General features: G+C 32.3%; 33 protein-coding genes and 1 other RNA gene. 17 read left to right on the top strand and 17 right to left on the bottom strand.

Annotated elements, in window-relative coordinates; translation table 11 throughout:
* Positions 1-373: 373 nt before the first annotated feature.
* The 6 genes from RINTHH_RS06580 (at position 374) to RINTHH_RS06555 (ending at position 8,681) form a co-directional block, all read left to right on the top strand.
* On the top strand, positions 374-1,123 hold the full coding sequence (locus RINTHH_RS06580) for an ATP-binding cassette domain-containing protein (protein WP_008234472.1): 750 nt from the start codon (positions 374-376) through the stop codon (positions 1,121-1,123).
* On the top strand, positions 1,120-1,770 hold the full coding sequence (locus RINTHH_RS06575) for an ABC transporter permease (protein ID WP_008234469.1): 651 nt from the start codon (positions 1,120-1,122) through the stop codon (positions 1,768-1,770). Before RINTHH_RS06580 ends, RINTHH_RS06575 begins: the two co-directional genes overlap by 4 nt.
* Before the next feature lie 83 nt (positions 1,771-1,853).
* Entirely contained in the window at positions 1,854-2,762 is a 909-nt protein-coding gene (locus RINTHH_RS06570) for a glycine betaine ABC transporter substrate-binding protein (protein ID WP_008234468.1), read from the top strand.
* 501 nt (positions 2,763-3,263) lie between these two features.
* Entirely contained in the window at positions 3,264-3,737 is a 474-nt protein-coding gene (locus RINTHH_RS06565) for a DUF2656 family protein (RefSeq protein ID WP_008234467.1), read from the top strand.
* A 2,803-nt stretch (positions 3,738-6,540) separates the two neighbouring features.
* Entirely contained in the window at positions 6,541-7,254 is a 714-nt protein-coding gene (locus RINTHH_RS06560; RefSeq protein ID WP_044304806.1) for a biliverdin-producing heme oxygenase, read from the top strand.
* 257 nt (positions 7,255-7,511) lie between these two features.
* Entirely contained in the window at positions 7,512-8,681 is a 1,170-nt protein-coding gene (locus tag RINTHH_RS06555; protein ID WP_044304800.1) for a homocysteine biosynthesis protein, read from the top strand.
* Between the two features lie 194 nt (positions 8,682-8,875).
* Here RINTHH_RS06555 and RINTHH_RS06550 read toward each other — a convergent pair whose 3' ends face one another.
* Positions 8,876-9,847, bottom strand: a complete 972-nt coding sequence (locus RINTHH_RS06550) for a hypothetical protein (RefSeq protein WP_008234464.1) — start codon at positions 9,845-9,847, stop codon at positions 8,876-8,878.
* Positions 9,848-10,233: 386 nt separating this feature from the next.
* Between RINTHH_RS06550 and RINTHH_RS06545 the strand changes: the two genes are divergently transcribed.
* On the top strand, positions 10,234-11,097 hold the full coding sequence (locus RINTHH_RS06545) for a tetratricopeptide repeat protein (RefSeq protein WP_008234463.1): 864 nt from the start codon (positions 10,234-10,236) through the stop codon (positions 11,095-11,097).
* Positions 11,098-12,298: 1,201 nt separating this feature from the next.
* Here the strand turns inward: RINTHH_RS06545 and RINTHH_RS06540 are convergent.
* The gene (locus tag RINTHH_RS06540) at positions 12,299-12,706 is read right to left on the bottom strand and encodes an AbrB family transcriptional regulator (protein ID WP_008227506.1); all 408 of its coding nucleotides are present in this window, start codon (positions 12,704-12,706) and stop codon (positions 12,299-12,301) included.
* Positions 12,707-16,099: 3,393 nt separating this feature from the next.
* Between RINTHH_RS06540 and RINTHH_RS06535 the strand changes: the two genes are divergently transcribed.
* A complete protein-coding gene (locus tag RINTHH_RS06535) occupies positions 16,100-17,104 on the top strand; it encodes a succinate dehydrogenase/fumarate reductase iron-sulfur subunit (RefSeq protein ID WP_008234462.1) in 1,005 nt (334 codons plus the stop codon).
* A gap of 1,025 nt (positions 17,105-18,129) precedes the next feature.
* Here RINTHH_RS06535 and RINTHH_RS10160 read toward each other — a convergent pair.
* The 3 genes from RINTHH_RS10160 to RINTHH_RS06525 all read right to left on the bottom strand — a co-directional run bounded on the left by RINTHH_RS10160 (position 18,130) and on the right by RINTHH_RS06525 (position 19,669).
* Positions 18,130-18,423, bottom strand: a complete 294-nt coding sequence (locus RINTHH_RS10160) for a hypothetical protein (protein ID WP_155943932.1) — start codon at positions 18,421-18,423, stop codon at positions 18,130-18,132.
* A gap of 119 nt (positions 18,424-18,542) precedes the next feature.
* Positions 18,543-18,821, bottom strand: a complete 279-nt coding sequence (locus tag RINTHH_RS10155; RefSeq protein WP_155943931.1) for a hypothetical protein — start codon at positions 18,819-18,821, stop codon at positions 18,543-18,545.
* Between the two features lie 212 nt (positions 18,822-19,033).
* A complete protein-coding gene (locus RINTHH_RS06525; protein WP_008234458.1) occupies positions 19,034-19,669 on the bottom strand; it encodes a DUF938 domain-containing protein in 636 nt (211 codons plus the stop codon).
* A 1,743-nt stretch (positions 19,670-21,412) separates the two neighbouring features.
* On the opposite strand from RINTHH_RS06525, the gene RINTHH_RS06520 reads away from it, so the two are divergent.
* Complete coding sequence (locus RINTHH_RS06520; protein WP_008234456.1) at positions 21,413-22,180, top strand: hypothetical protein; 768 nt, start codon at positions 21,413-21,415, stop codon at positions 22,178-22,180.
* A gap of 110 nt (positions 22,181-22,290) precedes the next feature.
* On the top strand, positions 22,291-22,641 hold the full coding sequence (locus tag RINTHH_RS06515) for a hypothetical protein (protein WP_008234454.1): 351 nt from the start codon (positions 22,291-22,293) through the stop codon (positions 22,639-22,641).
* Between the two features lie 265 nt (positions 22,642-22,906).
* Here RINTHH_RS06515 and ssrS read toward each other — a convergent pair.
* Positions 22,907-23,096, bottom strand: a non-coding RNA gene (ssrS, locus tag RINTHH_RS10460) — 6S RNA.
* Positions 23,097-23,149: 53 nt separating this feature from the next.
* Entirely contained in the window at positions 23,150-24,301 is a 1,152-nt protein-coding gene (locus tag RINTHH_RS06510) for a 5-(carboxyamino)imidazole ribonucleotide synthase (protein ID WP_008234452.1), read from the bottom strand.
* A 1,744-nt stretch (positions 24,302-26,045) separates the two neighbouring features.
* On the opposite strand from RINTHH_RS06510, the gene RINTHH_RS06500 reads away from it, so the two are divergent.
* Entirely contained in the window at positions 26,046-27,320 is a 1,275-nt protein-coding gene (locus RINTHH_RS06500) for a valine--pyruvate transaminase (RefSeq protein WP_044304798.1), read from the top strand.
* Between the two features lie 2,609 nt (positions 27,321-29,929).
* On the opposite strand, the gene RINTHH_RS06495 is transcribed toward RINTHH_RS06500, so the two are convergent.
* A complete protein-coding gene (locus RINTHH_RS06495) occupies positions 29,930-30,304 on the bottom strand; it encodes a c-type cytochrome (protein WP_008234446.1) in 375 nt (124 codons plus the stop codon).
* Between the two features lie 1,348 nt (positions 30,305-31,652).
* Between RINTHH_RS06495 and petG the strand changes: the two genes are divergently transcribed.
* Positions 31,653-31,766 carry a cytochrome b6-f complex subunit V gene (petG, locus tag RINTHH_RS06490; RefSeq protein ID WP_008227483.1) on the top strand — a complete coding sequence of 38 codons (114 nt, stop codon included), beginning with the start codon at positions 31,653-31,655 and terminating at the stop codon, positions 31,764-31,766.
* Between the two features lie 2,135 nt (positions 31,767-33,901).
* Here petG and rsmD read toward each other — a convergent pair.
* From rsmD to RINTHH_RS06475, 3 genes are all read right to left on the bottom strand, one after another.
* The gene (rsmD, locus tag RINTHH_RS06485) at positions 33,902-34,447 is read right to left on the bottom strand and encodes a 16S rRNA (guanine(966)-N(2))-methyltransferase RsmD (RefSeq protein ID WP_081606240.1); all 546 of its coding nucleotides are present in this window, start codon (positions 34,445-34,447) and stop codon (positions 33,902-33,904) included.
* 102 nt (positions 34,448-34,549) lie between these two features.
* The gene (hisH, locus tag RINTHH_RS06480; protein ID WP_008227478.1) at positions 34,550-35,185 is read right to left on the bottom strand and encodes an imidazole glycerol phosphate synthase subunit HisH; all 636 of its coding nucleotides are present in this window, start codon (positions 35,183-35,185) and stop codon (positions 34,550-34,552) included.
* A gap of 2,571 nt (positions 35,186-37,756) precedes the next feature.
* Entirely contained in the window at positions 37,757-38,248 is a 492-nt protein-coding gene (locus RINTHH_RS06475) for a pentapeptide repeat-containing protein (RefSeq protein ID WP_008234435.1), read from the bottom strand.
* A 1,744-nt stretch (positions 38,249-39,992) separates the two neighbouring features.
* Here RINTHH_RS06475 and psbV point away from each other — a divergent pair.
* Both psbV and petE read left to right on the top strand, forming a co-directional pair.
* Positions 39,993-40,484, top strand: coding sequence for a photosystem II cytochrome c-550 (gene psbV, locus RINTHH_RS06470; RefSeq protein WP_044304797.1), 492 nt, complete (start codon positions 39,993-39,995; stop codon positions 40,482-40,484).
* A gap of 426 nt (positions 40,485-40,910) precedes the next feature.
* The gene (gene petE, locus RINTHH_RS06465) at positions 40,911-41,321 is read left to right on the top strand and encodes a plastocyanin (RefSeq protein ID WP_008234430.1); all 411 of its coding nucleotides are present in this window, start codon (positions 40,911-40,913) and stop codon (positions 41,319-41,321) included.
* Positions 41,322-41,707: 386 nt separating this feature from the next.
* Here the strand turns inward: petE and acnB are convergent, their stop codons facing one another.
* Positions 41,708-44,266: a bifunctional aconitate hydratase 2/2-methylisocitrate dehydratase gene (acnB, locus tag RINTHH_RS06460; protein WP_044304796.1), complete on the bottom strand. Its 2,559-nt coding sequence runs from the start codon at positions 44,264-44,266 to the stop codon at positions 41,708-41,710.
* A 311-nt stretch (positions 44,267-44,577) separates the two neighbouring features.
* On the opposite strand from acnB, the gene RINTHH_RS06455 reads away from it, so the two are divergent.
* From RINTHH_RS06455 to RINTHH_RS06450, 3 genes are all read left to right on the top strand, one after another.
* Positions 44,578-44,898, top strand: a complete 321-nt coding sequence (locus tag RINTHH_RS06455; protein WP_008234426.1) for a 2Fe-2S iron-sulfur cluster-binding protein — start codon at positions 44,578-44,580, stop codon at positions 44,896-44,898.
* 342 nt (positions 44,899-45,240) lie between these two features.
* Positions 45,241-45,417 carry a hypothetical protein gene (locus tag RINTHH_RS11035; RefSeq protein WP_008234424.1) on the top strand — a complete coding sequence of 59 codons (177 nt, stop codon included), beginning with the start codon at positions 45,241-45,243 and terminating at the stop codon, positions 45,415-45,417.
* Between the two features lie 2,503 nt (positions 45,418-47,920).
* The gene (locus RINTHH_RS06450) at positions 47,921-48,130 is read left to right on the top strand and encodes a hypothetical protein (RefSeq protein ID WP_008234419.1); all 210 of its coding nucleotides are present in this window, start codon (positions 47,921-47,923) and stop codon (positions 48,128-48,130) included.
* Between the two features lie 799 nt (positions 48,131-48,929).
* Here RINTHH_RS06450 and RINTHH_RS06445 read toward each other — a convergent pair.
* From RINTHH_RS06445 to RINTHH_RS06425, 5 genes are all read right to left on the bottom strand, one after another.
* The gene (locus RINTHH_RS06445; protein WP_008234417.1) at positions 48,930-49,562 is read right to left on the bottom strand and encodes a DUF4340 domain-containing protein; all 633 of its coding nucleotides are present in this window, start codon (positions 49,560-49,562) and stop codon (positions 48,930-48,932) included.
* Between the two features lie 858 nt (positions 49,563-50,420).
* Entirely contained in the window at positions 50,421-52,043 is a 1,623-nt protein-coding gene (locus RINTHH_RS06440) for a GldG family protein (protein WP_044304794.1), read from the bottom strand.
* Between the two features lie 58 nt (positions 52,044-52,101).
* Positions 52,102-52,914, bottom strand: coding sequence for an ABC transporter permease (locus tag RINTHH_RS06435; RefSeq protein WP_008234414.1), 813 nt, complete (start codon positions 52,912-52,914; stop codon positions 52,102-52,104).
* Positions 52,915-53,928 (bottom strand): ABC transporter ATP-binding protein, encoded by a 1,014-nt coding sequence (locus tag RINTHH_RS06430; protein WP_008234412.1) that lies wholly within the window; start codon positions 53,926-53,928, stop codon positions 52,915-52,917. It abuts the gene before it with no gap.
* A gap of 1,246 nt (positions 53,929-55,174) precedes the next feature.
* The gene (locus RINTHH_RS06425; protein ID WP_008234410.1) at positions 55,175-57,217 is read right to left on the bottom strand and encodes a PAS domain-containing hybrid sensor histidine kinase/response regulator; all 2,043 of its coding nucleotides are present in this window, start codon (positions 57,215-57,217) and stop codon (positions 55,175-55,177) included.
* Positions 57,218-57,671: the final 454 nt, after the last annotated feature.

The following is a 57,671-nucleotide window of genomic DNA, read 5'->3' as shown; positions in this document are numbered from 1 at the left end:
GTTTTTGTGAGGCTTGTGATACATTTGTAATGTTTCTTAATGTATTACTAGTAATTACTTAATTATCATCTGAATTTAAATAGTGTCCATACTTTTTGTGGTTTAAACAGAAATTCTGTTAACTCAGAGCGGGCCTAAATTTTGAAGGCTTTTAAATATTTTGGTTTATTACATACATATAACTATGAAGCAGGTATGCTTTTAAACATAAATCTCTAAATAATTAAAGAACATAAATCTCTAAATAATAAAGGTTGTCTTCATAAATAGCTTCTTAGGTTGTACCATTATTAATTATGAGGACATTAAAATACTTACTATCCTCATATATTCTAATTTTGAAGTTCGTTTCAGTGCTTGCTAAGAAATAAAAATGCTGGATAATAATCCTATAGCAATAGAGTTCCGAGATGTTACCCTAAGTAAAAACAACCGCTCCTTAGTATCGAATTTGAACTTTTCTATTTATACAGGAGAAGCGCTAATTTTACTGGGCCGTAGTGGTAGTGGTAAAACTACTACCATGAAATTAATTAATAATTTATTTACCCCTACAGAAGGAAAGGTTTTATTTGATGGGAAATCCACTCAGCAATGGGATGATATCAAACTGAGGCGAAAAATTGGTTATGTAATCCAAGAGACTGGATTGTTTCCCCATTTTACAGTGGAAAAAAATGTAGGATTGGTTCCCTCCCTGGAAGGTTGGAAGCCGAAACAAATAAAAACAAGGGTTTGCGAATTATTAAATCTTGTTGGCCTTCCAGCAGAAGAATTTGCAGGACGACACCCCCATGAATTATCTGGGGGACAAAGACAGAGAGTAGGAGTGGCTAGAGCATTAGCTGCTGATCCACCAGTTTTATTAATGGATGAACCCTTCGGTGCTCTAGATCCTATTACCCGTCTAGAACTACAAAAGGAATTTAAGCACTTACAACAAGATTTGGGGAAAACAGTCGTTTTTGTAACTCATGATATACAAGAAGCCTTTATTTTAGCTTCACGTATTGGATTAATGTATAAGGGAGAAATGGTATTCTTGGGTGCTCCTGATGAATTTCTTCAATCTTCCCACCCAGAAGCTCAAGCATTTATGGAGTGTGTTAAAGCAGTAGCATGAACGGATTTTTTCTTATTAAATACGGACCAGAAATATTGGAAAGGACTAGAGAACATATATTTTTAGTTATGATTTCCATTGTAATTGCTATTCTGGTTGGTCTTCCCTTGGGAATTATAATCACCCGTTATCCAAATCTGCGTAAGCCTGTTTTGGGCTTTGCTAATATCATGCAGACAATACCTAGTTTAGCTATGTTTGGCCTGTTAATACCCATTCCGATCATTGGTGGAATTGGTGCAGTTCCTGCGATAGTAGCTTTAACTTTGTACTCGTTATTGCCTATTATTCGGAATACATATACGGGGATTATTGGTGTCAGTCCCTCTATTCGTGAAGCAGGTATAGGTATGGGAATGACTGATACAGAGCTTTTATTTCAGGTGGAGATTCCCTTAGCGATGGGAGTAATTCTTGCTGGAGTGAGAGTTGCTGCAGTTATCTCTATTGGTATTGCTACAATCGCAGCAGCAATTGGAGCCGGTGGTTTGGGAATTTTTATTTTTAGAGGAATTTCTGTAGTAAATGACCAATTAATTTTAGCAGGAGCATTACCCGCAGCTGCAATGGCCTTACTGGTTGATCTTGCTATTGGCAGTTTAGAAAATCATCTAACTAAGGGTAGAACAACAAAAGCTAAACATTGATTTAGTCAAAGCCATCAAGTCAATATTTTAGGCTTATTCTACTTATCAAATAAACCAATATGACAATTAATAGCTAATAGCAAATGAAACAAAAAGTCATATCTTTTATATTATTTCTAACTGTAATTATTGCTCTAGTTGGATGCAATAGTAATTTTTCTAACGATTCTTCGAATGGCAATAGTAACATTACTATTGCATCGAAAAATTTTACTGAGCAAGATATTTTAGGGGAATTGTTAGCACAAAGAATAGAAGCAGAAACCGGATTAACAGTAGATCGAAGGCCTCAATTAGGTGGCTCTTTTGTTTGCCACCAAGCCCTGTTGGCTGGGAAAATAGATTCCTACATCGAATACACTGGCACGGCTTATAATGCCATCCTTCAGAAGGAAGTAATCTCTGATGCCCGGGAGGTTTACCAAAGTCTGAAAAAAGTCTATAGCGAAGACTTTCAATTGGAAGTAATGGAACCTTTAGGATTTGAAAATACCTTTGCCGTAATTATCCGCAAGGAAGATGCTGAAAATTATAAAATTAGTACCATATCTGACCTGGCAAGTTATACATCTAAATGGCGCAGCGGTTTTGGATATGAATTCATGGAAAGGCAAGATGGTTTTTCTGGCTTATCTAAGACTTATGGTTTGGATTTTCAAGAAGCACCACAAATTATGGATTTAGGACTACTATACAGGGCATTAGTCCAAAAGCAAGTAGATGTGATTGTTACTAATTCAACTGATGGGCAAATTGCTCGATTGGATTTAGTTGTTCTCCAAGATGATAAAAACTATTTTCCACCTTATGAAGCGGCTCCTATTTTCCGAAAAGAAACTCTAAATAAATACCCCCAATTGCAAGAAGTTGTATCCCAGATGGCAGGTAAGATTTCTGCAGACGAAATACGACAGCTAAATTATTTAGTAGAGGGAGAATTTAGAAAGGTAAGGGATGTGGTTAGTGAATTTAGGCAAACAAAAGGTTTATAAGGAGAAAGTTATATTGATGATTACTGGTATCTCAAAGAATATGTCTTAGCTTGTAGTGACTACAAATATATTAACCTCAATTTTCTGTAATCATTTCATGTACAACTTGATCAGCATATTTACTTCTCATTCTCAGTTTACATTATTTCCTCTTCAAAAGTAGGAGCTTATGCAAGGGACCTTAACCAAGGTAGAACATCCCAAAACCTTGTATAATTTCTATTATAAGAAGGTGGTAGTGTTTTGATTGAAAATGCAAATTCTCATATTCTGTAGGTCATAAGTTAGATCATCATAATAAATGAGATAAATCTTTTAAGCTATTCCCATACCTGCTTCCAACTCGAGTTAAATTTAACCATCGAAATTTGGTATATTTTACTCAACAGTTGTGCAAAGCAATAATAAGATAGGCTTGAAGACTTTCATGAATTTAAGGTAACCCAAGCCTTAAATGGTATCTGGTAATTTAAGTAATTTGCAAGGATAATAAACAAAGTAATGGATAAATACCAAAAAGAGCGTATGTTGTTGTCCCACAACTTTGATGTTCAGGATAACTTAGTTCCTAAGCTTAGTCGGGAAGATTTTGCACTTTATTTAATAGATGAACTTAGTACTTATACTGATATAAACTGTAGTAAGGTCAACAATCATCACTGGATTCTTGAAATCTTATTTGATAAACATCAGCGGTCACCAATCTCATTGGGTATTCTTTGTCTTCAAGCTTTAGCTGCTAGGCGTAAAGTTCAAAAGGTTAATCATTCTAACCGGCTTGATATATTAGCATTGGGGGGAATCAAAACTACACCTGTGATTAGTATTTCTTCAACTTCACTAAAACTTGGAGAATGGGGAGTAGATATTGTAGAGACAAATTCAGCCGAAAAATTTCTTAAAAGTATTGATTGGGAAGTAAACAGCACTTCTAAACCTCCCGATAGCATTTTCTCACTTGAGCTGCAAGTATAGCCTTACAAATATTCATTTAATGTTTATTTGACAATATTTGGGAGCATTTAGGAGATACTCTCAATGCCAAACAACACATTTGTGAAATTATCTGAATAAAATTGTTCTTACATTAATTTATAAAATTCTTTAATATAAAATACTAATATTCAATTTCATTCGAGTCAATATACAATGTAGAAAACTTCTAGATTTTACAAATTGTACCTACCACGACTTTATTTATGACCTATTAATTATGAAAATTTGTATTTAAGTAAGTTGGAAATATGACGCTAATTGATTATATGAAGATCTTCCTAGAGTAGGATAATTGATGAATAATAAAATTCTCATGTAATATAGATTTCTAGTGGAAAATAGGAATTAGAAGGTTCACTGGAAATAATACCGAGAACTAGACAAATATTACACTAAAACCGCCAGTTTATAAATAATAAGCTTATTGAATAAAGAAGATTTTAGTGATCCATTCAGAATCTTTATTAATATTGCTTGATAAATAATAATTAGGTTTTTTATTTAACTATGAATTCTTTTTAAACAAGTATGTAAACATTAATGATGTAACACAAAAACAAAATTATATAGAACCTAAAAATTTGATACATTAGGCTCTCCATTTGATTTATTATACTCTCAATTAGATTGCCAAATACATACACTGAAAATAACTTTATAATAGACTTTGCGTTAAAAAAAAGTACAGAAAATAAGCTAAATATCACATCAGAATTCATTAAGCATGATAATGAAACGAAAATGGTCATAGTTAGTATTTTTGCATATACTTTTGATTATTTTAATGCCTAGAAAAATTCAATTATTACCTTCCTACTAAAAAGCTAAGAGAATCTCCAATTTGAAATCTAAATTCGGTAGTTTTATTCGTAAATAAGAAATATAATTTATTGTATATCTTCATATCATGTAAGTATATTATACCTCAATTATATGAATATTATTCTAGTAATAGAAAAGCTAGCTTTAAGCAGAATTATTATTTCTAGCTTTAAATATTCAAGTATCTATAAATTATTGAAATTTATAAGGCTGCAGTTAAATAAGTTTATGAAAATGTGCAAAAAAAAAGCACAGAATAATTAGAAAAGTTCTCTATACAACCAAATATTTAGTATGGCTAGTAACAATTATCTTAAGCAAAACTAGTTTTCGAAATTATATTTTTAGGATGATATGGTAAAAGTAATTTACTTAATATTTACCTCTTACTTATAAGAGAGTATTATATTTACTATGTTAAAATTAATTATGATATTACTTACTTATTAAAATTTGTATAAATATATTATTTTACTTAAGTTGAGGAGTTTTAAATTATTCTCTTAATAAGAGTAATTTTACGATATGATAGGTAAATAATAATGAGCTTCACAAGAAATAGTCCTACCTGAGTAAAGATATTTAATTAAATAGTATTTGGTAGTCTGAGCTAAAGAAAATAGTCGCATTTGCAAATTTGACTAAATATCATAAATATAAAAGAAAATAGTTAAATTATAATGAGAAATTATCCATAAGTTGTAATTTCAGACTATGAGATACAAAAATAAATATTGCAGCAATAAAAACAGAAAAATCTGACTTATATAAGCTAAGATAGACAAGTCAGATTTATATATAAAAAACAATTATACCTCACTTAAAAAGTTTAGTATACCCAGAGATAAAAAACCTTTTTAAAAATTGATTACCTACTTAATATTAGCTTAAATAAATCCTGAACTATTGGAATAATTATTGATTAATTTTTCTTAAAGTATATAATAGAGATTAATAGTATTCAATAGCAAGTAAACTATATTTGCATGGAATAACAGCCTTGATTTTACACAAAGTTTTTATAATCCTATCATATTCTAATGCTACGAATAGAAATCTGATTAACTTATGAAATAAGGGATGGTCTATATAAAAGATAAAAGTGTCTCTGGTTAGAGAGTTCCACGAGTTAACTATGGTTAATTCGGCAAATTTTATGGTTTATCTTCATGGATGCTAGGATAACTTGCAAGTACAGCTGCATATTATGACTATTATCTTTGATTATTTGACCTTTCCGTTCAACTAGCAATGAGCTGTAAAGCTTATGTAACTAATGTACATTTTCAGTGAGTTCATGCAACACGAAGTCAAAGAATTCCAGATAGCGATTATATATCTAGCAATACTCTCACTAAGTTCGCAGGCAGCAAAGAGTTAAAATTCAACTGCTAAAAGCAATTTATAGTAAAGGCTGTCTGTCTTTATGCTGTTAAATTTAGAAATATAAATTTTAGCAAATATTGAGTAATTCTAAATTTCCTAGAGGCTGTAGTCTAGTGTGGATGTGCCAGTATTAAAACAAGTATGCAATGTAATAAAAATCACTAATTCCTTTCTACTATCAACGGATTCATATATTCCAGACTGAGTCTTGAGTCAATACTATCAATCAAAACCCCTAACCATTGTGTAAAAGTATCATTAGAAAAAAGAATAAGAGAAAGGTAGTGAAGTTAAATATATTCAAATAAAAGCTGCTAATTTTCTTATTACCTAATTTCTCTAGATTAGTCACTAGCATGTAGATATTAATAAACATGAATTACTACATAGTTATTCAATAATAAACAGTTAGATTAATTATTAGGGTGTAAATCGACATTATTCAGGGGAAATAGTTGTTTCATTGTCGTGTCGGCTTTCTTGTCGTAGGGAATTTCAATACTCTGATATTCGATTGGTAAAAGCTCAGAGTTGCTGGCTGCAAAATAGAATTGAGAATATTAAGGAACAAAACATGATTGTTAACCTTGCCGAGAAACTTTATAATGGTACAAAGAAATCCCATACAGCAGCTGAAAATGTGGGATTTATGAAATGTTTTGTCAAAGGAGTTGTAGATAAGGAGTGCTTTGCAAAGTTTTTAAGCAATTTTTATTTCATCTATACTGCTTTGGAAATAGGTATAGAGAGTCACAAACATCATCCTGCTATTAGGGGTGTTTACTTCCCTGAATTGAATCGCCAAGATGCTTTAGTAAAAGATATGGAGTTTTATTATGGTGAACAATGGCAAGAGCAAATCAAACCATCTCCAGTTACCCAAACTTATCTTCAGCGTTTACAAAAACTAGTCAATTGCTCACCAGAATTATTAATTGGCCATACTTACACACGTTATATGGGAGATCTTTCTGGAGGGCAAATGCTACAAGCAATTGCACAATCAGGCCTAAAATTACAAGGATTCCAAGGTACATCCTTTTATAACTTTGAGCAAATTCCTGACAAGAAAGCCTTTAAAGGTAAATATCGTAAAGCTTTGAATTCCATCCCTATAGATAATGTAACTGCCGAAAAAATTGTTGATGAAGCTAATTATGCATTTAAACTGAATATGCAAATAGCACAAGAACTAGAAGATATGCTAATTAGAGCTATTGGTCAATTAACATTTAATAATTTGACTAGCTCCTATACTCATGGTTCTACAGAAGTTACTACATCCTAAAATCATTTCGTAGTTGCATAATATTTCTGATGCTTAATTTAAAAAATAATTGCAAATATAATTGAATTGTAGGATTTTGGTTCATTTTACGAAAAGTCTTACTTCTAATAGACTTTTTGGTCTGGCATGGAATCTACCAAATAATCACTTTGTATTTTGATGTAAATACGAAGTGATTTTTTATTTTTTGGGATTTAACTCACCCCTATTTTTCCATTTATAGACTAAAATCATGATTATGATCGCAGTAAATAATGATGCGAACAATTGCAGAAATTAATGACAAAATTAATCACAATAATGCCGTAGTAATGACTGCGGAAGAAGTGAAGGCAAAAGTTGCAGATGTTGGGATTACAAAAGTTACAAAAGAGGTAGATGTAATTACTACAGGAACTTTTGAGCCCATGGAATCAAGCGGAGCGGTGATTAACTTGGGGCACACTGACCCCCCTATAAAAATCCGCCGTTGTTGGTTAGATGGGGTACCTGCATATTCAGGTTTTGGAGCAGTTGATTTGTACTTGGGAGCTAGTTGTGCAGCAGAAGTCACGGATGGGGAAGAAATGAAAGAAAGAGGAGGTGGTCATGTTATAGAGGATTTAATTGCAGGTAAATCGGTTCGTGTTCATGCCCAAGGTCAAGTTACCGATTGCTATCCGAGGGCTAACTTTGAAACTACTATTACCCGAGACACAATTAATCAATTTTATTTATTCAATCCGAGGAATATATATCAAAATTTTATTGTAGGTGTAAATGGTGGTGATCAACCATTATTTACATATTTAGGTCCTTTACAGCCACGGTTAGGTAATGCAGTCTACTCAAACTCAGGAGCCATATCCCCCTTGCTAAACGATCCAGATTTACAAATTGTAGGTATTGGGACACGGATTTTTTTAGGTGGGGGTATTGGTTATATAGCTTGGGAAGGGACTCAGCATTTTCCCCTGCAGAAGCGTTTACCTAATCACACACCTATTGGACCTGCAGCAACATTAGCTTTAATTGGTAATGGTAAGCAAATGAATAAGCGTTGGGTGAGGGGTTGTTATTTCAAAAATTATGGTCCTTCTCTAATGCTAGGTGTAGGTGTACCTTTACCTGTATTAAATGAGGAAGTGGTTGTAAGGTGTGCTGTTCAGGATAAAGATTTAGTTGCACCAGTTGTGGATTTGTCTATTCCCCGACGGGTACGTCCCACTTTTGGCTTAGTTAGTTATACCCAACTAAAGTCGGGAAAAATTGTGATAGATGGAAAAATAGTGCGTGTGGCTCCCCTTGCTAGTATTTATCTTTCAAGACAAGTTGCCCAAGAGTTAAAGCAATGGATTGATGCTGGTAAGTTTACTTTAACAACAGCAGTTGCATCCATTACTAAAGAAGGTTCTTTTTTACCACAAGACAGTTGGACAAAGTTTTAGGGAGAAATGATAATAATTCTTAAATGGTTGCTAGGTGTACAGCTGGGCAAAGTGCTACTAGGGAAAAAGAAATTAATGAATGGTTTTTGTAATAACCTCACAGCAGAGGTATAACGTTTACAAATCCATAACTCTTTCTATCCCTTACTTGCATTCTGCAAGAAGTCACTTTGCGCCTACACCCCCCTACTACGCTATTGCGGGTTTTGTTTGGATCGTTTTACTGGTTTGGGAAGAGAAGATTTTGTGAGGGTTTTAGAGGTCTCCGAAACATCACCAGACTTTTTAAAGGGACGCTGATGAACCCCACTAGAATATTTTCTAAAGGGTTTCTTTCCACTCTTGAATCGCTGTTTGAATGGTGGTCGTTTTGTCTTTGGCAAATCAGTGATCACTTCAGCATTTTCTAATACCAATGCATCTCCCTCTCTTTGTAATTGCAAGTCCCAAAACTTTTCTGTAGCTTTGATATCTAATGTACCCTTGACTTTAAGCTTAAAGTATTTAGGCTTATCTGTAGATTTTCGAGGTGATTGTCTAATTTTCACTACTAAACTTTGAGACTGATCTGACTGATAAACTATTTCACCCCTAACAGAAAAACCACCATCTGTAAATTCTGATGAAGGAGTAAATTCAGTTGGGATTTCCGATAAGTTTCCAGATGTCAACTTACTTGATTGATTTTCTATGTCAGCAGATTGTTTAGCTAACTTTTCTGGTTCCCAAACTCCTACAATTTGCAAATGAAGTTGATCATTTTTTTGGCGAGTCCGAGGATAAACAACCCATAAGTGCTCTTTTTCTAAGTCTAGGTGATTTTTTACTAGACTCATAATTCTTCCTAGTAGAACAGAATCCAAAATTACACCATCGGAAGTTAGGAGTGAACCTTGAGTGAATTGCTCACTGCTTGTGATATAGCGACCCCTTACTAAGCCAATTGCTCGGTATTGCATGAGCTCACTAGGTGGTGGAATTGGTTGCTGTCGATTTGCTAAGTGTTGGTCTTTAGTAAAGTCATGAGAGTCAACTGAGGAATTGTCCTGTGTAGAAATTTCCTCGACTTGAGAATTTTTATTCTCAGAGACTAATTGATTTGTCGTCATCTCTTGAGATGTATTTGAATTCGAGGAATCATGTGAAGGTGTCAGGTCGGAATTCATAAAAACTCCTTGCGGCGGAGACGTATCCCTATAATTGGATTGTGCTGACGATAGCTGGAAAAATTTTAGGATGACAAATATTAAATTAACTTTTCTTACAATTTGTCATATGCCAGCTACCTATATGGTGATGAATACCTGAAATATGTGGACAACAAATTACGTAACCTAATGTCCCTATCCCAGTTTAGAGAAAATAGCATAGCTAAAATTTTAGATGGTTCCTCCTCAAACTAATTTAGTTGTTTTACATATTTTGACTGCCCTTTTTATAAAGTTCACTTAGTATTAACAGTATTCCGTAAAGTTTTTCAACTTTTTTATCCATACCAATTGCCATAAACCATGATAACTATATAAGTTCTATAAATTCTAAGGAAGTTTCCGTGACTGAAGCGCGTAATCGCTGGATAGTTAAGATTATTTTATTTATAGCAATTTTTGCTTTTATTGGGGTTTCTATTTTACCCATAATCGAAACCATAATTAATGAGAAAAATCTCCCTGTTATTTCTGCCACAGAACAGAGAAAATCTTCTGTATCAGAGGAGAGATCCAAGTTAACTAAGGATATAAAAGGTTTGCAGTTGGTTTTGCAAAGAGAACCTAATAACCAATCCACTTTGCGTAGTTTATTAGAAAGGCAATTAAGACTATTACAACTGGGTGATGAGAATTTACAAGGTATTATAGAAACCTTAGATAAATTGACTCAACTAAATCCAGAGGAGATAAAATATGCGGTTTTGCTAGCTCAAGCTAAGCAACAAGCTAATGACAAAGAAGGTGCTGTCCAAACTTATCGTTCTATCTTAGAGATTAAGCCAGCTAATCTTGAAGCTTTACAAGGAATGGTAATGCTTTTATTGGACCAAAAAAAGCCAGAAGCAGCTATTAGCTTACTTAAAGAAACCCTTGCTAAAGAAACCCAAGCCAATAAAATAGAGCCTAGAAATACAGATTTAATTGCGATACAGTTACTTCTGGGTAATGTTTATGCTCTGCAAGAATTATATAGTCAAGCAATTACTATCTACGATATGGCCATTGAATATGACAAACAAGATTTCCGTCCTATTCTAGCAAAAGCAATGCTTTTAAAAGTTCAGGGTATGGCTGATGAGGCAAATTATTTGTTTAAGAATGCTGCCAAGCTAGCACCTCCTAAATATAAAGATGAAATTAAGAAGCAGGTTTTAGGTGAAAAGAGTCAAGGTATAAAAAAATCAGAGGGAAATATCGGCAAATAATAAAGTTTGAAACTAGGTAGCAATTATTTGGTGTATGGAATTACTAAGGTCTAAAATCTGAGAGTTACACTCATAAAACTTAACTATATCAATAATATTAGGAAAACCCATTATTAACTACATCAGGATTTTCTTGATGATTCCCATTATCTATTTAGAATATTTACATTGTAGAAAATTAATACCATAGTTTATTCATTGGGATATATCTATAGTGGTAGTATTCTATACTTGACTATTATATAATATATTTAACAACCAATCTGCAGTTACTTAGTCTGTACTTATACAATTATCATGAATTAATTTGGCTAACACCAATATCATAACGGTATCACCTTAAGTCCAATACCTGTCAGTTTTCTACTGAAAATATCTTACTAATTGAGTTAGTCAACAATACGAAAATATTAATAGTTCCACACCTCGTACCAATAAGTTTACGATCAAATAATTTCAGACTATTGACTGTAGTGACTGGTATCCATATAGATATTTTTTAGGATATATTCTGAATACAACATCAATACAACTACATAATTATGCAAATCCACTCTAATGCGACTTCATTAAAAATCTATAGATATGTATTAACCTCCATAGACTTCTCTCGCTCTATTTCACAGTAGCTATTCAGTATATTCTACTGATTTACTATACTTGCTTTTATCCCATATTATGATTAATATTGACCTTAAATTTGGCATAGTTTTTTATAACCATGCTTACCTCCACAAATAATCCTAATTTACTGGAGTGGATTATTTATAATTCATTGGCCCATATTATCTATAACATGACTTAGTAATTTGAGTATGAACCTCGACTAGGTATTTTTTGATAAAACCGTAAAGGCTATGATAAAATCACTTGTTATCATAGCCTTTATGAAAAATAACTATTGCCTTGCACTTTTCTGTTTTTCATTCTATTTTCATCTAAGATTTTAAGATGTTCTTATTAAGATAAGATTCTCAATATATACCGATGTTTCATAACCCTTGTATAGTCACTTCAATCAATCTTAATGAATAGGTTATAACTTCTATTCTAATTTGTAGTATTTATCTTAATAGATAGATAGATTATTGCATTTTCAATTGTCAGATTGTCCTATGTATATTGATTTAATCCATATTTTACCTTCGAGGAAAAAGCTCTTAGGCTTTTTCCTCAGGATCATAATTGCAAAAGACAAAAATTATTCGTCTCTGTCTGAATCCCTATCAGATTCTGTGTCTTTTGACTCTAGTTGTATTAGATGAATATGCTTATATCCCAGTTTGATTTCAAATTCATCCCCAGGTTTTAATCCCATAGAATGGGTATAAGTTGCTCCTATGACAATCTGACCATTTTGGTGAACACTTACTCTATATGTTGGTTCGCGCCCCCTACCATCTTTTGGTGTTTCTGGACTTAGAGGGACGCCTCTTGCAGACAATAAAGCATCATAAAAATCTGTTAAATTTACACGAACTTGGTTATTTTTAGTAACCGTAAAATAGCCACACTGCTTTGCCCTTTCTCGACGTGGCAAGCTAGAAAGTTCTTTAACTCTAGCAAGCAGTGCTTTTCCTGTTAATGGTGAGGTTGCAGTTTCAGTCATTACGCTCCCAATATCCTTACTTTTTCCATATGAAACTGATGTCTAAACATCATACTTATCGGTTTTCTGACATCAAAAATATCCCTAAAAGACCATAGAGTGAGTGGTCTATTTATTCATTGATTCTTTCGGGATTAACTGTTATTAGTCATTCATGACTAAGTCTATTCATGGTGTCACAGCCTACTAATTTCGGTCAATTGATTGCACTTATAACCCTTATTTCCCAAGGTAAATAAAATATTTTTCTTGTTTGGTGTGGCTGTGACTACATTAGGTTAAGTTAACTTTGCCAATTAAACCAACTCTGCCGCCAAATATTAGTAGCAAAGTTAATCAGGGAATTACAGACAGTTTTACTTTATATTACTTATCCTACTAGCTTTAATGATAATAGGCTCTTACCTTTTTATCTTCTCACATAGTAGATAGCATATTATTTACCCTCAGTTCGTGTAGGGACATAATATTTTATTCTGCCAGCAAATACAAGAATTTTCTAGATTGAGCATTGCCAAGAAACAAAAAGTATTATTTTGCCCTGATGACAACAAACTAGACTAGTTTTATAGCCAGGTAATTTCATATTAAATACCAGCATGAACTAATAATAGCAAAATAGTTGTTTAATATTGAATTAGAATGATACTTAACTTATTATCTTCAAGTTATGAGTTAATATCATATGCTATGGGTAATGATATTTTTGCATGTGTTTTATTGGCGTAATGGTAGATCAATAAAGTGATTTTTTATAAAAAATCATAAAAATGTAAGCTATTATTTTTATAATTGCCTTTAGAATTGAGAGTTGTGATATTATCTGAGTCTAATGTTAATCAACTTATTTAGCAAATCTATATAAATGGAAATGTACATTTTATTGTCGGCAGGACCATTTTTCTAGTAATATGCACTTTAGATCCAATTGTGTAGTGACTCTTAGTGTGGAATTAAATTATACAACTTAAATTTAGTAGACCGAATCATTTTTGGAGAATCAATATCCTGAAGTTAAGAATATAAATAGCATTTTGCAGTTATGCTAAAGATTATGATTAGCAGGAAATATAGTTATTCTTTAATTAGAAACCAGTTGTAGGGTAGATTCTTTCCTTATTTTTACTAGGTTGCTTATCCTTGGGATTTTAGACTAAGAAAGTACAAAATACCACAATAGTAAGTAGGAAGAGCTCAATATCTTTTAGGATAAAAGTAGAATAAACAAAGGTTTTAAAATAATTTTGATTGTGATTTTTAGTTCCTGCTCAAGAATATGGTAGTTAATTATATGTTAATCATTAAGTTTGGATTTTTAGCTAGGGAATTTCCATCATAGTTATGGAAATATTATAGATGTATAAAATACTGCCAGGAATATACTTATATAGCATACAAATCCTTCGTAATTTAAGTTTGTAATGTTCTTTACCAAGCAAGTTATTACACTCTCGCAACATAATTGTGATAATTTTAATGGCTAAATAATTAATTGTATGAAATCACTTTATCCATACAAATTGTTATTGGATCAGAAGTTTTGCTATCCTTATATTATGAGCAGACTTTAAATATTGAAATAATAATACTGATATGAAAATTTGCGAATACTTATACAGGTAGGAAATGTACCACCAGTATATTTTTAGCCCCTTATTTTTAGGGGTCCCACTTTTATCATTCCTGAAATTATGCTTCATCCAAATTAGATTTACTCAGAAATAAATATTTATTGCCATGAATTTATAGTTTACTTACGCATAATTTATTGTCAGTATTATGTCCCGAAAGAATGTAGTAAACTTATAATTATATCAATACTATTTACTCCCCATTTTAGTTGAAAATCAAGAACATGTATCACTCTTGATCCTATATCAAATAGCTTTTATCCTAGGTGAAAGAAAAATTTCTCGAGCAGTTATCCCATATTTTTCAGATAGGTTCTCTTTGATTAGTCTTTATATCTATATATCAAATATTTTTAGATTATGACATTAAAGTAGGATTAGTAGACTTACAAGGAACTATGACTAGTTTTTCTGAAAATTTACCCTGGACATAATTAATCGTTGATTTCCTCTCTAAGAGTTAGGTATATTTTGCCCTAATCAATGAAATGTATATTCTTATTAACGAGTAATCCTAATTATAGGATATTTTGACCATATTTTGATGATAAGAACTGTGGGTATGGCATGATGATAAAAACTTCGTAGTTGCTGGCTTTTCGTACAAAGATAATACTATCCATTAGTTCGAGTATGTTATCTCCTGTTCAAATTAGATGCTTTAGTTTCACCTAACTGATGAGATATCCCATTTGTCTATACCACTCCCATGAATGTATTTGATCTTTGGTTATATATCTTTAATATTCACTTTTTAGAATATTTGTTTTTAACATAGTTATTTGCTTATGTAAAATACATAAATTTTTGCTCAAGAATGACAACATGATGTTTACTTATTGTTGAGTATTAAAGTTTAGTATAATAAGTGGGAAATAGCCTGACTCAGTTTAATACTTGTATTATATAGTGATTAATTATTTTTCACATACATAATGTATGCGATTTCCTCAATAGTTACTTTTATTTACTGAATATAAACATAATAGAGTAATAAAGATGTAGGATAATTAAGATAAGAGAGAAAGTTAGTTACCTAGAGAAGTAAGTTAAACATGTAATAATCACCGACCTTAAGGATAATTAATATTGTGAATAGACTAATTAATATTAATTTAAAATCCCTGGAAGCTATAATAGAGATTTATCATAAACAAGATGATAAATCTCTATTATAGCTTCCAGGGATCACATAGCATTTAACTTAGTATGAATTTCGTTCTAATTAGATTATACTCATATACATTGAGCTAAATAAATATATTATATGTGAATTTAAAATATTATTTGTTTGGGGCTGTAGCATTAATATAAAGCAAGTCAAACAATCATATAATAATGTATTGAGGATTATTATGAGTTTGAAAAAACTATAACTTAGATACTAAGTACTTTATTCAGAAATCTTAGTATCTAGAATACTAAAATTTGAATTTTTCCTTTAGAAAATGAACAAATGCTTGTAAGTATTTGTTAGGAGGTGAAGGAAAAGAAGTATGTTAACCTATGAAAATAGGAATAATTTCAGATAGGTATAGTTGGTTAGGACAATTTCAATAGAAATAGGTTAATATGGTAACACAAGTGCACTTTGTAGTGACTTTGATTAACTTTGAAAGTTAAGATTGCCATCATGAATTACTGCTATGCAGTTTTAATTTGATAGCACCACAAGGTAGACTTAAAGGAGCAAGTGGGGTTGGAGAAATTTAACTAAAACCCCGAATAACTTTTCAGAAACCCTAAGATTTCGGCTACTAGAATGCAGATTATTTTCAAGGTTCTTCGGCAGCAACAAAACTCGGCACCAAATTCGAAGGAGTATCTACTAGATACACAACCGAGTAGCACTATCCTGGATTGTCTAAATCACATTAAATGGAATATAGATGGGACCTTAGCATTTCGTAAAAACTGCCGTAATACTATTTGTGGTAGTTGTGCAATGAAAATTAATGGGCGCTCAACCTTAGCATGTAAAGAGAATGTTGGTAGTGAACTTGCCAAACTAGGCCATAACTTTAGCACAAAAAATGTAGAGGATAAAATCCCTGAGATAACTATAGCCCCGTTGGGAAACTTGCCTGTGATCAAGGATTTAGTAGTAGATATGAGAAGTTTCTGGGACAATCTAGAGAAAATAGTCCCTTATGTAAATACTACTAGTGAGAATTTACCCGACCGCGAATTTTTACAGACACCACAAGAAAGATCAAAGTTAGACCAGGTGTCTAATTGTATTATGTGTGGTGCTTGCTATTCAGAATGCAATGCTGTAGAAGTAAATCCGGATTTTGCTGGTCCCCATGCTTTAGCAAAGGGTTACCGTAACTTCGCTGACCCCCGTGACGACGAGCATCAAAAGCGTTTAGAGGAATACAATACCGGTACTAAAGGAATTTGGGGTTGTACACGTTGTCATTATTGCAATTCTATTTGCCCCATGGGAGTTGCTCCTATGGATCAAATTACAAAAATCAAGCGGGAGATTCTTGCAGCAAAAACCAAAAACGAGAGTCGTCCTATTCGTCACCGTAGAGTATTGACAGAGCTAGTTAAGACAGGGGGATGGATTGATGAACGACAATTTGGTTTGCAGCTTACAAGCAATTATTTTCGGGATATCCGGGGTTTGCTAAGTATAGCTCCCCTAGGACTAAGAATGATTGCTAAAGGGAAATTTCCATTTTCTTTTGAACCATCTGAGGGTGTTGAACAGGTGCGTGCATTGATGAATGCAGCGCAAGAGCAAAAAGACCAAGACTAATCTTAGTCCTGGCTAGATCACTCTCAATAAAAGAAAGGTCCAGAAGTAAAGAACAAAAATGTGTTGTGGTGGTGCATTATTGTGTGAAAGTTTCATTGAAAACTAGAACTCATGGATAATTAGTATTTTCTGCTGCATTATTTCACCTTATGATTTTTGCTCCTAGGGTTAATTTTTAAACCAAGACTTTTCAAAAAAGTTTTTTGGTTGTACGTTCACCTCGTAGCAATGAACTAAGACGATTTTCTAAGAGATAATTATCCCTTAGAATTCTTTTCTTATAAAATCTATTATTCAGGCATAGTTACAATATATTAAGCAGTTCAGTATAAGAATTTCCACTCATACATTTTTCAGTATATTCGAACTATTTTATGGTTTAGTATACAAGCAGTTAAAAATGTATGAGTGGAAATCGTTGGGATTCTATCAAACCAAATATTTATAACTTTTAACTCTCTATTATCATTATGATGATACAATCATCTCTTCCAATGCTATTTTCAACTTGGCTGTTATATCACTTACTGCTTCTTTAGTAGCCCAGTGATGATTACCCCCAGAGTTGTGCTGATAATTTAACCAGAATTTGTTAACAGAAATTAGTTTGCCTATATATAATTACCTGGGAGTTTCGCTAACCCAAAGGTGGGCAACACAGAGCTTTTATCCGTGCAATTATATCAAATATGATCAAACTGATATCCGCAAATCTTTTAATAGAGGGTTTTTGTTGAATAGAATTAGAATTCACTGCTACCAAGCTCTCTACTAAGCGCATATGCCATATTCTAATTGCATACTCATGGGCAATCCAATCAGCAATTATCTTGGTTTAGTGGTGATTGAATTACAGTAGTATCTTAGCAATAAATATGACTCCATCCAACCTTTTCTATACAAAGACAGCGATCAATAATATTTTCTTGGGGTTGGGTGTTGAAATATTGTTCACACACCTTTAAGACTTCATTAAGCAAGTATTACAAACGATATACTAATACTTCTGCCCTATTCTCTCCTGGTTACGCATCAGGAAAATGGCAATTGTAGTGGTTATGGTACAAACCTTCCATGTGGGAAATTAAATATTTACCCAACCTCGGTAAACGTTGGTAAAAAATATTGTTGTGCTTCTCACTAGGATATTTGCCAATTTTCTGTATTGGCAAACCATAATCTACTTCCATTTGACTTAATAACAAGTCTAGTTTTAAACATGGAGGAGTTGCATAGTGATACTGAATTTCTACAGGAATTATCAGGACTTCCTCACTACAGTTATGCTTTTGTAAATTCTCCAAATACCATACACTCAATTGAGCAGTAACTGGTTCTAAAAGACTAACGACTCGCGAATAGCTTTGCGGTATAGCCTACCTCTATGAATTGGAATACTCCCTAACCATGAGAAAAGCCAACCTAACCATTTACCAGCCTAGATGGTCATACCCTGATCGTAAATAAAATGTGTATAGAATAGATATTTTAAGAAAATACCAAGTTTATGGTCAGCTTTCGGTAAACTGCGAGTAAACAGATACAGAATACTTAAGGGATCGTCTACCTCTGAATAGCGAAAGGCAAATATAAGGCGAATTTTTCCTTGCGGAAATTGCTCGTAAAGTGTTACCAATATTTTTTTATTAGTTACTTCAACTTTTGCTATTCTTGTAGGTAACCAAGTTCTCAAGCAGATGCGGAGCACAATCGGCAATACCAAAATAGCTAATCTTTAGTGCAAAGGTTAGATATTTTGGGGTATGAATGATAATTGCGTCTGTGCACGGTACTCTGGGGGAGTAACTATGCCGCGATTACGAAAGTAGAACTATTTTTAGATTTTAGATTATTATTCCTATAAAAATAATTTTTCAACGTGGGTATTACCCGCCTTATATTTGCAAAGAAGGTATAAGAAATTTGAGTTCACTGGTGTTGAAAGACTAAAGACAAATTATTTGCTGGCATATTATAAATACCGAGCAAGTTGAAGTTTTCCTTACTTGCCACAGCAATTACATCTTCTAAATTACGTACTCCCCACTCAGGATTTTGAGCACGCAATGATATGTCAAAAGCCTCATTACTTGATGTTGTGTGTTTTTGTCCTTGTTTGTAAGGTCCGTACAAATAAAGAATACCGCCAGTAGGAAGAATAAGATTAGCACCTCCTATAAGTCCCAAACAAGCAATCCATGGAGCAATATGTATCATATTAATATTAACGATCGCATTAATTGGAGGAACTAGTTTGAGAAATCTATCTGATTTTACTGCCCACTCCGTGGAACTAACATCAATATCTAAGGGGAAATAAAGATTGTCTGTGGGAGAATTTTTAATCCAGGCCACCACACTTTCCCGTGAACTTACATCTGGTTCTGATGTTTGCCAAATCCTAGGTCTCAAACGTGGAGCAAAGAAAACGGCATGCTCTCCTGTACCGCTAGATATTTCTAGAATAGTACCCTGGGATGGGAGAACTTGTTCCAATATTTCCAGGATGGGTTCACGATTACGTTGGACAGCAGGAGCATATTTACGATTATCTGGTAGTCTCATAGGGTAAATGGGAAAGCAGTAGAAAGTCTTAAGGGTAAGGAAATGAGGAATAGTGATAGTACTTTTTTAGTCCCCAATAATTTAAAGTATAAAATCCAAAATGGGGGTTTAGATAACACTAGTACTTTCTTTCTTAAGATTACATCTGTAAAAATTTAGATTTTCTAGATAATAGAGCAACTAATAAGCAAGTTAATATAATTACCACAATAAACATATAAATTTCAGATATGTAAGCATATATATATTAAAAATTATCAAAAATACTATTAGGAAATACAACTAAAAAGGTAGAAATAGACATCAATAGGAATAAACACAAAAGAAGGAACCAATAAAAACAGAAAAGAGTAAGATGAATAAGAAATATATGAAAACCAAAAATTAGGGTTACTTGAATTAATCCACTTGTATATCAAGAAAGAAAAACTTGGTTGAGTTTTTTATAATCCAATAAAAATATAATACTAAATTAGTATAAACTACAATATGATAAGTATCGCAGCTATTAAAAATAGCTACTATTTTATGAAAACTTTTCTCATAAAATAGTAGCATTTTTAATATTATAGCTAGCCAATAGTTAAAGTCATAAAACTATTGGCTAGCTATAAGTAAAGAAATACGTAGACAGCAGCCACCTAATGATATTAGTTATCTCAAATAATTGATCAAACTGAACCAAGCTGATATAAGTGAAAATCACATACTTTGGTTAGTATCAGGGATAAAATAATGATTGTGTATCTTTGTTAACAGAGATTTAGCTTTATCTGATGAGTCTAAAAACTGCCTTCATGGCAAGTTCAAATCCAGAAAAATCAATCTATAAGTATATTATTTCCAGCAACATTAGTAATTATAATAGTTATTAACTTAAAGCTTAACGGAAATTAAATTTGTTTGTATATTACTACTTCAAATATATATTGATACTTCAATAAATGGGTTAAAATACCCAACCAAAACAATCAAAATATTGAGATACAAGTTATCAGATTATTAGAAGATTTATAAGTTTTAAATATCTATTACAATATTTTCATACTGTTGATTAGTATTGTAGATAGGCATAAGAATTTGGACTATAAGTCAAATTGTATATCTTTTCCTTATGGTAGTGAAGCTAGAGTAAATTAGGTTAAATCGTTCTTGCCTTAATAGAATAATTTCAGAAATAGTTATATTTCCAATACCATCCAAACACAATTTGATAATAACTGAACTGGAAGGAATACTAGACCTGGAATTCACGTAAATACAAGCCAGTTGTAATTCTCGTTAAATGAATTTGTTTTAAGATATTGCCAAGTTTTAAAATATTGCCACTTTACTGAAGAAAGATTGTATAAATTTTTTGAGGTTATTAATCAAACTAGTTCATGATCACCCTCTCATTGTAGTAACATTCACAGGTGAAAGGCAAAAAGAGAGATTAGCAATCGCCAGTTTTAGACTTCAATAACCCACTAACAGAATCAAACTTGCTAGAACTTCTTGAATTTTAGACTTGGTCCTTATATGTAAATAACACCAGAAATTTAGGATCATAATCACACAATCAGTATGAAAGAATCACATAAAAACCCAGGATACAAATTACATATTCCCATTGCAGTCATTTGTCTAGCTTCAAGGGAAAAGGGAAAATTGATTCATAGTAGTTAAAGTCTTTTGATTATATCTGAAAAAATATTTCCTGAGTAGAGCAATTAGTATCCCTGAATTAATGAGCAGAAAAAAATGCCAATGCCGTTGAAAACTTTATTTTGCAATACCTTATTAGGTTGTCTTAGTTTAATATCACCAGCAATTGCCCATGAACATCCATATTCACTGGGTCAAGAGCTCCCAGAAATTCCATATGAACTACCTACTCCTACGAAAATAGAGTATTCACCCAAAATTCCCCTAAGATCTCCAAAAAAACTATTAAAAACAACAAAAGTAGAGGATACACCGAAATTTCCTGTAAATCCACAAGAAATTAAAGTTACTAAAGCTGAATTTGGTGTATTTCGTCAGGATAAATATGGCAAAATCAAATTTATTCCCACAAAGAAAGTACCCCTACAAGAAGGACTAGTCTACGGATGGCAATTACAAATCAAAAACTATGAAGGTTCCTTGGTATGGAAAGAGATATTTAAGTTACCACGATTGCCATTAACTTGGGTAAACCAAAATGGGTATAATTTTTCCTTATCGCATGATGGTACTGCTGCAATCACAGAGAAGATAGCTGAAGTCAAAAAAGGTGTGGTTAATAACTCTTGGACTGTTACTCTCGGAGATCCGCCAGGTAAGCATTTGATTGAAGTGTATATTGCCAGTCACCACGTCGCTTCTTTTGAGTTTGAGGTTGTTAAGCCCAATCGCAAGATAAATACCAGGGGAAGAAATAAGGTGATAAAACATTTTTTTAAAAATAAACAAACATCTGCAGTTGATAAACAAACATCTGCGGTGATTTGCAATAAATTACCATATTCAATTAATTGTCCACAATAAGAAACCAAATTAGATTGTAGATTTTAGATTGGTTACTAGGTAATAAACGTAGTTAATTGCTTAGTAATCAGTCTACTTCATTCTTTCCTTATCAGCTATTCTCTAGTTTTATGAATTACGAAACAGCCCGCAAATTTCTTATTGCTCAAACGAAACCCACAGAAAAAAATCCTGATGGCTTATTAATGTATATGCAGAGGGGTAAACCCCCGATTCCAGGTCAAATTACATCTATTTTATTGGCTTTAAAATCCGTATATGGAGAATTGCAAGATGCTCCTACCCTTGATAAAGAATTAGTTTGTGCCCTATACACTTTAAGTATTAAAACACAACAGTTATTTACAGCCGGTCAAAAAGCAGGTGTAGAATGGCCTCCATTATTTAAGGAGGATCTATTAAGGATAATGATCGCAGTAGAAAATATTTTCTTTGGCAAGCGCCAGACCTCACAATCCTAGAACCATGGGTTGGATTATTTTGTGTCAGAATATCAACACTTGTTGTAAATCCAACCTAATTTTAAAAATAAATGTGATAGATAGTTTTTCTAAATTAAAAATGTAATTTACTGTGATTTTAATGTGTCACTGAATCTTTGAAGTTCAATCCAGGTCATGAACTATTTGAGGCCATAATAAACTTTGGCAGCATTAAATATGGCAGTTATTTTCTCATTTCTATTGATCCTTATTTGCGAATTAGGGATCCCTATAATTAATTGTCAAGTTTACCACAACGCCGTTTTACCTAAGTTTCTGACCTGGTTAAACCAGGTGGGCACCAATTATTTTCGTTTGAAGTTTCCGGGTACAATGCCACGGTCTACTGCCACGAAATATTACTGTATGGTTCCCTTATTCTTAAAGACATAGATCAAAAAACTTGATGGCAGTCACCAACGTCACAGTATAACCCCCTTATTATAACTCTTAAAAATGATCTTGTGTACATCAATATTAAATGGATTTAGGATATATACCAAATTTCTTCTATTTGATTGGCGATTGCCATTGCCTTGCTACGATCAGTTCTACTTAATAAAGTTGTTGCATGAGCCATTTTTCTGCCTGGGTAAAATTGATTTTTTCCATACCAATGAAGATGAGTTTGAGTAAGTTGTTCGATTTGTCGAAGTTTCTCAAGATATCGATTTTGGGATTGCTCATAACCTAGAAGATTAACCATAACAGCACATGAGCAAATTAATTTGGTGCTACCCAAAGGTAAACCACAAATGGCTCTTAAATGTTGTTCAAACTGGGAAGTTTTACAAGCATCCAAGGAAAAATGTCCGGAATTATGAGTACGGGGAGCTATTTCATTAATCAGAATTTTATTACTTTGGGTAAGAAATAATTCAATTGCTAAAATACCAACATATCCTAAACTTTTTAATAGTTTAATGGCGATTTGATTAATTTCTTTTAATACCGATTCATCTATTTCTGCTGGCGTTAATACCTGCCGGCAAACCTGTTGTTTCTGTTGAGTTTCTACTACTGGATAAGTAACAATATCACCATTAACAGCACGAGCTGCTATAATTGCCAATTCCTTGGTGAAATAGACAAATTCTTCTACTAAAAACTCATTGGGTTGAAACTGGAGAGAGGCTAGCTTCAACTTAAATTCTTCAATACTATTAATAATAAAAGTCCCTTGTCCATCATATCCGTGACGACGGGCCTTAATTACTAATGGAAAACCAAACTTCTCTTCAATATATTTAATTTGTGAGGAATTGATTTCTGCGTCTAGGGGAAAGAACTGAGGAGTAGGTAAACTTTGTGATTGAAAATAAGAAAGTTGATGATACTTATCTAATAGGCGTTTCAGTATGATGAGGTTGGGATGAAAACAAACCCCTTGTTGTTCCAGCAGAAATAATTGTTCCAAGTCAACAAACTCATTTTCAAAAGTAATAATATCACATTCTTTTGCTAATCTTTTTGTAGCATTTATATCATCAATAGTGGCAAAGATAGTACTACTAGCAGTTTTTACAGCAGGGTCAGCAGGATTAGGTGTCTGTACTATTAAATCTACACCCAACTTCTTTGCAGCTTTACCCATCATCCAAGCCAGTTGTCCACCACCGATTACACCAACTCGTTTCATTGATACCCCAAGTGATTTTAGATTTTAAGTTTTCTAGTTTTCAGTTTTATATTTTGCCTATATGGGAAAAATTCTGGATAGAGGTTTTCTATGTTAAATTCAACTTCAGTTTTGATTAACGAGGGCTGGTGTCTTAACCATTTACCTCTGATTTTAGTCAGTGAGGTTAACCAACATAATGTATAATACTTGTATTTATATACACATGCCCTAGATATATACATAGTATATCCTTGAGGATAACCTGTATTAGATTTCTAATTGGGATTAATTCCTTTTATATCAGTCTAATTTTTGCGCTTTCAATATGTCTTAGCTTTACTTTTTAGGAAAATAATAAATTGGGGGCTTATGGTCTTCTCCATAGGTTAGTGTTTGTTATATTTACATCAAAAAAGGCCACAATAGGTTTATCCTTGCCATTAACCAAAATATTCGCTTCGAAAGTAAAAACCCATGGTGGAGGGTGTGGTTTATAATAATTTAATTGGGAAGTGTTAAGGTTAGGAATAAATGGGTGCTAATACTCATGGTAAACCATAAGCACCTAAATTTAGGGGAACACAAAGTTAGACTAAAAACAAGTCACTTATAGAATTTAACTTTATCCTTGAGCTATATCCGAAGATATATAATACTGCCAAGAAAAACTCAATCTAACCATTTTCTCAAAATAGTTATTTTTTCATGGGGCCAGTAATTTCAGGCACTTAATTGTCCAATGAAAAGCACACACTGTAATTTCCATATCCCGTTATAGCAATGTCACTAGTGACATAGGTATGTTGTTTACTGCAGAAACCTTAAATGCGATCATATCTTTGATAGTATTCGAATTGCACTGGATTTTCTAATTGCTGCATTAATTTCCATATAATTTATGATTTGTATTAGTTTTCTCGTAAATCTCCTTTCTCCATAAAACTTAACTATTTGACGCCCGAATTATCATATAATGTTGCAAACAAAGTATTTTTATAGCTTTTTCATCATTCACGTAGACTATAACAATTTTTTAAAGGTATTTTCAGATTCCTATCTCATCGATTTTAGAATTTGTGTTGAGAAAACTCATGTTATATCAGTTGTATGATTAATGGTTATTATAACAGCAAAACAAAAAGTACCCCTGTAATCTTGATTTCTATCTGTATTACTTATAAAAAAGAGAATACTCTTATGATAATTAAGGGAAATTATAGAGATCTTAAAACTCAACTGAAAACTGATTTTGAATATGCTAACATAGCAGCTACTAAGAAGATAACCCCTTAACCCATAGGGTTTAAATTGGATAGGGGCTATAGTTTGTCAATAGTTAAATGGCTTTAATTCATGCAACCAGTTGATTTTTCCTATAATAAAAACCTACCTCCTCATTTTCAGTGATGTGAACTATCATGAATAATAATTAGTGTGTATTGTGGATACATAGGTCTATATAGACTTCATTTCATTTTTAAGTAAACTCATGTATATGTAAAGGATTTTTTAATAATTAAGTATGATTGCATTCATAAATTCTTTTACTAACAATCATAAAAGAAAATTGTTTGTAAGTAAACATGCAGAAAATATTACGGTTTTATGGTCAAAGTGAATTAATTTTCACATGCCCATGTAGTAATGGAAAACAATAAGCACATCTTTTTCGATTACTACATCTATTCCTCATTCATAATTCCCTGACCCGCGCTACAATAGTTACTCAAATGCTCGATGTGGTAGTTTTGTTTACTAGCTTATGAATCCTGCTCTTTCTCAAATTGGCAAGCAAATGTCAAACCTAACAGGTGTTAGGGCAATTATGAAAGATATTGTTGAAACCCTGCAAGCTGGAGCAGGTAAGCAATTTATCAACTTGAGTGCTGGCAATCCTCTGATTTTGCCAGAAGTAGAGCAATTATGGCGAGACTGTACAACAGAACTTTTAGCTAGTTCAGAGTATGGAGAAGTAGTTTGCCGCTATGGTTCTAGCCAAGGTTATGCTTATTTGATAGAGACTATCGCCAGTGATTTTAATCGTCGTTATGGGTTGGATTTAAATAATAACAATATTCTTATTACTCCTGGTAGTCAAAGTCTTTATTTCTGTGCTGCAAATGCATTTGGTGGACTCACAACAAATGGGGGAATAAAGCAGATTGTCCTACCCCTTAGCCCTGACTATACAGGTTATGGTGGTATATGCTTGTTCCAAGATGCCTTGGTTGCTTATAAACCTACCCTAGATGTAGAAGAGGAAGCCCACACATTTAAATACCGCCCTGATTTCAGTCAATTGTCGATTACAGAAAGAACAGGTTGTATAATTTTTTCCCGTCCATCTAATCCTACCGGTAATATACTGACGGACAATGAAGTTGGTAAAATTACGGCCTTAGCCTCTCCCTATAATATTCCAGTTTTAATTGACTCTGCCTATGCTCCTCCATTCCCTGCATTGAATTATACTGATATGAAACCTGTCTTTGGAGATAATGTTATTCATTGTATGAGTTTATCCAAAGTGGGATTACCAGGAGAAAGAATTGGAATCGCTATTGGCAGTAGTAGACTTATTCAAGTGCTTGAATCTTTCCAAACAAATTTGTGTATTCATTCATCTCGATACGGGCAGGCTATAGCAGCTAATGCAATTAGTTCTGGTGCATTGGCTAATATTAGTGAACAATTTATCCGTCCTTTTTATCAGAAAAAATTTACAATGTTAGAGGATTCCTTGAATTCGGCTATGCCTAAGAATTTACCTTGGTTCCTTCATCGTGGTGAAGGTGCTATTTTTGCTTGGCTTTGGTTCAAGGATTTACCAATTACGGACTACCAACTTTACCAACAACTCAAAAAAGTGGGTCTAATTGTTGTTCCTGGCAGTACTTTTTTCCCTGGTCTCCGGGAAGAATGGCAACATAAACAGCAATGTTTGCGTATTAGTCTTACAGGTAGCAATGAGGAAATTGCTAAAGGTATGAAATTATTGGCAGCAGTTGTTCAAACAGTTTATCAACTCAGTTCATAATTAGGTCATTAATTAGCAGGTATTTAATATTTCTGAGACCATCAACAATTAAATCTCGGGCATCTGACCTAAACTTTACTAATATAATAAAACCCATGGTACATGAACCAAGCTTATCTTAGTTCTTTATGAAGACCCCTTCCCTAGTATTCTCTCTATTAGAATAAATTTGCAGGATATCATGCATTTTTGTATGCTTTCTCTCAGCAAGTTTTTTTTATTATCCCCCAAGAAAGTATGGGGATAAAAACTTTGGAAATATTTACAAAGTAATTATATGGTTTAATCTAAAACAATATTTATTGGAAGTAACAACTTGTATGGAGACTATATCTAAATTAAGTTAGAAATTAAACTAATAACATAGCATAATTTATAATTAATTTGATTATAAGTGCTCGTTATTTTGATTTATACAAAATGCTATTATGCTTCTTATGAATAGGATTCAGGTCGTTTCAGAAGTTGTAACATCATTGATCAAAACTAGTCAAGATAGTTTTGATCTTATTCATACATATTAAGGTGATGTTTTTATTCTCAAAGTTGTTTCTGCATAAATCTACGTCATCGTTTTAGTTCTTGTAAATTTTAAGTGCCTTTAAGGCAAACCACCATCTCTAAAACTGTACTCTAAAATATTAGAAATAGTTGGTAATAGGTAGATAGATATTGATAATAATTGAATATTCAAAAATCATACAGCATCCCATAGGAAAATTAATAGAACTTTAAAAATACATATATAAACTAAATGGAAGTAGGAGTTTGTGTAATAAAAAGGTTTCAAAATTGCTACCGACAGGTACACTGCATTAAAAGTGTGGTAATGGTTATTCAATATGTGAGTTTTGTTGAAGTGGTGAGAAAAACATTAAGGGAGTTTGATGTTAAAGAACGGATAATAGCTTATATACTCTGTAATCAGCGCTAGAAGTTTTATTCATACTGGGTTAAATTGAATGTAATTCTGGAAGTTAAAAACGTCTCAAAGGAGTTAGAAAGTCTCATCAACAAACTTGCTTGACAGGCATCTCGATATGTGAAATGACATGGATAGAAAAACTTTCATAAAATAGGTGATCAGTTCTTATTCTTATAGTTAGTCGTATTATCCAGGTAGTTTTTATATCCCAATAAACAAGAAACTTTGAATTTCTAAAAATCTTAGGTGGTAAATTATATTCTCGTTTGGTTATTATCTTGGCTCTACAAACAATCTTTGCCAAGAAATTATTACTACCCAATAATAAATAATTAATACCCGGTATTACAATTTACTTTCCCAGAAGTGTGAATACATATAATTACTATATGAGTATATTCCTAGAAACCGCTGTTACCAAAATTAATTAAGATATATGCGTTAGTAATTAATACTACATCAGTTATAGTGTTACTCAAAAATTGGTACCCCAAATCATTCTATCTGGGTGGAACTGGTGTTACTGTGACAGTTATGGTTAACAGAAAATTGGTTTCAATATTTCTCAAGTAGTGTAGATGGTAAGACAAAATACAATTGTGAGGGTATAGCCAAATGTAAATTTGCATGTACAATTGATGTGAATATCATGTACTAGGCCCTGGAGTGCTGCAATAAATTGTGGTGTGTAAAGTACAATGATTAGTAAGTATTACTAGTGCTGTTTAGTACATTACCATCCTTCCATTTCAATTGGTAATAGGGTAGGTATAGAAAGAAAACTTCTGCACTTGCTATTGCTCGGGTGTGAATAGATATAGGAGAAAATATTCAGATGATATATATATGTAAGGTCAAAATTAATATTGATGATTTAACTGTCTGTCTATATCAGGCTCATTAGGCAGACAAATGATGCTTTTGATTTTGATGCATAAAGGTAAATAAATTCTTGACACAGCAAAGTTTTGGGCTACCAATCACATTGCAAGTATTGAAGTTATAATCCTCTGTAGAGTATATATGGCAAGATATTTAGCTGATTTTCTAAGATTGTCGTTAAGAGTTATGTGCAACTTTACACCTATGCTACTGCTTTTCATAGTTTTTGTTGATTATGAATGTTAAATAAATACTTTGACATTATTATATACTCTTAGTTCAGATGGCCTGAATATAACAATTATCATAGTTTATAAAGATTTTGACCTGGATTTTAGACTAATTTAATAGTACTAGAAAATTACTAGGAGGTAATAATTGTTATATTAACTCAATCATTGATAATCATTTCTATATTAAGTTTAAAATTTCTATAAGATAGCTGTTTTAAGCTATTAATATTAGGTAATTATACAAATACAAAATTTTTGCAATATTTTGATTTAGTAGCAAGTTACTCAAGCCCAAAACACAAAAAACGAAATATCCCTTAAATTCACCGAGTAATCTAAAAAATTTTTATGTTTTGGTTTTGAGTCATAATTATTTATGAGCCAATTCATTGAAATTGACTTTCGCTAAAATTAATCGCTTACCCTCTAGATGAATACAGGAGCACTAGCATTTTAGTCAAATACCTTTTAATATAAAAGACTCATGGGAACAAATAAAAATTCAAACTAGTGCTCCACAATTTTTTTAGGGCTAGCATTTATGTTACTAAGAATAGAAGAATTCCAATCTAAAGTTTTTCTAAATAACTCAGAATATCTGCCATTTCCTGAGTGTTAGGTTTGAACTTAGGCATCGGTGGAGTTTCCCCACTAATAACTTGATGAATCAAGCCATAGTTAGATTTGTGCTTAGAAACTCCTTGCAAACTTGGCCCCACCAAACCATCTGCCTGCCACCCATGACACCCAGCACAGTTAATTTGAAAAATTGCGCTTCCTTGTTCTGGATTTCCTTTTAAGGTAAGAACCTCTTTCATATAAGGCTGTGAGTGTTCCACTATGCGAATAGTCAAAACACCTACAAGGATAGCCAACAGAATTGTCACAACAATTAAAGCGATCCGTTGAGTTAAAATTTCGGGTTTGGTGAGTTGGTTATTCAAAAGTTTCACTTATTTGAAATTGAGCGGCATAATTTTTTTATTTCATACACATAGCTTAAAATTTCTTGATTATGTCTGCAAGCATAAATTAAATATTTATCCTGACATATGAAAATATTAAGACCATTTTGTAAGTAAGTATTCCCCATCATCCGTAATTATACTCATTTACTACTGAAATAATATATTTATTCTTCATATATAAAAAAACTTCCAGAATTTATTGGGTGAGAGTCTGAGAAAATATAATAGGAGGAAAGTAGTCACTAACAAAAAACAGATACTGCCACAATTACAGCAGACAGATCCCCTTCCAAAAATATTTAAAGGAACATTAACATCCAACTATGAATCTATTAATACTAGTAATAACAATATATTTAATGATTAATATCGATATATAAGGAAGTTTATTTTTCTAGCTAATCCAGTTAATAAAACAAGGAAAATACAAAGCAATTTATAATATTTACTAACTATTATTAGAACATACATGAAATTACCATAGGTTTTATCCGTAGGGTATTGGATGAAATTACAGGAAAATGACATTATCTCAACTGAAAATGATATTAACACTGATAAACAATCATATTATTTAATTAAAATTACCAATAAACTTGTATTTGAAAATCATATTTTTTATATTTAGTTTAATATGGAGTACTCATTTACCTTAATTATATTGGGAAATATCAGTTCATTTAGGTAGCAAAAATTTCGGAGTTACAAATAATTTATCAGATCCTGCTATTAATTTGTTTAATAATTATCCTAATTTGATGCTATAAGAAAAAAATATTCATGGTACTTAATTATTTTAAAAGATCCATATTAGTATCATCTATTTGCTATTAGATAGAATGGAATACTTTTGTCACCAGTGAAGATATTAACAATTACAATAAATAATATCAACTTCTTAAATAAAATGACTTGAGATTAGCATTTTAATGCTAGTCTGATTCGAAATTCTAACTAAGTAGACTGTAATATTATATTTCATATTGCCATATAATAGAAAATCGGATTTGATAAAAAAATTTAAAGCTGCCTTTATACATCTTAATTATTTGGGCAAATCATAATAAACTCTAGATATTTGCCGCGGATTTATGCTAGAAATATACATGCTTATAAGACTTTGAAATCAATTACTCTTAACTTTCCAAATATATCTGTTCCAATTATGAATTTTGTTCATATACCTTGTAAAGCCTCATTCTTAGATATATATTTACCTGTTGAGTTATTTATTAATCTTGACCCCATCTCCTATATCTAGAGCTATCTTTGGTAAGATTATAGGTAGGAATATATGTTTAAAAAACATAACTAGGAGCTAAAAATGGTTGAACCCCTACTATGTGGTATTGTGCTTGGATTAATTCCTGTAACTCTTGGTGGATTGCTTTTTGCTGCTTACCAACAATATAAGCGTCCGACCGAATTAAAAGGCTAGTCTATTTAGGGAAGGAAAAAATAAAGTGGATAATTAAGAAAATATTATTCCCCTTTATTTCCACACCTTCCTGACTTATTTGACTATTTAACTGAAAATATAGAAGCTTTTATCAAAGCTAATAACCTCTGATGAATTTGTAAAGAAATACCATCTCAATATATAGTAAACTGCATGAAATATATCCAGGAATAATAGTTGGAATACTAACCGTACTTATAGGAAATAAGTACGTGGTATGTTTATTTATGCAAAGAGTAAAAATTGAGATTGAGCAGCTAGATATCTTTTGAAAATTACTAAAAATATGGTTTACTACTAAATATTAGTAAGTGCTAATACTGATTCTAGCTTTTGATCCGAATATACCAACACTAAGTTATAGAAGGACACTAGTATAGCTTTTTTAATTATCTTAGGTAAGAGGATTGCATAAAAAAATAAATATATAACTTATTTAATTAAAAATTAGAAGATTCCACATTTCAAAATGGCAACCAAAATTCTTGCATGCTGATATGAGAATAAGAAGGTTTGGGGGAAATAATCATTTTGATTATAGAAATATTAGCCTAATCTTAAATATAAAAGGGAAGTTGGTCATTTTATATAAAATGGTATCTAATAGCTCAGGCATATTAAATACTCAAAATGTTCTAATATTTATGCACTATAGTATAGACTTCAAAGTCTTACAAATTTACCAACATGCACATCCAGAGTGTACTATTTAGGATAATTTGATATTGCCTAGATTTGCTTCACTATAATTATTCATCCAGCTATAAAGTATAAACCACAAATACCCAAATTCTACTCAGACCAATAAAACATTTGTGGATATATCAATGTATCTTATGCAATTTAATCTGTTATTCTTTATTTGATAATTGTTGCAAGTACCTCCACCTATCATGGCACGACTTAAACTGTAATGGTTATTTCACTCCACTTTAATTAGACAGTAACAATTAGTTTGTCTGTATCATCCGTACTTTCCTTATCTGGACAGAAAAGCTAGCTATAGTGTTTTACCCCTATATTTATGTTTCAATTCCTGATATTGAATTTCGTTCCTCTACTTACGATAATATGTTTTTCTTATGACTGATGCTAATCTTACTAAGACATCTCTTCTATTTAGAAATATCAAGTTATTTCCACATTTCTCTATTAATTATTCTATGTGAGACAAAATATTTAAGTTATTCTAACCAATGTATAATGTGCAACACAAATTTGTTCTTCCTTTTGATTACCTAACTACTTTGAATCAGATCTATTTACTCAATGTGAGGTCCTAGAAGCAATAAAAATGTATAAAAACAAAACTAGCAGAGCTCAAAGCTTAGTTTTGACCACTACTTAAATGAAAAAAATGATGCATTAACTACTATGAAATACTGTATGGGTATTGTATTTTTAAACGTTTAAAGTCTAAATAGTGGTCGATGAATTCTAAAACCAAATTGTTCAATTTTAATTCTAAAATTCGTGACCTTTGTCTTGCACAAAAATTGTACATATATATTAGCTTTATTTTAATATCATTTGGCAAAATCATGAAAACTAAATTATAAAGTTGCACCTATGATATACTTGTTTGTGCATATATATACATAACAAAGCACATCATAGCTATGATAAATAGCACCCAAGTTGGTGTAAGAGACTAGATGCATGGAGCCATTGTGCTAATAAAAATTAATTCATACAGGCTAGCTTCCTAATATTTAATTGCAATCATGCCAGAAATTAATTTCCTTGGTAGAAAATAATAAGCTACTCAATCTTAATCGGCTATACTATTCATGTGAAGTTGTTTAAACTAACCGATATTATAAATATTATAAAAATATACTAGTCATATTTAGTATAGTCTTACTCAAAGATGCAGAAAAAATTAGAGAGAGATTAGTATTTCAGAATGTTTCATTATCGATCAGCATTGTATTATTTTGGGCTAAATTGTCATGCAATCCAAAACAACATACTATTATTGTATGTATGTGAGAATTAGTGAATATTATAAATGATGCTATTCCAGGGCAAGTAGATGATTGCAACTTCCACTTTTCTCAAAGTAAATCTTACTCCACACCAAGATAATTAATATATAACTCGGTTTTTTCTCCTTATTTTCTATATCTGTAGAAAGTAATACCAGTACTACCATAAACTTTCTCACGGCATATCTCCCAGTCTGCAATTGTAGGTGCTAACCAACCATGAGAACTATGTTCAACTGCTATTTCTCCTTGGGTATCTAATAACTGATATTGCGCTATCAACTCTAATGCCGGCTGATATAATTTGCTAGCATAGGGTGGATCAAAATAAATTAGGTTAAATTTCCATCCTGTCAGACATGTTAATTTTGTTAAAATGTCTCCACGAATAATTTGCCATTGCTGATACTGACCAGCAACTTTCTGCCAATTTTGCCGAATAATATCACAAGCACAGGTAGATTTTTCTATACCCACTACGACTTCGGCTCCTCTACATAAAGCCTCTGCACCTATTGCACCACTCCCAGTGCACAAATCTAACCAATGACAATTGGTAATTGCCCCCTGCCAAATATTAAATATCGCTGTTCTTACCCGCGAACTAGTTGGTCTAGTATTCATTCCTGGTAGCGTTTTTAGCTGACGATGACCATAAATTCTCAAAGACATAGTAGTAAAAATAGTAGACTTGCAAACAGGTAATTGTTTACCCTACAAATATTTTTATACTGTACAGGTAATCGTTTAGAAATATAGAGAATTATTTTATATTTAAGCAGCTATTTTTTCACGGACTTGGGAAACAAAGTTAGAGAGAATTTGCAGTCCTACATTGGCAGATTTTTCTGGGTGAAATTGTATAGCCATAAGATTATCTTTAGCAATTGCAGCTGTTATTGTTTGACTACCATGAGTAACTGTGGCAGTACAGACTTCAGGATTAGTGGGTTCAGTATAATAAGAATGTACAAAATATACCCAGGGTTGGGCAGATAAATATTCCCACAAAAGACATTTTGGTTGAGCTAGTTCCAACTGATTCCAACCCATATGGGGAACGCTTAAATCTGGTTCTGGGCGAAAACGTCTTACTTTTCCAGGTAAAATTCCTAGTCCAGGTTCCTTTCCTTCTTCACTAGATTCAAATAAAATTTGTAGTCCCAAACATATTCCTAAAAATGGTTTACCGGAAGAAATGATAGCTTTAATGGGCTCTTCTAATCCTCTTTCTCTTAGGTTTTGGACTGCAGGATCAAAAGCACCTACTCCTGGCAAAACAATAGCATCTGCTACTTCCAAATCCTTTGCAGAAGAAGTTACCTTCGCGCTTGCTCCAGCTTTCTCTAAGCCTTTACAGACTGAGTGTAAATTTCCCATGTCATAATCAACAACTGTAATTAATGCCATTTACCTATTTCCTATAAATTGATTTATGGAAGTTATTTATATTTTAGATAATATTCCTCATGAAGAGAAGATTTCTATTAATTTCTTTTACGATTTCGCTACCTCATCAAAAATAAAATTCAATTAATGATTTACTTATTAAACTATCTTGACTTGATTGAATATCCCTTGATTTAAAGTTCCTCAGACTATTACCAGTAGATATTCCGCTTGTCATTAGTCGAATATTAGAATAAACCACCAAACTACACCCAAATAAAATCATTTTTTTTATGATAGCGGAAAGTCTCAAATTACTAGCTATGGTATCCCCATCTAACAAAAGATGTTTATTATAGTAGGACAGTTAATTTAGAGTAGATGAACTTAAAAATATCAGCAGTAAATGTAGTAATTACTTTGCAAATATCTTTAATGATTCAGAATTAGGTCACATCTGATAAAACCATAATTACTATTCCTTATATTGTTATAGATGTTCCCATTTTGACTATGACAAGCCTAACCACAATTCTGGCAAATTTTCTTCTAATAGTTGGGAAAATGGGCTTTATCTAAATTTGATATATATCGAAAAGTTAAGAAGTAGATATTTACATGTTGCTATTCTTACCTGGACTTAGCGGTTTTCTAATTTAGTAACACTCTGGAGTGAAATTTGTAGAAAAGTTTAGCTGGTAATGATCTAATCGGTATCGAAAGCATATGACAAAATATTATTATGTTTACTGTATGAAAATTTATCGCACCTATACTTGTAACATTTTAAAGCTTGTTTTATATTCCAGTTTGGCAACATATAGGTATTTCATCAATAAGAATGATTACATGCTGTTTGTGGTAGGCAAAGGGGAAAAGAGTTTCTCCTATTGCTAGTTTTACTTGAATAAAAGTACTTCATTAGTTATAATGACTTTGTGCATTGAGTCAAATATTCAAGTTTATAAACCATAAAAATACTTGTGGAGAGTTTGGTCACTGCAATTAGTAAATGACTGCTAGCATTTTGAAATCACGCTAGTATTGCCAATTATCTATTATTTTATATCTTTAATGATGTCTATGGTGAAATGCTGTTATGACAAAAGTCAATTTAACTATTGAGCAGAACAAAAGATGCTAGTTTAGTGTGGTAATCACTAGGACTATGATTACTATCCTTTATTATTTGCTACTATGAATTATGATGATGTTTGTAGTACTAATACTCTAGCAATATAAATTTTTAGGTAAAAGTACTTTCATATTGTTTATTTGTAAGTATTTAAAGTGGCTTATAGACGTATTAATAAAATAAATATTGGGCTTATCTTGTTGTCAAAGAAGTGAGGCTATATTTATTGATGAAATTACTTTATATTAAGTATCTTTGATATATTTGCGTTTATTTTAATTGATTGTGTGCTAATTATCATATAACTTTAGGTATTCCTCTTTGATAATAGTTAAATTTCATGGTTTCTCAACCATAGCCCAATATTAATTGCTGACTTGATATTGATTATCCAAATATTGGTCAATGTAACAAATTATATGTTATATAACCACTTGCTTGAAATTAATTTGCGGTGTAGATCCAAGAAATTTGCTATTTTTGCCAAGATTGGGTGGCAACGGCAAGTTGGTCTTTGTTTGGATGTGTGTTTTTTGTAAGCTTTAAAGTTTATCTTTTACTTTCCAAGTATTCTTTGGTAAATAATTTGCCATATGGCACCCCTAATATTGTAACTGTTGTTCAGACTGATTTATTGGGTTTAAAGAAGCTTACCTGAAAGCAGTTGGGGTTTCAGACTCAGATATGAAAACATACAGAAAAATTAGGGTGTTTGAGGGGTTCTTGTTCAGTATTGAGTTTGAATTACTCAGTAATTAACAAAATTATTGCAAAATACTCCTGGTTATAAAATCAATTAAGTATAAATTACTCAAGATAATTACCTTGTAAATTGTTAATAGTATTACAGGTGTACATCAGGTGGTTTTACAAATCAAGTGCTTTTTATTACGGTGAAATAGGGTAGCGATATTTTGATCTCAAATCAGGACAATCAGATTGAATAAGTTAGATAATTTTTAATATAATGAATCTGAATTGTCTTATAATATACAAGTAGTTCATGTATGATATAGCCAAAACTACATCCTATTAGTGCTAATAATATTGATACTCAATAATTGGGAAAAGCAATAGTTAGGAAGAACTGAAAAAAACTTTTAATTCTGTTAATCTCTTAACCAGAATGTTATACCATGGGAGTTTACTAATGTAGCAAAGATACTGTAAATGATTACTGTGTATTAATCTCACAGCAATGTTAAATCAATCTAAATTCAATATTTTTATTTTGTCTTATTCGCATCTCCACTGCATTATCTCTGCAAAAACTTCACACTAGAGATATATTGAATACCAATAAAAAATTAAAATTAGCCCCTCTAGGGGGCCATGCTCATATCAATTTCATTTTTGGTTTAGATGGTAAAACATACCTGAAAGCTAGAGCCTGTTAACATCTTAATTCTAAAATTAGCTGGCTTTGCTCCCAAATTCCGCACATATTAGTAATCACATTAGTAATCACATTCCAAAGACTCGCGGGTAGAAACCCCTGTCTGGGAGTTGATACCGCTTGCATGAACACAAAGTTTCTTTAACTGTACACCATCTATAACTGTGTTGCTAAAGTCAGCTCCTGTAATATCAACATCATCAAACTTGGAGTATAACATCATAGCCTCTGTGAGTATGGCATCTGTTAAATCGGCACCCTGAAAATCTACCAGGTAAGCAATTCCATTAGTAAAATCTACACCATGGAAATTAGCTTTACTTAGTAGAGAACTATTAAAAACTGCTCCTCGTAAGTCCGCATTACTAAAATTACTATTTTCCAAATTTAGTTTCTTAAACTCAGCAGCGATTAAACTTTTACCTGAGAAATCTTTATTACTGACTGTCTTGGTTACAACTGCAGGTTTATTATTTGCTTGTGTTGATATAGGAGAGAATAAAATCAATAAGGCCAAAACAGAAGCTATTAATAGCCGCAAATATTTGATCATTTTTTGTTAATAAATCTCAATATAGTTACCATTAACTATTAAACCTTGTTGTTAAACAATATAACAAAGCAAAAGAGTAAAGTTGAAAATGCTACTTATTAGAAACATCTGTAATTATTATAGTATTTGTCTCTTCTATTCCTTTCAAAATCCTTGTAGAAGAGTCTAACTAAGAACTTGCCTTATTGCTTTCTGAAAAATATTGAGGCGTTAAAAGCAGATATATGAAAATCTGCCAAAATGAGAAAATAACCTCTTTACTTCGAAAGAGAATTAAAAAAGGCTGCTTATCAAAATATCAAAGATTTTAATGATCCAAATCGCCATTTATCCCAACTACTATATCAGCAATTACATGATTGTTATTCCCACATCATTGTGTTTTAGTTGTAACCATAACTAAAACATTTAGGCAATTATCATCAATACTCATCCAGAATATGAGATTAGTAGCAGCTAAAATGTACTTTAGGAAGAAAAATGGTACCCTAATTGGTCTGCTGCTAGTCTACTGCAACTACTTACCACTACAATACCTATTCATTTTCCTAAATCGCCAATAAGCACCGTCAATAATGCATCCAAAATCAACTGGCAAAATTGGAAAAATGTAGTACTGAGGGTATAAACAAAGATCCAATCATATTAATGTTTAAACTAATTAGAGCGTTAGCATTATTCAGTATGCGTCTTCACCATAATTAATATGGTTTCTATCCACATTCATTTTCTATAACTTTTCCTCTGCATTACAAATACAAGTGTGTTTTTTATTTACAGGAATTCAAATCTGCCTCAATAAACTGAACAGCCAAGTCTATCAGAACGGCAATAATACTTATCAACACTATAATCCTGTAGTCTTTTTATGAAAATAGTAGAGAGTACAGATAAAAAATTGCTAAAATTGGACATCCTACTGATGATTCTATAATCATCCCCTGCAAACGTCTTACAAGTATTACTTCCTGCTACATAAATCAATCATAGTTAATTTATCAATACCCTTATCTAAATAACTCTCTAAAAGAATAGCTAAAGTCAACTAGACCAATTAGTCATTATTCACACTACCCTTTTCTTAATCAAAAATGCAGCCACCAAAATCAGGTAAAATAATTTGGCAGTGCCATAAATCCATATATCAACATTTTTTTAGTTTTCGTAATATAAAACTACGAGTGTAATGCTACTATATTATTGTCAATAATTATAATTATTAACCTAGTAATAGCTCTAATAGTGAACCGACATTTAAAATATGATTTTCGGTAGAACAAGTTTGAAAATTTGCTTAATAAGAAAATAATTTTTATTTAATAACACACTCATTGAACGAATTGACTTGATTATCCGGGAGTTAGAAGTCATCAAGTCAACAAATTGGACTCTGAACATGATATGTGTATAACAAACACCTGTTCAATCTCTATTGAAAAACTCATAAGTTTTATGAGTTTTGTGGACATACCAATTTTAGGAATAAAGCCATTAAGGAGCCTATTGAGGGAGAAGTATTTTTTTAATACACAAAGTAAATCTTTTTACAGGTACTTGCTTTATTTGAGAAAATGTCAATAGCATTAGTATTTTCTCGATTTTTGTCTGCAAATATTTCACGGGATTGTTATTAGCCCAGCAATACGAGGCTGAAGTTTGATTGGGTAATCAATCAAACTTCAGCTTAGTGGAGATTGAACATTGTAGTTTTAGCTATGTTGAGCATATCTTTAAAAGGGGAAAGATGTTTAGAAGACTGATCGTCATTTTCGTAACTACTTTACTAATGACATGTTATTTATTTGTTGGTAATGCCACAGCCACAGAATTGAATGAAGCAACCCGCACTGTACTATTAAATGATAAAGGTGAAACAAGTGTACTAAGCATTACAGAGGTAAAGGCAGGTAAGCGTTTATTCTCATCTGCTTGTGCTGATTGTCACTTGGGTGGTGTAACTAAAACTAACCAGAACGTGGGATTAGATCCAGAAACTTTAGCATTGGCAACGCCACCCCGGAATAATTTAGAAGGGATAGTGGACTACCTGAAGAACCCTACTACTTACGATGGTGAAATTGAAATATCGGAATTACACCCCAGCACAAAAAGTGCAGACATTTTTACAGAGATGAGAAATATTTCTGATGAGCAATTAAGGGAAATAGCTGGTTATATTCTTGTTCAACCAAAGGTGGCTGGTAAGCAATGGGGTGGTGGAAAAATTTATTTCTAAATGTTTTTATCCCGTTGATTATTAAAAACCGTATACTGCTCCTGAAATTTGTCTAGTTACAATGCCAGATAGCATATAGTTGAGGGAAAAACATTAATTTTGCTTTTTTCTCCTTGCTTTCTGGTGTTGCTGCCAAGGTTTTTCTTTCTAAATCAAAATCCTGGGTTGATCAGGATTAGGATAAATCATAGGGAAATTACTATACCAATATGTTAAAATCAGTATAAGTAATGCCTTCATTTAGTAAATAGGTCTTATTATGTTTTAATATTTCCCGACAAATCTAATTTGTGTATGTTAGACCTGGGAATTTCTAATAGTGTATAGAATATCTAATAATATTTGCAAATATGACAGGTTGTCATATTTGCAAATATTTTATTTAGAATAGATAAGTAAAATAAAATCGTTTATGAGGCAAACGCCATGAAAATGATCGTGAAGGCCCTACGTCATATGAGTTTAGCAGCAGTGTTAACAGTAGTATTTGTCATGAGCAGCTTTCCTGTATTTGTTTCTGCAGCTGCCGCTGAAACCTACACAATTAAAATGGGTACAGACAAGGGCATGCTGGCATTCGAGCCTTCCAAGTTAACTATTAAAGCCGGGGACACAGTAGAATTTCTTAATAATAAAGTTCCTCCCCACAACATTGTATTTGATTCAGGTAAAAGTGCTGATAAAACCATTGCAGACAGAAGCAGTCACAAACAGTTATTAATGAGTCCTGGTCAAAGTTTTCAGGTTAGCTTTGAGGGAGCAACTTCTGGTGAATATCCCTTCTACTGTGAGCCTCACCGGGGAGCTGGGATGGCCGGTAAAATTATTGTTGAGTAATAGCTTAGTTTTGGTTTAGCACCAAGATGATTCTGCCTAATAAACAAAACCGGCTGAATCACAATTAGGCAGGAATTTATTTCTATAGGTGATCACAAGTCCACACTTTCTATTCTATGTGGCTATAAGCCAGATTCTTATAGATAGTATGGGCTTGCGGTTTCTCTATATTACTTAATCTCTGTTTTAACCCAAGTATCAGATAAACCTATTTCACCTATTGTAGGTTACGGTGATTACCGTTAAATCTGCAGATATCCATATTGAGTGTTATTGATGGTGGTGTATTGTTTCTGTTTTTACGATAAACAGAAACAATACACCGCAGGGCAGTATTATACTACTATGTTTAGCATGATTAAAATGCCCTTATCACTGAATATTGATTATAGTGGTACTGTTGTGCCTTCACTCTCAAACCCAGGGATTTGGTCAAATTTTAAATACTGATGCAAATCATTAACAACGGGGTGAATTTTTCTTGCCATAATATCAGTATATTCCTTCAAAGAGGGGATTCTGCCTAATAACGCACAAATGGCGGCTATTTCTGCCGACCCAAGGTAAACCTGTGCTCCGTCACCCATGCGATTATTGAAGTTTCTTGTAGAAGTAGAAAACACTGTTGCTCCATCTGCGACCCTGGCTTGATTACCCATACACAGACTACACCCTGGTACTTCTATACGTGCACCGGCTACATCGAAAATATCATAAACCCCTTCCTCTTTCAATTGTTTTTCATCCATACGAGTAGGGGGACATATCCACAAACGAGCATTAACAGCACCAGATCCTTCTATTACCTTTGCAGCAGTACGATAGTGACCGATATTAGTCATACAAGAACCAATAAACACCTCATCAACTTTATTCCCCACTAATTCTGATAGCAATTTAACATTATCAGGGTCATTGGGGGCAGCAATAATGGGTTCTGTAATTGCGTCTAAATCAATTTCAAGAACTTCTACATACTCTGCATCTGTATCTGATGTCATTAATTCTGGGTTCGCTAACCATTGTTCCATTTTGGTGATGCGACGCATAATAGTCCTGGTATCTTGATACCCTCTTGCCACCATATTTTTTAAAAGAGTGACATTGGAACGCAGATATTCAGAAACAGTCTCTACACTTAGTTTAATTGTAGAAGCTGCACATGAACGTTCAGCTGTAGCATCAGTAAGTTCAAAGGCCTGCTCAACCTTTAGGTCTTCCAAGCCCTCAATCTCCATAATTCTTCCAGCAAAGATATTTTTCTTGTTTTCCTTTGTTACTGTTAATAGACCTTTCTGAATTGCAACATAGGGAATAGCATTGACAACATCTCTCAAGGTAATACCGGGCTGTAATTTTCCTTGAAAGCGTACCAGCACAGATTCCGGCATATTTAAAGGCATCGTTCCCAATGCACTTGCAAAAGCTACCAAACCAGAACCAGCAGGGAAGGAAATACCAAGAGGAAAGCGAGTATGAGAATCACCACCAGTACCAACAGTATCTGGTAAAAGCATCCGATTCAGCCATGAGTGTATAATACCATCCCCAGGATTTAAGGCGACACCAGCTCTTTGGGAAAAGAAATCAGGAAGTTCCTGATGTGTTTTGATATCTACTGGTTTGGGGTAAGCTGCAGTATGGCAGAAACTTTGCATGACCAAATCCGCAGAAAATCCTAGACAAGCCAGTTCTTTTAATTCATCCCTGGTCATTGGTCCCGTAGTATCTTGGGAACCAACAGTAGTCATTATTGGCTCACAAAGAGTTCCGGGACGAATCCCTGGTAAACCACAAGCTTTACCTACAATTTTTTGTGCTAGGGTATAACCTTTGCTTATATCTGTTGATTGCTGGGGACGAATAAAGGCAGTACTAGTTCCTAAATTTAGTGCATCAAGAGTTTTGTCAGTAAGAGCACGTCCAATTAATAGGGGAATACGTCCCCCGGCACGAACCTCATCTAAAATAGTATCCGGTTTCAGTTGGAATGTAGAAATAACTTCCCCAACCTCATTGGTAATTTCCCCTTTGTATAGATGGATTGTAATCACCATTCCTGTTTCCATCTTAGAAACATTACACTGAATGGGCAATGCACCCATATCTTCCGCAGTATTAAAGAAAATTGGGGCAATAGAACCACCTAAAATATATCCACCAGAACGTTTATTAGGCACAAAGGGAATATCATTTCCAATATGCCATAACACAGAATTAATAGCAGACTTTCGTGATGAACCAGTACCTACCACATCTCCCACATAAGCTACAGGATATCCTTTTTGTTTTAGTTGAGTAATGGTTTTTATAGATCCCGTTAGCTTTGATTCTAGCATTGCTAAGGCATGTAAAGGAATATCCGGACGGGTAGTCGCATGAGTAGCGGGGGATAAGTCATCAGTATTAGTTTCTCCAGGGACTTTAAAGACAGTAACCTTAATGATTTCTGGCAATATAGGACGGGAAGTAAACCACTCCGCATTAGCCCAAGAATTTACTACGTTTTTGGCATAGTTATTAGTACTTGAAAGCTCTATCAAGTCATGGTAAGCATCATAGACAAGGGTAGTTGTACTTAGTGCCTTGCTTGCAGCAAGTGCAATTTCAGTATCCTTTGATTGAAGTAACTCAATCAAAGGATTCACATTATAACCACCTAGCATAGTCCCCAATAGTTTCACAGCATCAACAGGTGTAATTAAGGGGCTATGAATTTTGCTGTTAGCACACGCAGTCAGAAATCCAGCCTTGATATAAGCAGCTTCATCCACACCTGGGGGGACTCTGTCACGCAATAATTCTAATAATGAAAATGCTTCTTTATCTTGAGGCGGATTTTTCAACAAATCACATAGCTGTGATGTCTGTTCTGCGTTCAATGGTAAGGGGGGTATTCCCAGAGCTGCTCTTGATTCAAGATGTTTACGATATGATTTTAGCATTATGCTCTCCAGTTATTCAACCAATTAATAATGTTGCTATAGTTAATTTTTGCTTCTTAATATAAGAGTGTTGGAATTTCCTTTCACAGTCTTTAGCGAAAAGGACTTATTAACCATAATTTATGGATAATGAAAATAAAACCGTATTTTCAGAAGCTTTATTTTGATATATAAGGTCTTAATCCTTTTCCTATTGAGTAAAGTAAAATCTTTTAAGATAAATTCCCACTTAATAGGTTATGTGTTGATATTTTTACTCATTGATAGGATAGAATATTTAATCTGTCATTGCATTATAATTGCTTTGAAATATGACCAGAACATATACTGTTGAATTTAAACATCAAGGTTCAATTCATACTTTACAAGTTCCTGAAAACAAGACTATCTTGTCAGTAGCAGATATAGCAGGATTTAAACTTCCCAGCTCCTGTTATGCAGGTGTTTGTACTACCTGTGCCGCTAGAATCACGAATGGTGGAAGTGTTGACCAAACTGATGGTATGGGTATAAATCCAGATTTGCAAAAGCAAGGTTATGTACTACTATGCACCGCTTATCCTCGCTCTAACCTAGAAATTGAAACTGAGCAAGAAAACACTGTTTACCATCTGCAATTTGGTAAGCAATAACTACCAGCCTAGAGTTTTGTCTAGTAATAAAATATTAGTTATGGATGGTTACTAGCTGTAAGTATCTGAGGCTCTGTCAGGGTAAAAATAATCCTGGTGAAAAAGTACTTTTAGCCTTGTAAAAATAACTGGTAAGTACAACAAGCTATTACTAAAGGAGAGAATAAGAATTCTCAATGCTGGTAACAGAATGTTAGTATTTACTTTTTGTATTTTCAGCTTCTATTGTCTGAAATACTGATCTCAATCACAAACTCATGAAAGTTTACTATCCCCTCATATAAGCATATAAGTAGTTTTTCCTGTCAAACCACGAAATACAAACACTGAAAAATAAAGCAAATGACTACTCACTTTATTACTGCAGAAGTTGATCTGCAAACTACCCCAATGGAATTAGAACAGGCGATAGCCACAAGTTTGATTAAGCAAGGAGAACCCTTACGCTGGGCAATCACCTCTATAGATCTGCAAAAAGCAAAAGCTACTATAGAAGCTGTAGTAACAATAAGCCAGTAAATACTTATTATTAACAGGAGTATAGCCATTCAAACATTTTAAACTATAGATTTATCATGGGCTTCATTGCAGTAAATAACAAATAAAATATATTGCAACAGCCCATTGCTCTGTAGTTTACAGTTTTTAACTACCCAACAGATTCTAAATATCAAAATTTTTAAGTTAAAATCATTATTTTCATTAGAATAAACTTGATTTATTATAGTGCATCTTGCCAGGTTTCTGTTAGCAAAATACAGTTCGGTATTCATCACTAATGGGGGTATAATAACCGAAAGAGATATTAACTAAGTTTTAGGTATCATATAAATGTATATATAAATCAAAGTATTAAACATTTTTAGCTCAATTTATTAATACGATAGAGGTATATGACATGGTAAGACTGAGTTGTATTTCCGGAAAGAAATTGATATCCTAGAAACTAGTTTTTACAGGGTTTTTGATAATTTTGTTGAAATTTAATGTGGAAGAATTTAGTGGTTTTTTAGGAATCAAGGCTGCAGCAATTTCCGTAATATAAAGAGCTAGAATGTGAATAGATAGTTAATATAAAACTAGAAATGTCTGGGATATAAGCGAAGAATTTATACATTGAATTAACTAAATATAATCTTAATGTTAGATTAAAAATAAAACCTGAAACTAAAAGTGGATAAAAAGTTTTTACGAAGAGTGAATTTGACTATGGTAAATTCTATTGTGTAGTTATTCTAACTGCAAATGTAAAACCTGATGATATATCTGCTGATTATAAAGAATGGTATTTTAAAGTTGATAATATTTAAACTAAAGACTAATAGTTAACAAACTTCCAGAATAAATCTACTATGGATACAAATGTTAATAATGAATGATTAACTCATGCCTGATTGTACTAGTAATTATTTCATAGAAGAAGCCATTATTACACTTATCTTGTTGACTTAAATTTATTAATAAATGTATAATAGCTATATCTTTATAAATAAATATTTAGTCCATCATAACTATTGTAAAATTAATTAATTTAATTGATAGGTTTTAATTAATTATGATTAAGTCAATCTATTGGGTTAATTTTGGTATAAGTATCTATAATAGATAGTCATTTAACTGAAAGTTAGGAGATAAAATATTATGATAATCCAAGAGAAAGAAAGTAGTATAAGTCATTATTGAGAAGGAAAATATAATAAAGTAGGACAAAATCATAGATCAGTTAATCAAAGTAACTAAATTAAATGAAAGAATAGAGAAACTCAAGATAAACCTAAATTTAGGTATAAAAACATTAATAACATTGTTTGATTTACTAACAAGATAGAAATAATTACCAAGGAAAAATAGAATAGAGTCATATACAACAATAAATACTGGTAAGGTAACCAATACATCTGGGAACAGCTAGACTTGGTTTTGGCTAAGTAGATAATTTGACAGTTTCAGAGGATATATATGTAAATGTTGAGAACAAAGGTAACTAAGTAGCCCAGTCATCCAGATAAAAATACGATGAGTATTAAAATTTATCTAGAACCAAATTAATATAGCAAAATGTGAAAGCATATTGTTGTTTAGAGTTTCCCTAGCAAAATTCTAATAGCAGAACTATTGCTAGTAGATAGTGCTAAGGCAAGATATAAAAATTAGGCTATATAGTAGGTAATTTTCTGAGGATAAATGTCAACATCTGCAGACATTTATTCAATCAAAACATACTATCAGTAATAATAGGTTAAGTATAGGTTGATCTAGGGAAGTTAATTATCATAAATTTGGTACGTATATAAATAAATATAAACAATAATAGTTAAAATGAAGATTAGTAATCATAGACTTAAAGCATGAACAATATATAATCCTGCCCGAATGAATATTATTTTAATAATGAATTCATAGACATTAAGGTTAGCATTATTTCTATTTAAATATAGAGACTCAAATATAAAAACTACTTTGGTTATTGATACTTATGTTGATTTATCATCATTAATCAATTGCATAATTTAGTTTTTAACTAAGTTATCAAAGCAATATTTTATCTAAAATACAGACTTGTTGAACTATCATTAGGCCTGAATTAGCAAGTTTATATAAGTGTTGACCAAACAAAACTACGACAATATGAAATTCTGCTTTTCCCTATTATTACTCAGGCACCTAGTAGTTCTTCTTTTAGAATGCAATATAAAAGTATGCAATATAAAAATTGTATTAACGTTTTGTGAATAAGACTGTATAATTACTCTATTCTCATTTTATCAACTTTGGACAATAAGATTGTATTTATGTTGCTGTACCTAAACACAAATTTGAGGGGAGCTATTTCAAGAATAGTATGCACACAAAAATAATAGTTTTATTGTTGGAATTAATGAGAACTATATATGGTAAATTATTCCCGATATATCTCTTAATTTTAATAACAGGGACTAGGAAGATTGCTTGCAAAGATTAATGTCTGATTTTCAGGGCAATCACTTGAGGTAAATTATTTTTCATAAACAGGAGTAAATCCATGATTACAGAAGAGAATCAAACAATATCTATGGAACATGAGATACAACGAAAAATTAAAATCAAACAAGACCAATTAAAAATTGCAATTGAAGGTAATATGCCTCATGTTGCACAAGATTTACAGCGCCAATTAGCCGAGTTGCAGGTACAAATCAAGTCACAACCAGAATCTGATTTTCAAGCTTTAATGAGTTTGCTGGATGACTGAAAAATTAAATGATGGATTTAAATTTCTTCCATTTGGACTTAGAATAATTGGTTATACAATTCCCTCCAAGACATAATTTCAGTAAATATAAACTATGAGCTCACAGTTGTCCGAGAACACAAAAGTTTTATTCCCATTATAAAGATCCCCTTTGCGATTCCTGCATCTCAAACATTTACTGAGTTTGTAATATATGGTCACACTGGGGATAATATTGTCATCATAAAATATGACTGGTCTGCTTATAATTATTCTGTATACATTTATTTAGACGAAATTTGCTGTTATTTATTGATAATAAAAGTCTTATCTATACTCGATATAAGATATTATATTCAGAATCTGGTTGGAACAAGGCATTAATCCTCAATTAGCAAGATTATTATAATAACAATGAATATCATGAAATTCATTATATATTCATCTAGAGAGTTATTACATATAATAGTGTTTAGGTAGACATATTTCTATAATTAGCCCCACTAAATCTGACCGTTTGGGATTCACTGCTATCATGCAGCAAATAATTAAGGGCCAGTAGTTAAAGAGCTGATGGAATAAGAGTTTCTTCGTATCATACCTAAGCATGTGGATTAACAAAAATTTCGTAAAGGTGTGTAGTATTAGAGAATTAAGATAAACACTAAAATGGGATATTTATTAAAAAGGAATATTATTAGCATTTCTTTTATGTATTTCATCAATAGTCAATATCATTGAAAGTAGTCTTTATACAATGTATATATAGTTTGACTCAAATCAACTTTAGGCTATCAAAGACATGGAGTTGAGGCCTTTCCTAGTATTTTTTGATGTATATAGATTGTGGAATAATGGATAACAGTTTTGAATGATTATTTTTTACAGGTGCAAGTTGTTTCCACTCTGAGAATTGGCGATTTATAGCATTAGCAAAATCTTTTGATACTAATAGAACCTCTACATAACTGCTTTTTTTATCTATTGAACTTTTTATTTGTGCATATATGTACTTCTTATGATAAGTATAATTGCCTAAAACAAGCGTATAGTATTTTTGGTTTTTAAGTTTTATAGTTATTCTGCTTTGAGGTGGTTCTAAACCAAATTCTTTTATTGTGTTAATCTTTACTGATAAGGTGCGGAAGCTTTTACTATTGAACAGCAAATCAGTTAAATAAGTAACTATTGCATCATTTGCCAATGCCTTTTCTGGTGCAGTAATTAACCATTTTGGCTTTTCATATTTTTGATTGCGTTCTAAACTTATAACATAATTATTATTATTGATAATCAAAGATTGAACATTTTCCTCTGCCAATAAAAATATTGGTTCTTCTTTGCTATTGGCTTGACGCTTTTTGATGTTACCATTCATCTCTTGGAAGTAGACAAAACCACTTAAGCTCAAAGCTAGTAAAATCAAAATCAAAGTATTTCTTTTTAATTGCATATTAGATTTAAAGACCAAATTTGAGTAATTAAAGAAAGTATTATATTGATGGCTATATCAGATAATTTGACTAAATATACCCTTTGAAATTAAACAATCGATATAGGCATCAATCAAATACCAGTATATTAATCTCTCACTTAATGATAACTAGTACTAACTTTTATTTTAATAAATCTAAATACAAAATTTATATGACTATTACTATTATTTTCTCATAGTTTATATACTCTGATGATGTTTTTGATTTAATTAGTATATTTTTCCTATTACTGTCTAGCATCGCTGTTCTGCTGTTCCTGTTTTATCCACAAACTGCAAATTTTCTTATAATTAAGATATCCTAATATTTTTAATTTTTTCTTCTGGTATCCCTTACTTCTTTCGTATTATCACGTTTTCTTATTTCTTATGATATATGTTTATTGATACTAATCTAGATAATATTATACTATTCAAATCTCTGTAAATCTTTATTTTATATACGTTGATTCTGACTTTCTATCAATCTGTTCTTAGACAAATAAATATGATTTATTTGTTATTTATTAATTTATCGATAATCCATAAAGTTTACCATATTAATAACTTATCTCAATATTTCATATCTAGATTATATAGGTATACCTTTTGCATACTTATGCTATTACTTGAAATATGTTAATCCTAGTTTAGGTTCTACCAAGTAGTTTCTTACAATTTTATCTCGGCCTTATACTTGAATTAGCCAGGTAAATAATTGACTTACTTGTTAGATTTATACGAGCGAATAGGAAGTGTGATAAACATAATTTACTATCCATATATACAGATAATAAGGAAGTTTAATTAGTTTATTTAGTTAAACCCAGAATATTATCATCTTCTTTGCCACCATACAGGTACGGCTCCGATAATACCAATTAACGGTAAAATAACGAGGGAAAATATTGTTAACAAACTTGCCTGGGCTGGACTTAGATTAATTCTCCTATTCTTAGCTTCTTTGGGGCGGATTGACAAAGGTTGAAAGTCTCTTTGACTTAACCACGTAACAGAATTGAGGAAAACATCTCCATTTAATGCTTTCTGGAACCAAGAATTACTAGCAAAATTGGAATTACCAATAACAACTAATCGACTTTCCCTATTCGTACTCTTAGTATTAGTTGCATGTACGTGTGAAGTAATAGGCAAAACTGGAGATAAAGTATTAGAATAGCTTGCTTCATAGCCAGAATTATCTGTTTTTCCTACTATTTTCCTTTTTAGTGCTATACCCAAAGCTAGAGGACCTTTGCGATCAGTTTTTTCATTAAATCTTAAAATTTCACTGTTTAAATCGCTTTCTGCCCAACTATGAGGATAGGGCTTAGTTAAAAGAAAAGGATTGGATTGCACTCCTTCTACAGTTTTAGTATTTATTGGTCGAGCAAACTGATAAAAAGAAGTTTTATTCCCAAAATTCTTCGTAATAGGATGCTGCCCATAGTTATTAACTAAAGAAACTGCAGGTCCTAGAATTGCACTCCCAGATATATCTACTACTAATCGAGGATCTATTGATACTCCCCATTCACTAAGTAAAGGATCTAAATTCTGAGCTGTTCTAGGGTTAAACATTAATAGCAAGTTGCCACCACGCTTGAGGTAAGCTTGTAAGAGCTTAATTTCATTTGGAAATAAATCTTGACTGTCTCCACCTACAATCACTACAGCAGCATCATCAGGAACCAGAGATTTGTTAGTGAAAGTTAGCGGTTTTGCAATTAAATTCATCTCTGCTAATGCTTCCACCGCCTTGGACATGTTACTATCAATACTATCTAAGATGTCTTCACTATGACCCTTAAGAAAATATATTGTTAAGACATCGGTACTAATAAGTTTTTGTAGGCAGTTAGTAAGCTTAATTTCTGTTAGTGGCTCATTAAAGTCGACTATTTTCACTTGGCGTTTGCCAGATTCCAAAAATGCTCTTACATTATTATCTACCCCAAATTTCTTTACCAATGAGGGTTTTGCTTGGGTATCAACATACTCAAACTTGAATTTTGAACTTTGTCGCTGGTAATTGACCAACAATTCTTTTTCTCGAGCATTTTGGGTGATATCAAATATCCAAACTTTGACTGGTGATTTTAAGGAACGTACCAATTCTTTAGATTGAGGAGCAAGTGTAAACAATTGATTCTCTGTTAAATCTTGTCTTATAGAGTAGCGAGCTCCTAAAAAGTTAATCAAACTGAGGATTACTACTACTGCAGTGGTAGCCAGAATTGCATTGGTACTGCTTTGTGCGGAACGTCTTGCCCACAAATTGGTACGTTTACTTTGCCAGAGCAACCAAGCAATTGTGAGCACTACCCCAATTACAATTAGAGTAAAAGGGATAATATCCCATCTCTCAGAGATAAAACCCACTGTTAAACCTGCAGCAATTAAAAATAGATTTAACCAAAACCCATATTCCAAAATTAGTTTACCTGCAATAATCTTCATAGCTGACTAATTCTTTTTTCTTACCCTTAAAAGTGAGTCTTTACCTATATTCTTAAAGCTACTCACGTTGAGAATTTAGTACATCAATGGATTGAGATGTGAGAAAAATACCTAGTACAATATAACTACTAAAAAATATCAAACTGCTAGTGTCAAAAATTCCCTGAATAAAACTGTTATAGTGCTTAATTGGAGACAAATAACCTAAAACATACCCAAAGCTACCACCAATACCTCGAGCAATTATATCAAAAAAAAGTAGCAGTAAAGTTGCTGCAAAGGTGAGTATAGCAGAAAACACTGTACTTTCTGTTAAAGAAGATATGAACATTCCTAAAGATAGAATGGCAGCTGCTAGTAAAATCAATCCAATATGACCAACTATAGGGATTAATAGTGAAATTGAAGGATTTGCATAACTTAAAATAATATTTTCCAATGCAAAAATTGGTAAGATCATAGTAATAAAAAACGTGACTACTCCTAAAAGCTTTCCTAATGCTACAGACCAATTAGTAATAGGGGAAGTTGCAAGTAATTCTAAAGTACCTTGCTTGCGTTCCTGACTATAAAGTCCCATGGATAAAATTGGTGAAATAAATAATAGTAACCAACCCATTCTGTCTAAAAATGTTTGTAGAAATTCGTAAGCTACATCGATTGGTGGTATGGGTGTTGAAATTCGTGACTTCTGTGCATCTAATAATTCTACTACTGACAAAATACCATCAGGCCCAATCAAAATTGAAATAAGAAATAATCCTGATAAAAGCCAAAATATCCCAGCAATAATATAAGCTAAAGGTGATACAAAATAGCTTTGCAATTCTCGGCGATAAATAGCGACGATATTACCGAATATAATAGCCATCTAAGCTAATATCTCCTTGTGTATTGTTGATGTCATTGTATTAGATTGCAGATTCTTCTCCGCTGTAGTTAGTTGTAAGAATACATCTTCTAAAGTTGCACTAACCCGTTGCATTTGATGCAAACCGAATCCATGTTGTATTAAAAGGGTAGAAATGCTTTCACCTAATTCAGTTCCAGGCTTAGATATAACTAGCAAATTAGTACGATTGGTTCTGTTATTGTTTTGATCGGACTTTTCGTTAGTAGGTATAACCTCAATGGAAACAACTCCTGGTATGTTTTGTAATAATTCCCGAACTAAATTAACTTCCCCGCTAACTTCCAGCTTATAGTTATAATTACTTACTATATCAGCCATTAGCTTTTCCGGGCTATTTGTGGCTACTACTTTTCCACGATTAATAATTACTACCCGACTACATGTCATGCTAACTTCCGACAAAATGTGAGTAGACAGAAGAATTGTATGACTACCAGCTAAATTTCTGATTAAGTTTCTCACCTCAATGATTTGCCGTGGATCTAATCCTACCGTTGGTTCATCTAATATAATTGCTGGCGGATCATGAATAATAGCTTGGGCAATACCTACACGTTGACGATACCCCTTAGAAAGTTTGCGTATGATAGTATAACAATTATCTTGAAGATTACACCGTATTATGGCCGATTTGACTTTATCCGCGCGGTCACCTGGTGATACTCCCTTAATACGAGCTACAAAATATAAAAATCCTTCCACTGTCATCTCTGGATACAAGGGAGGAGTTTCTGGTAAATAACCAATTTGCCGACGTACCAACAGAGAATCTTTTTGGATATTATACCCAGCAATTCGAACTGTTCCACTCGTTGCCGGCAAATAACCAGCTAAAATCCTCATAGTAGTTGTCTTCCCTGCACCATTAGGCCCGAGGAAACCAAGAATTTCTCCGCGTTCAACATTGAAAGTAATATCCGAAATCGCAGTGGTATAACCGTATCTTTTACTTAAATTCTCAACTTCAATCATTAGTGCTAGCTGAAAGTATTGCTTATGTATAAGATGATCATAATTTAGCAGTCATTTGTAATAGTTAAAACAATTTTGGATTTTGGCTACTTAACTAAAAGTAAAAGATAAAATGCATTTTGTTATTTATTATAAAGCCATAGAATCTTTGAAAGATTATCACAGACAAGAAATAGCAACAATTTTTTGACTATGATTTAGTTCATGGCAACATACAGAGAATTTTCCCAAGTTTCGGGTAATAACCCATAGTCTCAAATAATTATCAATATTCCATAAAACAAACAAAGATAAACTTTACAACCCAAATTCTTGATTAATATCGACAGCTTTTTTGTATTACTTAGATCTAAAGAATTTATATCTGAGTAATACAAAAAAGCTTCATTAACCACTGCATAAAGATTTCTACGTCAAAGCTACAAGCAAATATATGCTTGCAAAGTGATCTTTGCTATTAATAAAACTTATGAACTCGTCTGATGTTTTCTTAAACTCTATAAACCTCTCTAGCCTTGCCCATTATGAATTATGATTAAAGATTCTAGAAAAAATTACTGTTCTTGATAAGTGATTTATATTATTTAATATCCTTACCAACATAACTATTTAGATATTGACTATTAATAATATTTTTATATGAACTTTTAATAGTATCTTAATTGATATAGAAATCCAAACTGCAACCTCTGGGAGTAGGATGTCTTTCAAATAAACTGCCATTTTTAAGCCGTTTATGAAAACAGTATATACAATGAAAGGTATTTGTTAAATACACTTGTACATCCTGCTGGATCTCTATATTTGCACGTTCTAGTCTCAGATATCAAGGTGATAGTTTTGCTTGTTCATACATTGAATACTCGGAGTTAAGCTAATAATTATCCGTAGGCATAAACTCAGCTTAGTAGCTAGGCAGTAGATTTATTTAAAAATAGGGGTTATAAGAAGTCAGTAAATAGACAGAGAAAATTATAAGCATTGAGCAAGCAAAAAACTAAGGAAAGCTAATGTAAGGAATAAGTAAGCAAATTAAAAAGTATGGCCTTTCATCATCTCTCTATCAGTTATATCTTGCATTTAGATGTAGAGAGGGAGTAAATTTTGCTTTACTCTTTAAAACTTCCGAATGAGAATGGAAAGCCGGATTGTATAGTTGCTACAGTAAAAAATGATAGTAAGAAAAAATCTACGTATTACTCCTTAGCATCATCAACCAATAAGACTACCTGATCATACAATCATTTTATTTAGATTGATTTATAACTTGTTTTAGGGTGCTTAGGAGTTCCCAAGTGGTGAATGGTTTGGCTAAAAATGCTTGAAAATCACTACTAGATGTTTTTGTAATTACTTCATCCGAAGCTAATCCACTCATGATGATAATAGGAACTTGGGGATTTATTTTTTTGAGGGTACTAATGGTTATTTTAGTATCTAAAATGGGCATTATAAAATCAATTAATACTGCTTTAATTTTATACTCATGTTGAGACAGTAATGTGATTGCCTCAATCCCATCTTTTGCAATTAAAACCCGGTAATTATAAGCTTCTAGGGAAGTTTTAGTCATTTCTAAAATAGTTTTCTCATCATCCACAACTAAAATTAATTCTTCGATACCTTGTGTTGGTTCTAACTCTGAAAATTCTACTTTTTCTATACTTTCAACTGCAGGCAAGTAGATCTTAAAGCAGGTACCCCTATCAACCTCACTACATACATCTACAAAACCACCATGACTTTTTATAATACCTAATACTGTAGAGAGTCCTAATCCTGTACCTTTTCCCAACTCTTTTGTTGTAAAAAAAGGTTCAAAAATACGGCCCAAATTTTCTGTTTGAATTCCACATCCCGTATCCGAAATTGTCACGACCACGTAGGGACCAACATTGGCATCCAAGTGTATCCCAGCATGATTTTCATCAATAAAAAAGTTGCCTATTGCCAGGGTGAGAGTACCACCATTGGCCATAGCATCTCTAGCATTTAGACATAGATTCATCAATACCTGATGTAGTTGAGTAGCATCAGCAAAGACCATCCATAATTCTCTAGTAGAAATGTCCATGCAAATCTCCATGGATTTAGGAAAAGTCTGCCTGATAACTCTGGCGACTTCTACAAGTATATGTCCTACCTGTAAATTCATATATTGAGTTTCTGCACCTCTTGCAAACACAAGAATTTGTTTGATTAAATCGCTGCCACGCTTACAGTTATCCAGGACAATATTCAGTAATCCTTTGGTATTTTCATTGATACATGGCAACTTTAAAGGTAATAACTGAGCTACTGCTAAAATCGGAGTAAGAATATTATTTAAATCATGGGCAATACCAGTTGCTAAACTGCCAATACTTTGTAGCCTTTGAGTACGGAGAAATTGTGTTTCTAATTGTTTTTTTTCTGTAATATCAGTAGCCGCAGTCAAAATTGATTGAGGATTATCTTGGTTATCTCTAATTAGTATCCATCTAGCTTCAAGAATTATTTTTTGCCCGTTTTTGCACAAGTGATATAATTCGCCATACCATTCTCCATTCTCCAATACTTTATTCAGAGCAAATTCAATTTGTGGCAAACTGCTATCATCGTACAATATTTGACGTATATTTTTGCCGTGCATCTGACTTGATTCCCAACCATAAGTCCTGTATCCTCCCTCATTACAAAATATAATCTCTCCGTCAAAGTTCAACATAAGAATTGCATCTCTTGTAAAATCAATTAAGGTAGATTGTTCCTTAACCTTGTATTCAGCAATTTGACGTAAACTTCTTTCATAATATATATTGTCCAAGTCTTTTATTATCCATAAGAATCCACAAAACTTTTCTTCTAAAACAAAAATTGAAGAATCCACATAGATTTTTTCACCGTTTTTCTTAAGATGAATATTTTCTCCTTTCCAAAAACCATACTGTTCTAGGGCATCAGTATAAGCTTGCTGTTGTTGAGAGTATGACCATAAGGGCTCAAAGGCAACTGTCAAAATTTCACCGATAATTTCTGTAGTTTTTATACCATATAATTTCTCTGCTTTATGATTCCAATAAGTGACTTTATATTCAGTGTCAGTTATAATAACTGCATCATTAATTAGATCAAGAATTTCAGCTAAAAAAAGGATATTTATTTTCGTTTGTGAATTATCATAGATTCTATTTGACAGTGAATTGGATTTAGTATCCTGCTCCAATAAAGAATTATTTTCATGTAAGCATTGATTATTCTTTCTGAATCCACATATATCCCCAGATGTATATAGTGATTGTATTTTCATAACTTTTACTAATTTTTATTATTTTTGTCGCTACTACCACATATGAGTTTTTATATGAGTTATAAGCACTTGCCTATGCAGTAATTTTTAATTTTTTTATAGTGATTGCAAGCAGAATAATTACAGCTAGTTAACTAACAGCTATTATTAGTAAATACACCTATATTAACTATAATGAACCAATTGTCTACAATTTAAGCAGGTAGGAAAATTATAAATTTATTAATCTGGCTAGATTAAGGTTCAAACACTTATCTTTTTTATTGTCATAGCTAAATAGTTATTAAATAGTTATTATTAATAGCAACTAGGTAAATATATAGTCTTCCGGAAAAAAATAAAATATTCTTGATATTTCGGTCCTAATGAAATTTTTATATATATTAATTTAATTAAATTAATATATATTTGATCTTCCATACAATCAAAAATAATCTATTTATACTATGTTAAT

It is taken from the genome of Richelia intracellularis HH01 (assembly GCF_000350105.1).
Taxonomy (GTDB): Bacteria; Cyanobacteriota; Cyanobacteriia; order Cyanobacteriales; family Nostocaceae; genus Richelia; species Richelia intracellularis.
The sequence above is the reverse complement of the archived record's forward strand: the minus strand, read 5'-3'. Positions and strand labels throughout refer to the sequence as shown.

Bases quoted from the DNA above. Each gene is read 5' to 3' on its own strand.
- RINTHH_RS06580 (WP_008234472.1), top strand. From the start codon at position 374: ATGCTGGATAATAATCCTATAGCAATAGAGTTCCGAGATGTTACCCTA.
- RINTHH_RS06575 (WP_008234469.1), top strand. From the start codon at position 1,120: ATGAACGGATTTTTTCTTATTAAATACGGACCAGAAATATTGGAAAGG.
- RINTHH_RS06570 (WP_008234468.1), top strand. From the start codon at position 1,854: ATGAAACAAAAAGTCATATCTTTTATATTATTTCTAACTGTAATTATT.
- RINTHH_RS06565 (WP_008234467.1), top strand. From the start codon at position 3,264: ATGGATAAATACCAAAAAGAGCGTATGTTGTTGTCCCACAACTTTGAT.
- RINTHH_RS06560 (WP_044304806.1), top strand. From the start codon at position 6,541: ATGATTGTTAACCTTGCCGAGAAACTTTATAATGGTACAAAGAAATCC.
- RINTHH_RS06555 (WP_044304800.1), top strand. From the start codon at position 7,512: ATGCGAACAATTGCAGAAATTAATGACAAAATTAATCACAATAATGCC.
- RINTHH_RS06550 (WP_008234464.1), bottom strand. From the start codon at position 9,847: ATGAATTCCGACCTGACACCTTCACATGATTCCTCGAATTCAAATACA.
- RINTHH_RS06540 (WP_008227506.1), bottom strand. From the start codon at position 12,706: ATGACTGAAACTGCAACCTCACCATTAACAGGAAAAGCACTGCTTGCT.
- RINTHH_RS06535 (WP_008234462.1), top strand. From the start codon at position 16,100: ATGCAGATTATTTTCAAGGTTCTTCGGCAGCAACAAAACTCGGCACCA.
- RINTHH_RS06525 (WP_008234458.1), bottom strand. From the start codon at position 19,669: ATGAGACTACCAGATAATCGTAAATATGCTCCTGCTGTCCAACGTAAT.
- RINTHH_RS06520 (WP_008234456.1), top strand. From the start codon at position 21,413: ATGCCAATGCCGTTGAAAACTTTATTTTGCAATACCTTATTAGGTTGT.
- RINTHH_RS06515 (WP_008234454.1), top strand. From the start codon at position 22,291: ATGAATTACGAAACAGCCCGCAAATTTCTTATTGCTCAAACGAAACCC.
- RINTHH_RS06510 (WP_008234452.1), bottom strand. From the start codon at position 24,301: ATGAAACGAGTTGGTGTAATCGGTGGTGGACAACTGGCTTGGATGATG.
- RINTHH_RS06500 (WP_044304798.1), top strand. From the start codon at position 26,046: ATGAATCCTGCTCTTTCTCAAATTGGCAAGCAAATGTCAAACCTAACA.
- petG (WP_008227483.1), top strand. From the start codon at position 31,653: ATGGTTGAACCCCTACTATGTGGTATTGTGCTTGGATTAATTCCTGTA.
- rsmD (WP_081606240.1), bottom strand. From the start codon at position 34,447: ATGTCTTTGAGAATTTATGGTCATCGTCAGCTAAAAACGCTACCAGGA.
- hisH (WP_008227478.1), bottom strand. From the start codon at position 35,185: ATGGCATTAATTACAGTTGTTGATTATGACATGGGAAATTTACACTCA.
- RINTHH_RS06475 (WP_008234435.1), bottom strand. From the start codon at position 38,248: ATGATCAAATATTTGCGGCTATTAATAGCTTCTGTTTTGGCCTTATTG.
- psbV (WP_044304797.1), top strand. From the start codon at position 39,993: ATGTTTAGAAGACTGATCGTCATTTTCGTAACTACTTTACTAATGACA.
- petE (WP_008234430.1), top strand. From the start codon at position 40,911: ATGAAAATGATCGTGAAGGCCCTACGTCATATGAGTTTAGCAGCAGTG.
- acnB (WP_044304796.1), bottom strand. From the start codon at position 44,266: ATGCTAAAATCATATCGTAAACATCTTGAATCAAGAGCAGCTCTGGGA.
- RINTHH_RS06455 (WP_008234426.1), top strand. From the start codon at position 44,578: ATGACCAGAACATATACTGTTGAATTTAAACATCAAGGTTCAATTCAT.
- RINTHH_RS11035 (WP_008234424.1), top strand. From the start codon at position 45,241: ATGACTACTCACTTTATTACTGCAGAAGTTGATCTGCAAACTACCCCA.
- RINTHH_RS06450 (WP_008234419.1), top strand. From the start codon at position 47,921: ATGATTACAGAAGAGAATCAAACAATATCTATGGAACATGAGATACAA.
- RINTHH_RS06445 (WP_008234417.1), bottom strand. From the start codon at position 49,562: ATGCAATTAAAAAGAAATACTTTGATTTTGATTTTACTAGCTTTGAGC.
- RINTHH_RS06440 (WP_044304794.1), bottom strand. From the start codon at position 52,043: ATGAAGATTATTGCAGGTAAACTAATTTTGGAATATGGGTTTTGGTTA.
- RINTHH_RS06435 (WP_008234414.1), bottom strand. From the start codon at position 52,914: ATGGCTATTATATTCGGTAATATCGTCGCTATTTATCGCCGAGAATTG.
- RINTHH_RS06430 (WP_008234412.1), bottom strand. From the start codon at position 53,928: ATGATTGAAGTTGAGAATTTAAGTAAAAGATACGGTTATACCACTGCG.
- RINTHH_RS06425 (WP_008234410.1), bottom strand. From the start codon at position 57,217: ATGAAAATACAATCACTATATACATCTGGGGATATATGTGGATTCAGA.